Raw genomic sequence first — 56,195 nt, 5'->3', positions numbered from 1 at the left:
CGTCCCGTACGCGGTCACGAGGCACCGCCTGACGCGCGCTCCGCATGCCCGACAGGAACTGCCCGCGCTGGTTCCGCCAGTACGGCCCGCATGTCGCGCACCGCGTGCCACGTCCCGAGCCACGTCCCCGTGACCTTCGACTTCCCGGCGCGCGGCAGATACGGCACGTCCCGCTCCTCGATCCGCCAGCCGGCGTCGGCCGCCCGCACGACCATCTGCAGCGGGTATCCGCTGCGCCGGTCGCTCAGGTCGAGCCCGAGCAGCGCCTCGCGCCGCGCCGCCCGCATCGGGCCCAGATCGTGCAGGCGCACGCCGGTACGCCGCCGCAGCATCCGGGTGAGCGCCAGGTTGCCCGCGCGGGCGTGCGGCGGCCATGCGCCGCGTCCCTGGGGGCGGCGCCGTCCGACGACCAGATCGGCCTCGCCGTCCGTCACCCTGCGTACGAATGTCCGCAGCAGCCCAGGATCGAGGGAGGCGTCGCAGTCGCAGAAGCACACGATGTCCGCGTCGGACGCGGTGAGGCCCGCGTGGCAGGCGGCCCCGAACCCGCGCCGCCGCTCGTGCACGACGGTGGCGCCCAGAGCGCGGGCGATGTCCGGCGAACCATCGGTGGAGCCGTTGTCGACGACGACGGCCCGCCACTCAGCGGGGACGCGTTCCAGGACCCAGGGCAGTGCGGCGGCCTCGTCGAGACAGGGCAGGACGACATCGACCCGAACGGCGCGCGGGTCATGCGCGCCGGGCACGTCGTGCGCCCCGGGTTCTACGGAGGGGGAGGGGGTCATGTGACTCACCCTATGAATTCGAACCGGACATATTGGACTTGAGGTTCTTACGAAACAGGGACGTCGGCAACCGGGAGCCCGTCTGACCGGCCGGTCTCCGCACGGCAGGTGCGACGCTGGCGGTATGCAGCCACCACCGCAGGACCGCGCTCCTATCGGGGCCACCGCTCCCGCCGGGTCCACCGCGCCCGGCACACCCACACCCCGGGTGCTCGTCGTCGACGACGATCCGACCGTTGCCGAGGTCGTGGCGGGCTACCTGGAGCGCGGCGGCTACACGGTCGACCGCGCCGGGGACGGCCCAGGGGCCCTGGAGCGCGCCGGAGCGTTCCGGCCCGATCTGGTCGTCCTCGATCTGATGCTGCCCGGCATGGACGGTCTCGAGGTGTGCCGCCGTCTGCGTGTCACGGGCCCGGTGCCCGTCATCATGCTCACCGCCCGTGGCGACGAGGACGACCGGATCCTGGGCCTGGAGATAGGGGCCGACGACTACGTCACCAAGCCGTTCAGCCCGCGCGAACTGGTCCTGCGGGTGGAATCGGTGCTGCGCCGCAGCCGTGCCGCCCGCGCTCCCGAGCCCGTCGCCACGCTGCGGGCCGCGGGCCTGTGGGTGGACCCGGCGGCGCGCCGCGCGACGAAGGGAGGAGCCGAACTCGCCCTCACTCTGCGCGAGTTCGACCTCCTCGCCTTCCTCCTTCGCCACCCGGGACAGGCATTCGGCCGTGAGGAGCTGATGCGGGAAGTGTGGGGCTGGGAGTTCGGCGACCTGTCCACGGTCACCGTCCACATCCGCAGGCTCCGCGGCAAGGTCGAGGACGACCCGGCGAGGCCGCGGCTGATCCAGACGGTGTGGGGTCTGGGCTACCGGCTCGACGTAGCACCCCTCGACGTACCACCCGCCGACGTACCACCCCGAGCGGAAGGCTGACCTCCATGCGGGACATCCTGCTCATCGCCCTCTTCGCCTTCCTGGGTGCCGCGAGCGCCGGACTCCTCGGCGCCCTGACGCTGCGCCTGCTCAGGCACCGCTCCCTCGTGGTGTCGATGACCGTCGTGGCGGCCGTCGCGGTGCTCGCGATGCTGGCGGGGACGCTCGCGGTGGCCTGGGAGATGTTCCTGTCACCGCACGACCTGACCGTGGTCACCATCGTCGTGGCGATGGCCGCCGTGGTCTCGCTCGCCACCGCGCTGCTGCTCGGCCGCTGGGTGGTCGCCCGCAGCAACGCCCTGACCCTGGCGGCCCGTTCCTTCGGTGACGGCGGCAGCTTCGCCGCGCCGCCCGAACCCGTGAGCGCCGAACTCGCCGCACTGACAAGAGAGTTGCAGTCGACCAGTGCCAAGCTCGCCGAGTCACGTGAGCGCGAGCGGGCTCTTGAGCGCTCACGGCGCGAACTTGTCGCCTGGATCTCGCACGACCTGCGTACCCCGCTCGCCGGGCTGCGGGCCATGTCCGAGGCCCTTGAGGACGGCGTGGCGGCAGACCCCGACCGCTATCTGCGCCAGATCCGCACCGAGGTCGAACGCCTCAACTCCATGGTGGGAGACCTCTTCGAACTCTCCCGCATTCACGCAGGCGCGCTGGCTCTTTCGACGTCACGCATCTCCGTCTACGACCTGGTGGGCGACGCGCTCGCGGGCGTCGATCCCCTCGCCCGCGAGCACCGGGTGCGTCTCGTCGGCGACAGCGTCGAGGCCGTCCCTGTGGAGGTCGACAGCAAGGAGATGAGCCGCGTCCTCGGCAACCTCCTGATCAACGCGATCCGCCGTACACCGGCCGACGGAACCGTCGCGGTGGCGGCGTCGCGCTCCCCGGACGGCGTGGTCCTGTCCGTGACCGACGGCTGCGGCGGCATCCCCGAGGAGGATCTGTCCCGCGTCTTCGACACCGGCTGGCGCGGCAGCCAGTCCCGCACACCCCCGGCGGGCGCGGGACTCGGCCTCGCGATCGTGCGCGGAATCGTCGAGGCCCACCAAGGCCGGGCGGCCGTACGCAATGTGGCGGGCGGCTGCTGTTTCGAGGTCACGCTGCCGACGGCACGGGGATAGCCCCGTCATCCCTTGGGAAACGGGCGGCGGCTACCCTCGCAGCGGAGCCTTCGCGAAGGAAGCCATCCCCTCGGCGAAGCCCACATCGGCCCGCCACCCGAGCTCCGCCCGCAGCCGCCCCGAGTCCGCCGTGACGTGCCGTACGTCCCCGAGCCGGTACTCGCCCGTCACCGCCGGGGCCGGGCCGCCGAACGCCCGCGCGAGCTCACCGGCCATCTCCCCGATGGTGCGCGGCTCGCCGCTGCCGGTGTTGTACGCCGTGAACGCCCCCGCCGCCCGCTCGCGCACCGCATCGAGCGCCATCGCATTGGCCGCCGCCACGTCGCGTACATGCACGAAGTCCCGCCGCTGGCGGCCGTCCTCGAAGACCTGCGGTGCCTCGCCCCGCTCGAGCGAGGAACGGAAGAACGAGGCCACACCGGCGTACGGGGTGTCGCGGGGCATGCCGGGGCCGTACACGTTGTGGTAGCGCAACGACACCGCACGGCCACCGCTCGCCCGCGCCCACGCGGCGGCCAGATGCTCCTGCGCCAGCTTGGTCGACGCGTACACATTGCGCGGATCGGCGGGCGCGTCCTCGCCCACCAGGCCAGGGGACAGCTCGGCCCCGCAGTCCGGGCAGAGCGGCTCGAAGCGCCCCGCGTCCAGATCGTCCGCCGCGCGCGGACCCGGCCGGACGACGCCGTGCCGGGCGCACTCGTACCGCCCCTCCCCGTAGACCACCATCGACCCGGCGAGCACCAGATTCCGCACCCCGCCCGCGGCCATCTCGGCGAGCAGGACCGCGGTACCCAGGTCGTTGCAGCCGACGTACTCCGGGGCGTCCGCGAAATCCTTGCCGAGCCCCACCATCGCCGCCTGATGACAGACCGCGTCGACCCCGCGCAGCGCGTCCCGCACCGCGTCCCGGTCCCGGACATCGGCGACGGTCCACCGCTGCCCTTCGTGCGGTCGAGGGGGTTCGCGATGGGCGGAGGGCAGCAGGGCGTCGAACACCGCCACCTCGTGTCCGCGCTCCGAGAGGGCTTCGATCACGTGCGATCCGATGAACCCGGCGCCGCCGGTGACAAGTACGCGCATGCCGCCCACGCTAGGCGTGCGGAGCCGGCACGACGATCACCGACGGGGCTCCGTCACGGGTCCGTAAGAACCGCGCGGCGGTGGATGCATCGTGCAGCGTTGGGCCGGGACGGCTGAACTCCGAGGCCCGGATCGGCATACTGCTGCTGTGCCTCGCAATAACCCCTTCTGAAGTCGAGACGCCGTATGGGGGTGGTCCGGATGGCACTTCACACATCCGTCAGGCAGGGCTGTCTGATCGTGCGGATGCCCCCTGAAGTGGACATAGGCAACGCCGAACCGCTCCGCTGGGAGCTGCGTGAGATGTGCCGGACCCGGCTGGACCGCGCCGCGCGGGACGCAGTGTCGGCGGTGGTCGTGGACTGGGCGGCGGCCCCGTTTCTGAGCATGGCCGGGGTGGCCGTCCTCAATGACTTCCGGCAGCGGGTGGACGCGCACGGGGTTCCGCTGTGCTTGGTGGCCTCGCGCAGAGTGGTGCGCGCGGTGCTGCGCATCGTGGGTCTGAACGACGTGCTGCCGATTCACGACACCGTGGAGCAGGCGCTGGCCGGTGGCAGGACCTCCGGCGATGGCGAAGACGAAGGCCGGGGCCGGCCGGAGATAGGCAGGACTTCCTGACGCCGGGGGCGGACGGGCGGTGCGGACATGACCAATGGCGAACGACGGCGCAGCCGAGGGACCCCGTCGAGTCATCTGGGCGACCACCTGGGGCTGATATCCCAGTTCACCGAGCAGGCACGGGTCGGCCTCGAGCAGGAGACCGACACCGCGCACATCTTCATGGCGATCTATTCCGGCTTCCTCGTGGAGGCGGGGGCGGGGATACGTTGGCTGCTGGAGCCGTCCCTGATCGAGCGGGCGATCGTCGCCGTCCGCCGTGCGGCTCCCGAGGCCAGGGGTGCGGAGCGTGACCTGGCGACCCGTCTCCTCGCCACGCTGTGGACGGCGGGCGTCGTCGCCGGTGTCGACACCGAGGACTGGATCCGAAGCGCCCCCGAACTCCCCGAGATCTGTCTGCGCATGGCCGCTCAGGTCGTCGAGGAGAAGGACGCCGGGCCTTGAACGCCTCTTGCCAGGCCGAGTTCGACCAGGTCCTGTGGGCGAAGGCGCAGTTGCTCCGCCGTCGACCGGATCTCCTCGTCCCCCCGTTTGAGGATCGCGGCGGCAAGCTCCGGGGCGATCACCGAGAAGTAACTGTCCGGCGTCGCCCAGAGGTTGTCCGGTGCCGCGAGGGCGAGCGCGCCGCCGGAGCCGCCCTCGCCGATGACCAGTGAGGTGACCGGTACCGACGCGGTGGCGACGGCGGCGAACAGATCGGCGATCGCCGCGCCCGCGCCCGCCCGTTCGGCCTCCGCCCCGTTCGCGGCCCCCGGGGTGTCGATGAGCGTGAGCACAGGAATGCCGAGCCGCCCCGCGAGCCGGACGAGCCGGGCGGCGGTGCGGTAACCGGCGGGTGCCGTCGCCGTCCCGCACTGTGCCGCGTAGGCGACCGTCCGCCCCTCGTGGGACCCGAAGCCGCAGAGCATGCCCGGGTCCGTGTCCCCGCACCGGTCGCCCCGCAGGGGTGCGCGGTCGGTGAAGTAGGCATTCAAGTAGGCGTCGGCGCGCGGTCGTTCGGGGGAGCGGGCGCGGCTCACGGCCTCCCAGCCGGTGGCGGGCAGGTCGGTGCGGCCGAGTGCGTCGGGGGGTTCGGCCGCATCCGGCGTAGGAGAGGACAGCAGCCTGAGGCGCAAGGACAGCGCTTCGCGCAATTCTTCGGGGCGTACGACCTCGTCGATCGCGCCGGCCGCCAGCTGGGCCTCGGCGGTGTACGCCGTCGGATCCGCGTCCGCCGGGCGCACCCGCGACCCGGCGAAGCCGACCTGACTGCCGGGCAGGGCCAGGATCAGGTCGGCGCCCGCACCCAGGGTGGCCCATCCGCCGCCCGTGACCGGGTCGCGCAGGACCGCGATCCGGGGGAGGCCCGCCGCGCCGGTGAGCGCGGACTGCCGTGCCACGCGCTGCAGTTGGACAAGCGCGCGCATGCCCTCCTGCATACGGCTGCCTCCCGTCGCGATCAGCGAGACGACGGGCAGCCGGTGGGCACGGGCGTGACGGTGTGCGGCCTCGAGGCGGTCGCCCGTGCGCTCGCCGAGGGAGCCGCCGAGAAAGCCGAACTCGAAGGAGATGATCACCGCCTGGGTGCCGCCCACGGCGGCGGCGCCGCAGACCACCGACTCGCGTTCGCCGGTGCGTTCCTCTGCGCGGGCGCGGGAATCGGCGTACCCCTCCCAGGCGATCGGGCCGTCCCGGCTCGCGGTGTCGGTGAACTCATGTGCAGGTAGGGGTAGTTCACGGAAACTGTCCTGATCGGCCACGGCGGCGATCGCCGCACGGGCGGTCAGGCGAACGGCCGCCTGGCCGCCGGGCGTGGACTCAGCCATGGAGGGACCGCTTCATGATCTTCCCCATGTCGTTGCGGGGGAGCTCGGGCAGGTAACGCACGATCCGAGGGCGCTTGTGCGGGGCGAGCTGGGCGGCCACATGGTCCGCCAAGTCCTTCTCCGCAGGCGGCTGCTCCGGGTCGGTCGGCACGATCCAGGCGACGATGCGCTCGCCGAGGTCGTCGTCCGGTTCGCCGGTCACGGCGGCCTCGCGTACGCCCGGGTACTCCAGCAGGGCGTTCTCGATCTCGCCCGCGCCGATCTTGTAACCGCCGCTCTTGATGAGGTCGGTGGCCTTGCGACCGACGATGCGCACGTAGCCGTCGTCGTCGCGCAGCGCCATGTCACCTGTGCGGAACCAGCCGTCGGCGGTGAAGGCCGCGGCGGTGGCGTCGGGCCGGTTCAGATACTCGGTGAACAGGTTCGGTCCGCGCACCTCGATCTCGCCGACCTCCAGCGGGTCCGAGGTCTCGGCGCCCGACTCGTCCACGAGCCGCAACTCCACACCGCCCAACGGCACCCCGACCGTTCCGGCGCGCGGTTCGCCGTCGGCCCGCACGCTCGTGTTCATCAGGGTCTCCGTCATGCCGTACCGCTCGACCACCCGGCGCCCTGTCGCCGCCGCGATCCGCTCGTGGTCGTGCACGGGCAGCGCGGCGGAGCCGGAGACCAGGAGCCGTGCGCCGGACAGGGCCTTGGCCAGCCCCGGATCGGCGGGCAGCGCCTCCGCGATGCGGTGATACATGGTGGGCACGCCGAACAGCATCGTTGCCCCGTCGGCCAGTTCGCGCCGGACCCCCTCGATGGAGAACCGGCCCAGGTGCCGTACAGAACCGCCCCGGCGCAGCGGACCGAGGATGCCGAGGATGAGACCGTGCACGTGGAACAGCGGAAGTCCATGCACCAGCACGTCGTCGGACGTCCACTGCCAGGCGTCCTCAAGCGCGTCCAGGGTGGCGGTGAGGGCCCGGCGGGGCAGTACCGCGCCCTTGGGCGGGCCTGTGGTGCCCGAGGTGTAGACGACCAGGGCGGGGGATTCGGGGCCGGGTTCGGCGGGCAGCTCCGACGCCGTAGGGGTGTGGGTGAGCGTGATGTCCGTACGCTCCAACGCCCGCAGTGGTAGGGGGAGTTCGTCGCCCGGCGCCGCGAGTACCACCGTCGGGGCGCTGTCCGCCACGATGTGCCCCAGCTCGCGCTCGCCGACCTTCGGGTTCAGCGGCACCACGGGCACACCGGCGAGCAGCGCGGCCACCACACCGACGGCCGTTTCGAGAGTCGGCGTCGCCCACAGCGCGACCCGGCGCGCCGAGCCGATCGAGGCGGCGAGCGAACCGGCCGTCGCGGCGAGTTCGGCGTACGTCAGTGAACGCTCGCCGAAGCGCAGGGCGGGCAGGTCGGGGCCCGCGACGAGGGTCGGAAAGAGGGGCGGATGGGCAGAACTCACGCTGCGTGTCTCCTTGGTTGTCGTCGATGGTCCTTCGAGGGCCATGGAGGTTCGTCCTACCCGAATCCTGGCACCACGAGGGCGAGCCACACCGCGGCGGGTACGACGGCCACCACGATCCCCCCGTAGACCATCAGCTGCCGGAAGAAGCGTTCCCGGTCGACGTCCGGGGCGGCGGCGAGCACCAGCGCGCCATTGGTCGAGAAGGGGCTGACGTCCACGACGGTGGCGGAGACGGCGAGCGCCGCGATCATGCCGACCGCGCCGATCTCGCCCTGGGCCAGGAACGGCACGGCGAGCGGGATCAGCGCGCCCATGATCCCGACGGAGGAGGCGAACGCGGAGACGATCGCGCCGATGTAGCAGAGCAGCAGGGCGGCCAGGAGCGGGACGCCGATGTCGGAGACGCCCTCTCCGGCCCAGTCGATGGTGCCCATCTCCTCCAGTACGCCGACGTAGGTCAGCACACCGCAGATGAGGAGCACGCTCGACCAGGCGATCTCGCCGACGGCCTTGCGGCTGGACTCGGGCCAGAACGCGCTCAGGATCACGGCCAGGGTGATGGCGCTCAGACCGGCGTCGAGGTCGAAGCCGAGTACGGCGACGACGAGGGCGACCAGGGCGGCGAGCGTGGCGATCTTGGCCGGATCGAGCCCTGAACCGTCCTCCCGCGTGGCCGACTTGGGCTCCTCGCCCATGTCGCGACCGCCCAGTTTCAGCCCGCCGAAGAGGACGAAGACGACCCCGGCGATGAGGAGATTGACGACGAGCGAGGCGAGGAAGAGCGCGATCTCGTTGCCCGGCAGGTTCTCGCGCTCCACGATGCCGTTGACGATGGAGCCGTAGATGCTGATGGGCGAGAAGCCGCCGCCCTGGGCTCCGTGCACCACCATGGCGCCCATCAGGAGCGGGCTGATGCCGTACTGGGCGGCGAAGCTCAGGGCGATCGGCGCGACGATCGCCACGGCGGCCGGACTGACGGCGCCGATCGCGGTGAGCGCCCCGGTGATCACGAACATCACCCAGGGGATCAGCGCTATCCGCCCGCGCACCAGGCGGATGGACGCGTGCACAAGCCAGTCCGTGGTGCCGTTGGCGCGGGCGATCGCGAACAGATAGGTCACGCCGACCAGGACGACGAAGAGATCGCCGGGGAATCCGGCGAAGATGCCGTCCGCGTCGAGATCGGCGGCCAGCTCGCCGACCGCGAAGGCGGCGGCGAAGGCGAGCGCGCCCATGTTGATGGAGCGGGTGGTGGCGATCACGAAGACCACCACGAGTACGAGGATGGAGATGAGTTCGGCGGACATCGTGGGCTCCCGTCCCTGGGGCCGTCCCTCAGTGGCCAAGTGGCTGAGCCAGTTCGGCCGTTGGCGGAACTCAGCGTCGGGGTATCGGTTTCGGCCGTCAAGAGATCGGACGCAAATTGGCTCAGCCAATTGGCCACTCGTCCACTGGGTCGGCCGCTGTTAGGCTGCGAATCCATCGGCAGGGGACCGAAATTCGGCATGGGGACCGAAATGGGGGGTTGGGATGATGGGGGCTTGGGATGTCTGACGCGCTGCGCCCCATGGGCAGGACGAGACTGTACGAGCAGGTGCTCGACCGGCTCCGTGCCTACGTCGGCGAAGGCGGCCTGCGCTCCGGCGACCGGCTGCCTCCCGAGCGCGAATTGGCCCAGCGCCTTGGCGTGTCCCGCGCCTCCGTCAAGCAGGCCATCGTCGTACTCGAAGTGCAGGGTCTGGTCGAGGTACGGCACGGTGGCGGCACCTATCTGGTCAAGGACAGCCTGGACGCCGAGCCCGTCGAGCGGCTCGTGGAGCGCAAGCGGCGGCTGCCCGACGTCCTCGAGGCACGCGAGGCCCTGGAGACCAAGCTCGCCGAACTGGCAGCCGAGCGGCGTACGGACGAGGACCTGCGGGCGATGCGGGGCGCCCTGGACACGATGGCGCGAGAGATCGAGGCGGGCGAGCGCGGCGTCGAGGGCGACCGGCTCTTCCACGCGGCCGTGACCGCGGCCGCGCACAGCGTGCTGCTCGCCGAGTTCATGAACTCCATCGCCGAGCAGATCGCCGAGAGTCGCAACGAGTCGCTGCGCCAGGTGCGGCGCCCCGCCCGTTCCCTCGCCCAGCACCACGCGATCCTCGACGCGATCGAGGCAGGACGGGGCCGGGCGGCGGCGGCCGCGATGCGCAGGCATGTCCGGACGGTCGCGAAGGTGCGGCTGCTCGACTGGAACCCGGACGACGAGGCGAGCGCTCCGGACCACAGTGCTCCGGACCACACCGAGGCGTAAAACCCGACACCTGATACCCGCGGTAACTTCAAGGCCTCACAGGGCTGTTCATCCGCCGTCGCAGACCTCACCATTCTCGGCAGCGCTCACGCGTCACGCGTCACGTCCGTCGGCCCGAGGGGGAACCTGTGCTGCGCCGATCTTCCGTACCGTTGACCATCGCGGCCGCCGCCGCCCTGCTGACGCCGCTGACCACGGCTCAGGCGGAGGAGGCGCCGACGGCCGCCCGCACTCCGGTGATCTTCGTCCATGGCTACAACGCCGACCCGGGTGTGTGGGGTTCCCTGCGCGACGACTTCAAGGCGTCCGGATACACGGACGCCGAACTGTTCTCCTGGGGGTACGACACCAGCCAGTCGGTGAACGAGGTACTCTCCGACAGGTTCGCCGCGTACGTCGAGCAGGTGCGCGCAGAGTCGGGCGCCGCCAAGGTGGACATCGTCGCCCACTCCTTCGGCAGCCTCGTCACCCGCTGGTACGTCAAGTACGGCGGCGGCACAGGGACGGTCGCCCACTGGGCCTCCCTCGCGGGACCCAACCACGGCACCGCCACCGCCTGGGCCTGCGCCGCCTGGTCGCAGGCGTGCCGTGACATGACACCGGGTTCGTACGTACAGGACGGGCTCGCGGAGGGCGACGAGACACCCGGAGGCGTCGCCTACGCGACCTGGTGGTCCCGCTGCGACGAGGTCATCAACCCGGACGACAGCGTGCCCCTCGACGGGGCGGCGAACAACGCGGCGGGGTGCCTGAAGCACAACGACCTGCTGGGGGACGACGGGGTGTCACAGGGGGTGCGGGACTTCGTCGGCGGATAGGCGGGTGACGGAAACAGGTCTCATTTGCCTGTTCCTCCGCTTCTGAACGTGTTGTTCGTGCCGGGCGTCGCACGCGGCCCCGAAGCTGGGCACCATGGATGACGACAACGCTCCCCGGCACACCGGCACCGGCGCCCGCGCCTCCGTGCTCCTGCGCCGTCCCAAGCTGTGGCTGGTGCCCACCGTGCTGACCGGGCTGCTCGCCCTGCTGCTCTCCCTGCTCTACATGGGCGGCATCATCAGCCCGAACCGCGACCTGCGCGACCTGCCCCTCGCCCTCGTCAACGCGGACCAGGGAGAGCCCCCGCCCGGCCAGAAGCAGAACCTGGGAACGCAGGTCGCCCGGACCGTCATGTCCGACACGTCGAGCGACAAGGCCGACTGGCGTGAGCTGACGCGGGCCGAGGCGCAGGACGAGCTGGATTCCGGCAAGATCTACGGCGCCCTGGTCATCCCCGCGAACTTCAGCGACTCGGTCGCCGCGCTCACCACCACGGGCGCGAAGGTGCGGCCGACGATGACGGTCCTGACCAACCCCGGTATGGGCAGCCTCGGGTCCTCACTGGCGAGCAAGATCACCACGGCGGCCGCACAGCAGTCGTCGCAGGCCATCGGCAAGGAGCTGAAGGCAGCGGGCGCCGACAAGAAGGCCGGTGCCACCGCGGGCCTGCTCCTGTCCGACCCCGTCGCCGTCACCACCCAGGTCGGCCACCCCATCGGCGAGAACAGCGGCCTGGGCCTCAGCGCGTTCTACTACACCCTGCTGCTCGTCCTGGCCGGGTTCCTCGGCGCCAACCTCATCGGCATGGGCGTCGACACCGCCCTCGGCTACGCCGACAGTGAGATCGGCCCCTGGCACACCCGTCGCCCGACCGTGCCGATCAGCCGCACCCAGACGCTGCTCCTGAAGATGGCCATGACCGCGGGGATCACGGTCCTGACCACCACCTTGGTCATGCTGGCCACCATCACGATCCTGGGCATGGACGCCACCCACCTGCCGCTGCTCTGGATCTTCTCCTACTGCGCGAGCCTCGCCGTCGGCCTGGGGGTCCAGGCCATCAACGCGGCCTTCGGCGGGATCGGCCAGCTCGTCTCCATGTTCGTCTTCATCGTCCTTGGCCTGCCCTCCTCCGGCGCCACCATCCCGCTGGAGGCGGTCCCGGGCTTCTACCGCTTCCTCGGCATCTTCGAGCCCATGCGCCAGCTCAGCGGAGGCGTCCGCGCCATCCTCTTCTTCGACGCCCGCGCCGACGCCGGACTCGGGCGTGCCTGGATCATGATCGCGGTCGGGAGCCTGGTGGCCGTGGCCTTCGGGTTCGCGATGACCCGCTACTACGACCGCAAGGGGCTGCACCGGATGACTCCGCAGCCCTCGCCCTGAACGCGCGTCAGCGGCTGAGCCGTCAGCGGCCGAGACGTACGCGGGTGAGCAGGTCTTCGCCCGCGGGCCCGGATGCCGACTTGTCGACCACGTACGCGTGTCCTTCGGTCACCTGCACGTGGTTGGGGTTCGCGCCGGTGGCCACGGACCTCACGACGGCTCCCTTGCGCGGGTCGACGACCGTGACGGTGGCGGTCGTGCGGTTGACGGCGAGTACGTGGCCCGAACGCCGGTCGACGGCGACGGACTTGGTGCCGCCGCCGGTGGCCACGGACCGCGTGACCGCACCCTTGCGCAGGTCGACGACCGTGACGGTGCCCGAGGTCTGGTCAGCGGTGTAGGCGGTACGGCCGTTCTTGGAGAGGGCGATCGAGAGCGGCCCCTCACCGGCCGGGATGAGACGCGGGCTCCCGGCGCCGGGGGAGACCTCGATGATCTGGGCGCCGTGGTAGTCGGCGGCGTACACCGCGCCCGTCCGCTTGTTCAGGGTGAGGCCCGTCGGTCCGGTTCCGGGGACCGTGACGCGCTTCTTCTCCTTGAAGGTGGCGGAGTCGAAAGCGACGAGGGCGCCGTCGGCGAAGGCGCTCGCCCACACCGTGTCGCGCCGCTCGTCGACGACTATCTCGCGGGAGTGGTTCACACCGGGCAGCGTGGCGAGGCGCTTGCCGGTGCGCTGGCTGTACACGGCGACGGAGTTGTCGCGGGTGTTCGTCGTCCAGACGGTGTTGTGCTCGTCGTCGACGGCGACACCGTAGACGGACTCGACGGCGCCGGTGACTGCGTCCGTGACCGGCGTCCTGTAGGCCTTCTCCACCTTCAGCGTGTCCGGATCGACTCTCAGCAGCCGCGAGTCGGTGACGGTGGCGGGCGGCTGGCCGACGGAGGACGTGACCCAGAGCGCGTTGTTCCGCTCGGAGTACGCGGACTGGTACAGGCCCTGCCTGAGCGGCGCCGTCACGGTGGGCGAGCCGGTCCTCGCCGTGTCGGCGCCCGCGGTGCCGGTCGACACCAGGGCGCTTCCCGCGGCGAGCGACACGGCGATCGCGAAGGAACGGGAACGGCGGGCCCGGCGGGTGGTTGAGCTCATGCTGCGTCGATCTCCTTGGCAGAGGTGCCTCCGGAGGGAGGCACTCGCCGATCAACTTAGCTGAGCCTTACCTAATCCGTCATTCTCCCGCCTGGTGAGGCAGCCGGTGCTCAGGACAGGCAACCGGCGTGCGCGAGGGCCTGCTTGAGGAGGAGGCCGTGACCGCCCGGCATCTCGTTCTGGACCCCCTCCGACGAGGCCTCCTGCGGACTCAGCCAGACCAGGTCGAGAGCGTCCTGCCGGGGGCGGCAGTCGCCGGCCACCGGGACGATGTAGGCGAGGGACACCGCGTGCTGGCGCGGGTCGTGGAACGGAGTGATGCCGTGCGTCGGGAAGTACTCGGCGACGGTGAAGGGCTGTAGGGAGGCCGGGACGCGGGGGAGCGCCACCGGGCCGAGGTCCTTCTCCAGGTGGCGCAGAAGGGCGTCCCGGACCCGCTCGTGGTGCAGGACCCGGCCCGAGACGAGGGAGCGGCTCACCGCCCCGTCCCGCCCCATTCCCAACAGCAGGCCGATGCTGGTGACTTCGCCGCTGTCGTCGACGCGCACCGGCACCGCCTCGACGTACAGGATCGGCATGCGCGCACGAGCGTCCTCGAGCTCGTCGGAGGTCAGCCAGCCGGGCGTGGTTTCGGTCGTGTCAGACATCGGCTGATCATACGTTCACTGGCTCCCGGCGTGCTGCTCCACTTTCGTCGCGGTGTCGCCGTCGACGGCCGACGCGAGTTGCGGAACCAGGCGTTCCAGCATGTACGGCAGGCTCAGCACCGTCACGAAAGAGACGGAGTTGCCGTAGTCGCTCGACTCCGCGACATAGACCTCGCGGTCCTCCTTGGCCACGTCAAGGTCGGCGTAGAGGGCGTTCTTGCCGAGCTTGGCCTCGTCCTTCGCCGGGTCGGAGGCGATCCACACGATCGCGTCGGTGTCGAGCAGATCGGTGCGCTCCTTGCTGATGTTGGCGCCGAACTCGTCACCGATGACCTTGTCCAGATCGCTCGGCAGAGTGAAGCCGAGACCGGTGAGGACCCGGGAGCGGGGGTCCTGGCTGCCGAAGGCGAAGATTCCCTCGTACGGGGTGGCCATCACGGCGCTCGACCCGGCGAACTCCGGGTTCTCCTTGGTCGCGTTCTTGAAGTCGGCCTCGACACCCGTCACCAGCTTCTTGGCCTTGGCCTCCTGCCCGAGCGCCTTGCCGATGGTCTCGGTCTGCTGCTGCCACGGGACTCCGAAGTCGTTGTACTCCTTCGGCTGGGCCACCACCGGGGCGAACTTCGACAGGGTCGCGTACTGCTCCTTGGTCAGACCTCCGTAGACGGCGAGGATCAGGTCAGGGCGGAGCGCGGCGATCTTCTCCGTCTGCGGGCCTGTGCCGGTGTCCTTCAGGACGGTCGGCGCCTTGGCGCCGCCGAGAGCGTCGGTGGCCCAGGGGCCGACGGCGCCCTTGTATCCGCCGAGCCACTCGGTGGTGCCGACGGGCACCTTGCCCAGGGCGAGTACGGCGTCCTGGTCGGTGAGGCCGACCGTGACGATCCGCTGGGGCTCGGCCTTGACGGTGGTGCTGCCGTACTTGTGCGCGATGCTCACCGGGAAGGCGCCGTTCTTGGACGCGGCCTCGTCCGAGCCGGTGCCGGTGCCGGTGTCGGAGTCGTCGCCGGAGCCGCAGGCCGTGGCGGCGAACAGGAGGAGTGCGGCGGCGAGTGCGGTGGCGAGGCGGGTGCGGCCGGGAGCGCGTCTGGGAGAGCCGGGCATCAGTCGTCGTCCTTCACGGTGGTGGTGTCGGGTCCTGCCTGGTGCGTGGGGGGCCTGTCGGTCGCGGTACGGGTGCCGGACCACGCCTGCCAGAGGGAGGCGTAGGGCCCGGATCCTTCGCGCAGTTCGTCGTGGGTGCCGCTCTCCACGATCCGGCCGCCCTCCATGACGACGATCCGGTCCGCGGTCGCGGCCTGGGTGAGGCGGTGCGCGACGACGAGCGCGGTGCGCCCCTCGATCGCCCGGCCCGCGGCCTTCTCCAGGAGGCGCGCCCCTGTGCTCCCGGCCTCGGCCGTCGCCTCGTCGAGCACGGCCACCGGCGGATCGGCGAGGATCAGGCGGGCCAGGGCCAGTTGCTGGACCTGGGCGGAGGTGAGGCGGTGGCCTCCGTCGCCCACCACGGTGTCCAGAGCGTCGGGCAGGGCTTCGACCCAGTCGAGCGCGTCGACATCGGTCAGCGCCGTACGCAGCTCGTCGTCGGTGGCGTCGGCACGGGCCAGGCGCAGATCGTCCGCGAGCGGCCCGGCGAACACGTGCGTCTCCTGGGTGACCAGGGCCACCGGAAGGCCCTCGCCCCGGGCCCGGGTGCCGCTCAGGTGCACCGAGCCCGAGGTGGGCCTGTGCACCCCCGCGATGAGCTTGGCGAGGGTGGTCTTGCCCGCACCGCTCGGGCCGACGAGGGCCACCCGCTCCCCGGCCCGGAGCGTGAGGTCCACGTTCTGCAGGACGGTCCTGCCGGGTATGTACGCGTGGTCGATGCCGGTCACGGTGACGGTGCCGTCCGGTGCCGCATCGACCGGCTTCTCCCGCGCCTGCGTGGGTTCAGGTGTCGGCTCGTCGGCGACCCCGACGAGCCGGGCGAGCGAAGCGGTCGCCGACTGCGCGTCGTCCAGGAGTACGAGTGCGGAGTTGACCGGCGCGAACAGGCTGTGGAAGTAGAGCGCGGCGGCGGTCGCGGTGCCGATGGACACGGAGTCCGCGCGGACGAGGAGGAAGCCGGTGACGAGCACCGCGGCGAGGCCGGTGTACTCGGCGACGTGCAGGCGGTTGTAGAAGTCGAGGACCAGGCGTATGCCGCGCATCTTCAGCCGGACCGCGGTCGACGAACGCCGGGTCACCCGCTCGGTGTGCTCCTTCTCGATGCGAAAGCCCCGCACCGTGCCCGCCCCTGCGATGGTGTCGAGCAACTGTTGCTGCTGTGCTCCGGTGGCGATGCGCTGCTGGGCGTAGAGGGGGACGGCGTGCCGCACGTACCAGCGGGCGGTGGACGCCTGGACGGGCACCGCGAGGAGGGCCGCGAGGAAGAAGCGCCAGTCGAGCGCCGCCATCGCGGCCAGCGTCAGGACGATGGCGAGCAGGGAACGGGCCAGCTCGGGCAGGGCGTCGCGCACCGCGTCGCCGACCACCGAGACGTCCCGGGTCACCCGGGCGGTGAGGTCTCCCGCCCCGGCCTTCTCCACCTGCTCGAGAGGCAGCCGCAGGGCCTTCTCCACGAACCGTTCGCGCAGCTGCGCCAGCACGGTCTCGCCGAGCCGGGAGACGAGCGAGAGGCCGAGCGCGGTGGTTCCGCCGTGCGCGAGGGCGACCAGGATCAGCAGGACGACCGGGAGCGTGAGGTGTCCCGGCGGGTGCCGATCGGCGACCAGGTCCACGATGCGGCCCAGGATCGGCTGGACGAGCAGGCCTATGCCGGTCGCCGCGATCATCACCGCGAAGCCGCCGAACGCCAGGCCGCGGTGCGGGCGCACAAGGTCGCGGACCGCGGCGCGGGTGCGGGGCGCGGTGGCGGTGGGGAGCAGCTCGCGGGTTTCCGGATGCTGCTCGGACGAGGTCTCGCTCATGTCGGCGCCACCGTGCTCGTTCATGCCAACACCGCCGTGCGATAGGCCTCATGACGCTGGATCAGGTCGGCGTGCGGAGCCGTGTCGGTGACCCGGCCTTCGTCCAGAAGTACTACTCGGTCGGTGACCGAGAGCAGTGCGGGGCTCGTGGTCACCAGGACCGTGGTGCGCCCCTTGCGGATCTCGCGGAGACCGGCGGCGATGCGTGCCTCGGTCACGGCGTCGACCGCGGTGGTCGGATCGTGCACGACCAGGACGGGCCGTTCGGCGGCCAACGCCCTTGCCAGGGCGACGCGTTGACGCTGCCCGCCGGAGAGCGAGTGGCCGCGCTCACCGACCGATGTGTGCTCGCCGTCCGGCAGTGTCTGGGCGACCTGTGCCACTCCGGCGGCCGCCATGGCCGCTTCCGGGTCGGTGGCGTCGGGCGAGGCGGCCGTGACGTTCTCGCGGACGGTTCCTTCGAAGAGGTCGGCGTCGTGCGCGGCGACCAGCATCGCCGTGCGCAGCTCGGCCGGGTCGAGGTCCCGCAGCGGTATGCCGTCCAGCTCCACGGTCCCGGTGTCGGGATCGGTCTGCCGGGCCAGGCAGCGCAGCAGATCGGTGGCGTGCGCGGGGTCGGTCGCGACCACGCCGAGCAGTTCGCCGGGCGCGACGTCCAGGTCCACTCCGCGAAGGCCGCCGTGCCGTACGCCGTCGAGCCGGACCGCGCCGCGTACCGGCTGGGGCAGGCTGCGGTCTCCGGCGGTGATGGTGGGCGGGGTGGCGACGACCTCCGCGATCCGGCCGGCCGACGCCCGGCCCTGGGCGAGCTCGGCGTTGACCCAGGCGAGCACCTCCAGGGGGCCGAGGAGGAAGAGCGCGAGCCCGACCGCCGACACCAACTCGCCCAGACTGATGCTGCCCTGGGCGGCCAGCCTGCCGCCCACCAGGGCGACGGCGGCGATCAGGCACCCGGTGAGCGCGAGGACCACACCGCTCTGGAAGGCCTGCGCGCGTGCGGCCTTCAGGGTGGCCCCGAGGGAGTCGCGGCTCGTGGTGCGGTAGCGGGCGATGGCCGCCGACTCACCGCCGATGCCCTTGAGTATCCGCAGGCCCGTCACGAGGTCGGCGGCGATGGCCGACGCGTGCGCCGCGCGCTCCTGCTCGGCCTCGCTGCGGCTCTCCAGGGGCTTGCTCAACAGATGCCCGAGCCAGAGAAGCACCGGTGTGCCGAGCAGGACGACGAGGCCGAGCATCAGCGACATGCGCAGCAGGACGACGGCACAGGTGAGGATGCCCGTCAGTGCCGAGATCCCGGCCATCAGGGCCATGTTGACGGCGCCGACACGCTTGGCGTCCTCGGTCGCGATGTTGGCGAGCGCTCCCGGCAGCCTGCCGTCCTCGGCCCCGCCGCCGGGATCGAGTACGCGTCGTACGAGAGAGATGCGCAAGGTGTGCTCGGCCTGGGCGGCGGCCCGCTCACCGGCCATGGCGCCGAACCGGAAGCTCAGTGCGAGCGCCACATAGCCCACGGCGAGGACGCCGAGACAGATCAGCAGGGCGCCGGTGTCGGAGTCGGTGACGGCCTGGTCGATCGCGACACCGATCAGGACGGGGACAAGCGCCTCGCCTATCTGATGGCCGGAACCGAGCACCGCGCCGCGGGCGACGTCGCGCCGCTGCCCCCGTACGGACTCTCTCAGGACGTCCCGCCCCGACGGACTTGAAGAACTCACCCGCCACCTCTCCAGGGCCGGACAATGAAGATCTGGGCAACGAAAATCTAGGTGAGGGTACCCTAAGTTAGTTCCCCGTGGTGCCGCCCCATGGGAATGACGAGCGGGGTGCCGCTGACCGGGTCCGGGGTGATGCGGCACCGCAGCTCGAAGACGTCCCGCACGATGTCGGCGGTGATGACCTCGGCCGGGGCGCCTTCCGCCACGATCCGCCCCGCTTTCATGGCGACGACGTGGTCGGCGTAGCGGCAGGCCTGATTGAGGTCGTGCAGCACCATCACGACGGTGCGGTTCTCGCGGCGGTTGAGGTCGGTGATCAGGTCGAGCACGTCGATCTGGTGCGCCAGGTCGAGATACGTCGTCGGCTCGTCCAGGAGCAGTACGGGGGTGCCCTGGGCGACCGCCATGGCGATCCAGGCGCGTTGGCGCTGCCCGCCGGAGAGTTCGTCGACGGGACGGTCCGCGAGATCGGTCATGCCGGTCGCGGCCAGCGCCTCGTGGACGGCGCGCTCGTCGGACTTCGACCACTGCCGCCACCAGGTCTGGTGCGGTGAGCGGCCGCGGTTGACCAGATCGATGACGGTGAGGCCCTCCGGGGCGACCGGGCTCTGCGGCAGGATGCCGAGGCGCTGGGCCAGCTCGCGGCTCGGTATGGAGTGCAGCGCGCGGCCGTCCAGATGGACGGCGCCGTCACGGGGCGCGAGCAGCCGGGCCAGGGCGCGAAGGAGGGTGGACTTGCCGCAGGCGTTGGCGCCGACGATGGCCGTGATCCGGCCCGGCGGGACGGACAGGTCGAGGCCGTCCACCACGATCCTGTTGCCGTAGGACAGGCGCAGATCACTGGCGCGCAGGTCCACCTCGGCGGCCGGCGCGGGGCCGGGCGGCGCGGGGTCGGTCGACATGGGGCCGGTCGACAGAGAGTCAGCCGACATGGGATCAACCTCCTGAGCCCGCGCGGTTGGCGCGGGCGAGCAGCCAGAGCAGGATCGGCGCGCCGAGCACGCCGGTGACGATTCCGACCGGCAGTTCCGTGCCGGGGACGAGTGTGCGGGCGATGAGGTCACTGCCGAGGACCATCACCGCCCCGGCCAGACCCGAGGCGAGCGTGGGCGGCCACGCGGTGCGGGCGAGGCGCTGGGTGATCTGCGGGGCGGCGAGCGCCACGAAGGCCACGGGTCCGGCGGACGCGGTGGCGAAGGCGACGAGCCCGACCCCGGTGAGCAGGACGGCGAGGCGCACCGGCTGTACGCGGGTGCCGAGCCCGGTGGCCACGTCGTCACCGAGTTGCAGGGTGCGCAGCAGCCGCCCGAGCAGCAGCGCCGTGGGCAAAAGCACCGCGAGCGCGATCGCGAGGGGCCCGACCTGGGCCCACGTACGGCCGTTGAGGTTGCCGACCAGCCATCCGAGGGCGGCCTGCGCCTGGAACCGGCCGCCCTTGGCCACGAGGTAGTCGGTCGCGCTGGTGCAGATCCAGGCCACTCCGATGCCGACCAGGATGATGCGGTAGCCGGTGGCGCCGCGTCGCCAGGCGAGTGCGTACACGACCAGCGCCGTGACAAGGGCGCCGAGCAGGCCGAGGGTCTGGGTGCCGAGGCCGCCGTCCCAGCCGAGGACGATCCCCGCGACGACGGCGGTGCCCGCGCCCTGCGTCAGGCCGATCATGTCGGGACTTGCAAGCGGATTGCGGGTCATGGTCTGGAACAGCGCGCCGGAGACACCGAAGGCGATCCCGGCGAACAGGCCGACCAGGGCGCGGGGCAGCCGCAGTTCCTCGACCACGAGTACGGTCCCCGGGTCGCCGGAGCCCACCAGCGCGCGTACGACATCGGCGAGGCCGATCGGATAGTCGCCCATCGAGAGGCCCCAGCAGAACAGCAGGAAGCCCGCGACGGCGAGGCCCGCGCTCAACGCCACGAGCCGGGGACGGAGGATCCCGGAAACGGGCGGCAGGGTCAGCCGGTAGGTCCGGTAGGAGCGCAGAGAGGAGTCGGGCGAGCGAAAAGAGGATTCTGGCGCGGCTTTCGAACTGCCCATCCTCACACCTCCGACAGCTGGCGGCGGCGGACCATGGCGATGAAGAACGGGCCGCCGATGAAAGCGACGACGACACCTGCCTGTATCTCGGTGGGCCGCGCGACGACCCGTCCGACGATGTCGGCGGCGAGCAGCAGGCACGGCGCGAGCACCGCCGAAAGCGGAAGCAGCCAGCGGTGGTCCGGGCCGATCCCGGCCAACTGGGCGAGGACGCGGGCGACATGCGGGACGACGAGCCCGATGAAGACGACAGGACCGATCACCGCGACCGCCGCACCGGTGAGCAGCGTGACCGCCGCGACGCCCTGGAGCCGGATCAGGCCGAGCCGCCGCCCGAGCGAGGCCGCCACGTCGTCGCCCAGGGCCAGGCTGTTGAGGGCCGGTGCGCACGCCAGGGCGAGGGCCGCGCCCACGGCGACGAAGGGCAGGATCCGCAGGACCGTGGCGCCGTCCTGGTCGGCCATCGACCCTGCCGAGAAGAACCGGTAGCGGTCGAGCGCGTCGGGGTCGGTGAGCGCGATCGCGCTGGTGAGGGAGGAGAGCAGCGAGGTCACCGCGACACCGGCGAGCGCCAGTTTGACCGGTGTCAGGCCGGAGCGCCCGAGTCTGCCGAGGAGGTAGACCACGACGCTCGCCACGAGAGCGCCCGCGAAGGCGAACCAGACGTACCCGTGGAACGAGCCGACGCCGAGCACCCCGACGGCGAGCACGATGGCGAGGGACGCACCGGCGCTGACGCCGAGGATGCCCGGGTCCGCGAGCGGATTGCGCGTCAGGGCCTGCATGAGCGCACCGGAGAGGCCGAGGGCCGCGCCCGCCGCGATGCCGAGCGTGGTGCGGGGCACGCGTGCGGACCAGACGATGTTCTCCACGAGTCGGCTCGGCGCATGGCCGAACAGCGCCCGCACGACCTGGTCCGGCGGAATGCTGGCCGCGCCGAGGGCGATCGACAGGACGCAGAGCACGGCGAGGAGGGCGCAGAGCAGCGTCACGAGAAGGGCGGGTCGGGCCCTTTTGCTCAGTGTCACCTAGCGGTCTCCAACAGCCAACTCCCTTGGATGAGGCGGGACTTGGGCGCGGTCGAGGGTGTGAATTCCGCCAAAGCCGGGCCGGGCGATTAGGTTACCCTAACTTTCCGGCCATCGTCGGTGCGTGCTCCCGTCGCTGCCGTTTCCCTCCAGGCCAGGCCCCTGCGGGCCCCTAGGCTGCTTACCGGCACCCGCACCTACCCCCTGGAGCGCACACCGTGTTCGACCCCGCACCCGAGTACCCGTACCCCGACGCCCACCGGGCGGACGAGGCACCGGAACCGCACGCGCTGCTCGCGCCCGTGCTCGGCCTCCTGGGCACCTGGCACGGCAAGGGGCAGGGTGAGTACCCCACCATCGAGGCGGACTTCACGTATGCCCAGGAAGTCACCTTCACCCACGACGGCCGCCCCTTCCTGCACTACGAGGCGCGGGCCTGGCTCCTTGACGCCGACGGGGCGCCGCTACGGCCGTCCGCGCGGGAAAGCGGCTGGTGGCGGCTGCAGCCCGACGGCCGCGTGGAGGCACTGATCACCCAGCCGACCGGCATCGCGGAGATCGCGGTGGGGCACGCGACCGGCGACACGGTCGACCTCTCCACCAGTGAGGTGGCCCGCACGCCCACCGCCAAAGAGGTCGAGGCCACCCGTCGCCGCTACGAACTGGAGGACGTGGACACGCTCACCTTCGTCCACGACCTCGCGGCGGTCGGACAGCCGCTGCAACACCACCTCGCGGCACGGCTCCACCGCCGCACGGCGTAGCCGCCGCACAGTTCCGCCTCTCCTGTACGTGGCCCGAAAGCGGCCTTGACCGAGGCTCGCCAAAGTCTATGGTCTGGACTAATCGGCCATCGTGAACATCTGGCCCCAGCACTGCCCCCAGCACTTCACGCACACCCCCACCCCAGCGTCGTGAAGGAGTTACGCATGCACAGGAAGCGGAAGATAGCCGCCGTGATCGGTGCGGGCCTCGCACCCGTCCTCGCCCTCACCCTGCCGACCGGTTCGGCCAGCGCGCACGGATACGTCAACGCACCGGCCAGCCGGCAGGCGCAGTGCGCGTCGGGCACGGTCTCGTGCGGCGAGATCAAGTGGGAACCCCAGAGCGTCGAGGGCCCCAAGGGTCTGCGCAGCTGCAGCGGCGGCAACTCCAGGTTCGCCGAGCTCAACGACGACAGCAAGGGGTGGAAGGTCAGCGACGTCAGCAGGACGCAGACCTTCACCTGGACGTTCACCGCACGGCACCGCACCGCGAACTACGAGTACTTCGTCGACGGCACGAAGGTCGCGACGATCGACGGCGGCAACCAGCAGCCGCCGGCCACCGTCCAGCACCAGGTCAACCTCGGCAGCGCCACCGGCAGGCACAAGGTGCTCGCGGTCTGGAACATCGGCGACACGTCGAACGCCTTCTACGCGTGCATCGACGTGAACATCCGCTAGGGCAGGCGTTCTTGCTCGAAATTGCTCTGGTCATGGCCCTATGAAGTGATACGTCCTCTGGTTACCCTCCGCCGCATGATTTCCACGGTTGTCTGGGGTACCGGAAATGTCGGCCGAGCGGCCATCCGTGCCGTCGAGGCCCACCCGACGCTGAAACTCACGGCCGTGCTCGTCCACCATCCCGACAAGGTCGGCCGTGACGCGGCCGACCTTGCCGGGCTCGACGGGCAGTTGGGTGTAGCGGCGACCGACGACATCGAGGCGGTCCTTGCCACGACGCCCCAGGCCGTGGTGTACGCGGCCTCGGGCGACCTGCGCCCCGACGAGGCCCTCGCCGACATCGGCAGGGCGATCCGGGCCGGAGCCGTCGTCGTCACCCCCGCCCTCTACGCGCTCTACGACCAGCGCAACGCCCCGCCCGAACTGCGGGACCCGATCCTCGCCGCCATCGCGGACGGCGGCGGATCCCTCTTCGTGTCCGGCGTGGACCCCGGCTGGGGCAACGACATACTGCCGCTCCTGATCAGCGGACTCGGCAGCACCGTCGACGCGATCCGCTGCCAGGAGATCTTCGACTACTCCACGTACGAGCAGGAGGATTCCGTACGCCACCTGATCGGCATGGGGCATCCGATGGACTACGAGCCCCTGATGCTCGCCGAGACCATTCCGACCATGGTGTGGGGCGGCCAGATCCGGCTGATGGCCAGGGCGCTCGGCGCCGAACTCGACGACATCCGCGAGACGTTGGAGCGACGCGCGCTCGACACCTCGGTGAGCACCCGGACGATGGGTGACTTCGAGGCGGGCACCCAGGGCGCGGTGCGGTTCGAGGTGCAGGGCATCGTCGGGGGCGTCCCCCGCATCGTCATCGAGCACGTCACCCGCATCCACCCGTCCTGCGCGCCGGACTGGCCGACGCCGCCCGACGGAGCCGGAGCGCACCGGGTCATCATCGAGGGCCGCCCGCGCATCGAGGTGACGGTCGAGGCCACCGACGAGGGCGAGAACCGGTCGGCGGGCGGCAACGCCACCGCGGTCGGCCGGCTGGTCGGCGCCATCGACTGGCTCGTGGACATGGAACCCGGACTCTACGACGCGCTCGACGTCCCGCTGCGCCCCGCGACAGGCAAGCTCGGAAGGAGCAAACAATGAGCTCGATGCACATAGACATCCCCGAGGGGCAGGAGCCGATCGGGTACGTGTGGGGTGGCATGGTCCCCGGCATCGGCATGGCCGCCGCGAACTTCTCGCTCTCGGTGTACGAGCACACGACCCTGGGGCTGAGGGAGTTCGAGGCCGCACGGCTGCGCGTCGCGCAGATCAACGGATGTCTGTTCTGCCTCGACTGGCGCACCGAGCGCGAGGGCCAGAAGGTCGAGGAGGAGTTCGCCGAAGCGGTGACCCAGTGGCGCACCACCGACGCCTTCGACGACCGGACACGTCTTGCCGCCGAGTACGCCGAGCGGTACGCCCTGGATCACCATGGCCTCGACGAGGAGTTCTGGACGCGGATGACCGCGCACTACAGCCAGCACGAGATCGTGGAACTGAGCATGAGCATCGGTTCCTGGCTGGCGTTCGGCCGGCTCAACCACGTGCTCGGCCTCGATGCGGTGTGTGTACTGCCCGGGCACTGACTCCCCGGGCAGTGCCCAGGGGAGTTGCTACACATCCGTGGCGATGATCTTCTCGATGTTCCGTTCGGCGAGCGCGGTGATGGTGACGAACGGGTTGACGCTCGTGTTGCCGGGGATCAGCGATCCGTCGATGACGTACAGGCCCGAATAGCCGTGCAGACGGCCGTAGTTGTCGGTGGCCTTGTTCAGGACCGCGCCGCCGAGCGGGTGGTACGTGAGGTGGTCGCCCCAGATCTTGTACGTGCCGAACAGGTCGGTGCGGTAGATCGTCCCCTCCTTTGAGTTGATCTTGTCGAAGATGGTCTTGGCGGCGTCGATGGACGGCTGCTTCCAGGCCGTCTGCCAGTTCAGCTCCGCCTTGCCCGCCGCGGCGTTCCAGGAGAAGGAGGCGCGGTTGGGGTTCTTGGTGATCGACAGGTAGAACGAGGCGTAGGTCTCGATGCCGGTGGGCAGCGGCGCGACCTCGGCGAACGCGCCGCCCGCCGCCCAGTTGTCGATGCCGCCCGTGGGAATGGACGACTGGACCTTGCCCGTCGGGTCCCACAGATGGTTGGCGCGGCCGCACATGACGTTGCCGTTGTCGCCCCAGCCCTTGCCGATCTCCCCGTTCAGCTGGGGCAGTGCGCCGGTGGCTTTCAGTTTGACCAGTAGTTTGCTGGTGCCGACGCTGCCCGCCGCGAAGAACACCTTGTCCGCGGTCACGGTCTTGGTGGCGGTGGTGGCGCCGCTGGTGTTGAGCTGCTCGATGACGACGGTGTAGCCGCCGCCGGAGGCGGGGGAGACCGTGGTGACCTTGTGCAGCGGGGAGATGGTGACCTTGCCGGTCGCGGTGGCCTTCGCGATGTAGGTCTTCTGGAGCGACTTCTTGCCGTAGTTGTTGCCGTAGAGGATCTCGCCTGCGACCGCCGACTTGGGGACCGTTCCCGCAGCCTCCTGCTTCATGTAGTCCCAGTCGTAGACGCCCGGCACGAAGACGTACGGGAAGCCGGAACGCTGGGCGTGCTTACGGCCGACCCTGGAGTACTGGTAGCAGTCGACGCTGTCGAACCAGGCCGGGTCGATGAGGCTGACGCCGAGACCGGCGTTGGCGCGCGGGTAGTAGGTGGAGTACATCTCGTCGGCGTTGACCGACGGCAGGATGGCGCCGAAGTTCTCGCGCTTGGGCGTGACCGCCATGCCGCCGTTGACCAGGGAGCCGCCGCCGACGCCCCGGCCCTGGTAGACGATGATCCCGCCCATCTCCTCGGCGTCGAGGATCCCGGTGTAGCGGGGGATGTCCCTGTCGATCGGGAAGCCGAGGAAGTTGCTCAGGGGCTGTTTGGTCTTGGTGCGCAGCCAGTAGGAGCGGCCGTCGGGCGAGGTCGTGTGGGCGAAGATCTTGCCGTCGGAGCCGGGGGTGTCCCAGGCCATGCCCATCTCGACCATCTGGACGTCGACGCCCGCCTGGGCGAGGCGCAGGGCGGCGACGGAGCCGCCGTACCCGGTGCCGATCACCAGTACGGGGACGCGGGCTCCGTCACCGATGGGTCCGGCGGTGGCCGCGGTCGCGGACTGCGTCCTGGCGGAGGCGGGGATGGCCTGAGCGGAGAGGGTGACGGCACCAAGAATAGAACCCGTTCCAGTGATGAATCTTCGACGCGTCACGCCCTCTGAGGCGGTAATGCGCGTGGTAGTGCCACTCATGTGACGTTCCTCACTCTCGTAGGAATGGGAACGAGTTCTACTGCTACTGGCTCATTAAGTCACTGCATACCTAGAGGTAACTTCTGTCCGATCTTGTACCAATTCTGATCTTGCGCCTCTGCGGATCTTGTACCTATGCGGTGCCGTCGCCCCTCAGCTGCTTCCGCGCCAGATCCACATCGAAGTCCGCCTTCGGGTACTGCGGATCCAGCGCGCTCAGGTGCTCCAGGAGCAGGCCGCTGATCGCCCAGTTGCGGTACCACTTGCGGTCGGCCGGGATCAGGTGCCACGGGGCGTGCGCCGTCGAGCAGCGTTCGAGGGCCATCTCGTACGCCTCCTGATAGGCGGGCCACAGGCCGCGTGACTCGATGTCGTCGGCGCTGAACTTCCAGTGCTTGTCCGGGTTGTCGAGGCGTTCGAGCAGGCGGCGGCCCTGCCTCTCGTACGAGATGTGCAGGAAGCACTTGATGACGGTGACGCCGTCGTCGGCGAGGCTCTGCTCGAAGCGGTTGATCTGGCCGTAGCGGCGGCCGAGCTGACGGCGGGGGGCCAGTTCGCGGACGCGGGCGATGAGGACGTCCTCGTAGTGCGAGCGGTCGAAGATGCCGATCTCGCCGGGCAGCGGCAGGGCCCGCATGACGCGCCAGAGGAAGGGGTGGCTCCGTTCCTCCGGCGTCGGCGCCTTGAAGGCCTTGATGCGGCAGCCGGAAGGGTTGAACGAGCCGATGACGTGCTTGACGGTGCCGCCCTTGCCGCTGGTGTCCATGCCCTGGAGCACGAGCAGGACGCGGCGGCGATCGCCCGCGGTGCTCGCCGCGTAGAGCCGCTCCTGAAGGTCGGCGAGCCGTTCGCCCATCTGGGCTGTGGCCAGGACCCCCGCGGCTTTGTCCGCAGGGCCTGCGGGGGTCGCGTCGGCCGCATAGGAGGCGAGGTCCACGCGCTCGCCTTCGCGGATGCGGAGGAGTTCGCTGAGCGGGGCGGGGTGTGCGCCCTGTTTCTTGCCGTCTTTCGCGCTCTTCTTGTCTTTCTTGTCCTTCTTGTTCTTGGTCACTGGGTGAGCCCTTCCTCCGGTGTCCCTCGATGGTTGCCGCGCGGGCCGGGGCCCGCCACTCAGTTCGGGCCCGAGGGGAATCCTTGTAAAGGAATCTTTCTAAAGATAGCTTTACATCATGTCGGAGACCCATGAGATCCCTGAGACCCCAGAGGCCGCATCCCCGGACGACACGCCGCCGCCCCGCAGCATCCGTCTCACCGACCCCCGCGCCCTGCGGGCCTACGCCCACCCCACGCGCATGGCCCTGGTCGGCCTGCTGCGGCGGAGCGGTCCGTTCACGGCCACGCGCGGCGCCGAGCTGACCGGAGAGTCCGTGGCCAGCTGCTCGTACCACCTGCGGATGCTCGCGAAATACGGGCTCGTCGAGGTGGCGCCGGGCGGCCGGGGGCGCGAGAAGCCGTGGCGGGCGACCGCCCAGTTCACCGACTGGCCCGGATACAGCGAGGACCCGTCCGTCGCCGAGGCGTCGGACGCGCTGAACACCGCGGTCGCCGAGCGGTACTTCGAGCGCGTCATGCGGGCCGCGGAGCGACGTCACCTCCTGCCGCGCGCCTGGCAGGAGGCGGAGCAGTTCGGCGACACGTTCATCCACCTCACCCCGGAGGAGCTGACCGAGATCGGCGAGCGGATTAACGACCTGCTGCGTCCGTACGAGGACCGCAACGCCGACCCGTCCCGGCGCCCCGAAGGAGCACGGCGGGTCAGCGTGCTGCGGATCGCCTTCCTGGACCAGGAGATCGCCGAGGACGTCCCCGACGGCGACGCGGAGGCCGACCGGTGACGGTGGCGGAGCGCATACCCGGGCTTCTGCGTGAGCGGACCTTCCGGCGCTACTGGACCGGCCAGACCGTCTCCCTCATCGGCGGCGAGATATCGCTGATCGCCATCCCGCTCACCGCCGTGCTCGCCCTCGGCGCCGACGCGGCCGAGATGGGCTGGCTCAAGGCGGCCGAACTGCTGCCCACGCTGCTCCTCAATCTCCCGCTGGGTGCGTGGGCCGACCGGCAGGCCCGGCGGCGGCGCGCCATGATCGCCGCCGACCTGGTCCGCGCGGCGCTGCTCATGACGTTGCCGGTCGCGTACCTGCTCGATGTCCTCACGCTCGGGCAGCTCTACGCGACGGCGTTCGCGATCGGCGCCCTCACGGTGCTCTACGACGCCTGCAACAACACTCTGTTCGTGGCGCTGGTGTCCGCCGAGCACTATGTGCGGGCCAACTCCCTTGTCAGCGGCAGTCGTTCTATGTCCTGGCTGGCGGGACCCGGGGTCGGCGGTCTCCTCGTGCAGTTTCTCACCGCCCCGTTCGCCCTGCTCGCCGACGCCTTCACCTATCTCGTCTCGGCCCGCTTCCTCTCGCGCATCGAACCTGTCGAGCCCGTGCCGGAACCCGTCGGCAAGGGACACTTCACGGCGGGGCTGCGGTGGGTGGTCAAGGAGCCGTCGATGCGGGCGCTGTTCGCGTGGTCCGGGACCATCCAGTTCTTCAACTACATGTTCCACACGCTCTTCGTGCTGTACGTGACGGTCGAACTCGGCCTGGGTGCGGGTGTTCTCGGCGCCATACTGAGCGCCGGTGCCGTAGGCGGTCTCATCGGCGCGGCGTGCGGCGGCAGGATCGTCCGCCGTTTCGGCATCGGGCCCTCGATCCTCTGCGGCTCCGTGGTGTTCACCCTGCCTCTGCTGCTCGTGCCGCTCGCCGACGGTCCGTTGCCGCTGGTCGTCGTCACGCTCTTCTTCGCCGAATTCCTCAGCTGTGTCGGTGTGATGGTCACCGACATCGCCGCCGCGTCACTCCAGATGGTGCTGATCCCCCAGACCATCCGCTCACGGGTCATGGGCGCCTTCCGCACCCTGAACCACGGTTTCCGTCCGTTGGGCGCCCTGCTCGGAGGGTTCCTCGGCGCGGCGATCGGACTGCGCCCGACGCTCTGGATCGGCACGGCCGGAGCTGTCCTCGTGGTGCTGTGGCTACTGCCGTCGCCCGTTCCAGGTACGCGCGAACTGCCGGAGCCCGCGGACGCGGACGCCGTGTCCGCGTAGGCACCGAGGCCCCTTGCACCCTTGCGCGAACCATTGACATCCCACCCCGGCGTCGGGAAGCTCCATCACGCCCGTGTTAACGCTAACACCGGGCTGACACGCACCTGGGGGAGCCGCCCATGTCAGGTAGTCGTCACAGCCTTCGTCCGGCGTCAGGCGCTCCGGTCGACCGCCGCGCCCTCCTCGCCGCTGCCGCCGCAGGAGCGCTCGCCACGGCCTGCGGAACCGCGAGCGGGCAGCCTCCCGGCAAGGTCGCCGTGCTCGGTGACAGTGCCGCCTGGGAGAAGCCGATGGCCGCCGCGGGGGCGGCCATGAAGTCCGTGGCGGGCCTGCAACTGGTGCCCGAGGTCAATCCGTCCCTCGAATCGTTCGAGCAGGTCGTCAAGTCCTCGCTGCGCACCAGCAAGACGCCGGACATGCTCAAGTACTGGTCGGGCTACCGGCTCCAGGACCTCGCCCGCACCGGTGGCATCGTCGACCTCACCCGGCAGTGGGACCGCGCCGTCGGCAAGGGCTGGGTCGACGCCTCGTTACGGGAGGCGTTCACCTATCGGGGGCGGGTCCACGCCCTGCCGATGAACCTCGCGTACTGGGTGTTCTTCTACAACATCGAGGTCTTCGAGGAACATCGCCTCCAAGTCCCCGAGACATGGGGTGACTTCCTCGCCGGCTGTGAGCGGCTCAAGGAGAGCGGGATCACCCCGCTGCACGGCTCGGCGGCCGACCGCTGGCCCTCCTTCATCTGGTTCCAGGAGATCCTCAGCCGCCAGGACCCGCAGTTCTACGCGGACTTGATGAACGGTCGCGAGCGGTACACCGACCCTCGTGCCGAACGCGCTCTGCGCACCCTGGTGTCCTTCTTCGACAAGGACTGGTTCACCCCCATGGACATGAACCACGCCGACGCCGCCGCGGCCGTCGTCCACGGCAAGGTCGGGATGGTCCCCTGCGGCACCTGGCTCGGTTCGACGCTCGTGGGCGCGGGCGCGAAGCCCGGCAAGAACTTCGGCGCCTTCGTGCTGCCCATGGCGGATCCGAAGGCCCGCCCCTGCGTCATCTTCGAGTCCAGCGCCCTCGTCTCCACCGTCAAAGGACCCGACCGGACCGAGGCGTTGAAGGCGGCGGGCAACTGGCTGCGGCCCGCCGTCATGAAGGCCTTCTCGCACAGCCTCCAGGACGGCTGCCCGAACCCGGAGGTCGAGCCCCCGAACCCGATGATCGCGGGCCTGGCGAAGAAGGTCCGCGGCGACAAGCTCTGGCTGCTCAACCGCTTCTGGGAACAGGGTCCGCCCGAACTGGTCGAGGCGACCGTCGACGACCTGGCCGGCTTCCTCCTGAACCCGTCCTCGTACCGCAAGGTGCTGCGGACCATGCAGGAGCGTGCGGACGAGGCGTGGCAGGTATGGCGGGAGGCGGAGAAGACATGACCGAGATCGCGGCCTCCGCCCAGCAGCCCGCCCAGCAGCCCGGCCGCCGGTCCGCCCCGAACCCCGTTCGCTCACGCCGTCGCATTCCCACCCGCACTCCGCACCAGGCCGCCGCCCGCGGCAACAGCAGACTCGGCGGACCGCTCACCGCACTGCCCTGGGCGCTGCCCGCCTTCGCCTTCGTCGGCGTACTCCTCGTCTATCCGTTCTTCCGCAGCGTCTACGACAGCTTCTTCGAGGACAACGGCTTCACGAGCAGCTTCACCGGGTTCGACAACTACACGCGCCTCGCCGACGACCCGATCCTCGGACGTTCGCTGCTCAACACCCTGATGTGGGTGGCCGGAACCCTGCTCCTGCCCGTCCTCGCCGGACTGCTCATCGCCGTCGCCACCCACAGGACGCGGTTCGGCGGGATCGCGCAGCTCGTCATCGTGCTGCCGTACGCCGTCTCGGCCGCCGCCACCGCCGTCCTGTGGAACTTCATGCTGACGTCCGACGGCGCGGTCAACCAGGTCCTTCGCGGGGTCGGCCTGGACTCCTGGGCGCAGACCTGGCTCCTGGAGTGGCCGCAGAACACCCTCTCGATGATCGTCGCCAGTACGTGGCAGGCCACCGGGCTCAACGTCGTCCTCTTCGCGATCGGGCTTCGCGCCATCCCCCAAGACACCTTCGAGGCAGCCGAGTTGGACGGGGCGAGCGGCTGGCGGATGTTCCGGTACATCACGCTGCCCCAGCTGCGGGCCGTGACGGTCGTCGTGGTCGGGATGGCCATCGTGAACAGCCTCAAGGCGTTCGACATGATCTGGATCCTCACCAAGGGCGGCCCGTCCCGCTCCTCCGAGACCCTCGCCCTGAGCATGTACCGCGAGGTCTTCCGGCTGTTCCACATCGGCTACGGATCGGCGATCGCGCTCGTCCTCTCGGTCATCGTCGTCGCCTCCTCCTGGATGTACTTGCGCCACCAGATGCCCGAGGCCGAATCGCGCGCCCCCGCCACCACCGCCGCCACCAAGGCCTGAGGAGGCTCTTCATGGGTCGCACCGTGCGCCACCTCTTCATCGCGGGATGCGTGCTGCTCTGGCTGATCCCGCTCTACCTCCTCGTGGTCAACGCCCTCACGCCCGCCACCGAGTACACGGGCAGACCCGACTGGACCGTCCAGGGCTTCGACCTCGCCGAGAACCTCAGGACCGCCTGGAACGTCGCGGGCATCGGCGACAGCTTCCAGGCCTCGCTGCTCTACGCCGTGGTGTGCGGTCTGGCCGCGGTGCTCATCGCGGCCATGGCGGCGTTCGCCGTGGTCGTCCTGCCCATCCCCAGGCCCGCCTTCTGGTTCTGGCTGATCTACTCCGGCACGCTCTTCCCGCTGCAGATGTTCCTCGCACCGCTCTTCGGCCTGTACGCGGACGCCGATCTGTACGACACCAGGCTCGGGCTCATGCTCATCTACGCCGCATGGGCGGTGCCGTTCGCCTTCTTCCTGATCCGCAATCAGATGACCACCATGCCGCCGGAGCTGACCGAGGCGGCCCTCATCGACGGAGCCTCCTTGCGGCGGGTCTTCTGGCGCATCCACGTGCCGCTGATGAAGGCGGGCCTCGGAGCGGCCTTCATCTTCCAGTTCACGGCCGTCTGGAACGACCTGCTCCTGGGCATCACGCTCAGCCGCAGCCCCGACGTCCAACCGGTGATGGCCGCCCTGACCACCCTCAACAACGCCTACTCCTCCTCAGGACCGCCCGTCATCCTGGCGGGCACGCTGATCGTCTCCGCGCCCACGCTCCTCCTCTTCCTGGTGTTCCGCGGCCTGTTCCTGCGCGGCGTCACCGCATCCGCACGCTGAGACCCGCTCAGCCCCGCCGAGCCCCGCCGGAGGCAACCGCATGACGACACGGGCCCTCGTCCGCACCACCGACTGGGACAACGACCGGATACGCGAAAGCCTGCGCTCCAGCGTCATCACCGCGGAGGGAACCCTCGGCGGCAGCACCCTGAGGCTCACGGAGGAACCGCTGCTGCGCAGGACGGCGGACGGTGACGGCCTCGCGCAGTCCCTGCGGATCGAAGCGGTCAACGGGTCGGCGTTACCGGGGGAGTTCACCGTCCTCACCGAGTCGGGTACCGCGCTGCCCGTCGAGCAACTCGCCGGTCCCGGCCGCTCCGTACGCCTCATGGTGCCCGCCGTCGACACCGAGACCCGCCTCACCGTCTGCCTGCCGCACACCACCGAGGGCATAGACGTCCGCCTCACCCCACAGCGCCGCTGGACCCTCCACCTGGTCCACCACTCCCACCTCGACATCGGCTACACCGACCCCCAGGGCCACGTACTCGCCGAGCACCTCTCCTTCCTCGACTCCTGCCTGGAGCTGACCCGGGCCACCGACGACTGGCCCGCCGAGTCGCGGTTCCGGTGGTGCGTCGAGTCGTTGTGGTCGTTCCAGCAGTGGGCGGACGCCCGCCCCGCCGAGCAGGTCGAGGAGTTCGTACGCCGGGTGCGCGAAGGACGTATCGAGCTGACCGCGCTGCCGTTCAACCTGCACACCGAGACCTGCTCAACGGACGAGCTGCACGAACTGCTCCGACTCGCCCACGACGTGCGCGACCGGCACGGCGTCACGTTCACCTCCGCCATGCAGACCGACGTGCCGGGCGCTGTCGTCGGCCTGGTCGACGCACTGTCCGCCGCCGGGGTCAAGTACCTCTCCGTGGCCCACAACTGGGCCGGGCGTTCCGTGCCCCACCTGGTCGGCGGAGAGAAGCTGCCCCGCCTCTTCCGCTGGCGCGCCCCCAGCGGCAACAGCGTCCTCGTCTGGGTCACCGACACCCCGCACGGCCTCGCCTACATGGAAGGCCCGCTGCTCGGCTTCGACACGGACTACGCGGACGTCGACGACCTGCTTCCCGCCTATCTGACCTCCCTGGCCACCAACCCCTACCCCTACCGAGGCGGCATCTTCGGCTGGGCCATGGACCAGACGGAGACCAAGCGCGAGCCCTACCCCTGGGACGTTCTCCACCTGCGCGTCCAGGGCAAGTTCGGCGACAACGCGCCGCCACGCCGCATCATCGCCGACACCGTCCGCCGCTGGAACGAGACCTGGGCCCACCCCCAGCTGCGGCTCTCCCGCAACGAGGACTTCTTCACCGACGCCGAGGCCAGACTCGGCGACGCCATCCAGACCTTCGAGGGCGACTGGACCGACTGGTGGGTCGACGGAGTCGGCTCCGGCGCGCGGCCGCTGTCCCTGGCCCGCACCGCCCAGTCCGTGGTCGCCGACGCCCAGACCATCGGCACGTTCGCAGGCATCCTCGACGCCACGGGGGCCGAGGACGACAGCGCGGACGCCGCCGGGGTCTACGAGGCGGTGTCGCTCTTCGACGAGCACACCTGGGGCGCCGGCGACCCGTGGACCCACGGCGACGAGGGCGGCCACTCCGGAGAACACCAGTGGCACTGGAAGTACGGGCAGGCGATGCGCGCGTACGACGACGGCAACGCGCTCCTCGGCAGGGCGAGCGCCCGGCTCGGGCAGCGGCTCGCGGCGACGCCGGGCGTGGCCGCGACCTACCACGTCGTCAACACCTGCTCCTGGCCGCGCACGGACGTCGTACGGATCTTCCTGCCGGAGAGCAGCGTGCCGCTGGAGCAGCCCGTGGCCGTGCGCGACGCCCGCGACGGGCGCCGCCTCACCCACGAGGAACAGCCGCAGACCAACGACGACCACCGGGACGCCGGACGGTTCCTCCTCGTCCGCGTGGACGAGGTGCCGCCCGCGGGCTCGGTGCGCCTTGACATCACCGCCGACGCCACGCGGGCCGACGAGCGGTCACGGGCCACGGCTCTGAAGGCCGCCACCGGCTGGAACCCCACCGGCGGCACCGAGCGCGAGGACCCGGCACGCACCGCCGCCGAGGCTCTCGCCCTCCCCGAACCGACCCTCCTGGAGAACGAACACCTCGCTGTCCGCGTGGACCTGGCGCACGCCTGCATCGCCTCGGTCGTCGACAAGGCGACAGGGCGTGAACTCGTCCGCCCCGACGCGACCGTCGGCTTCAACGGCTACCTCCACGACAGCTACACCACCGCCGGGGCCTTCAACCACAACTCAAGCCGTACGACGGCGTCCGACCGCCTCGAACACCTCGGCAACCGCGCCGTCGCCCCACCCGCCGCGCTCATCGCCCGCCGCTCCACGCCGACGTCCGAGTCGATCACGTACGAAACACGCCCGGCCGGAGCCAACCGGCTGCGCACCACCCTCACGCTGCCCGTGGGTGTGCCCCGCCTCGACATCGAGAACCGCCTCGACAAGGCCGCGACGCTGAGCAAGGAGAGCGCCTATTTCGCGTTCCCCTTCGCCTTCGACGAGCCGGTCGTGCGGATGGAGGCGTCCGGCGGTGTCACGGGCACATCCCTTCCCGTGGTGCCGGGGTCGGCCCTGCACATGCGGGCCGTACGCCGCTGGGTGACGCTCGCCGACGACGGGCTCGCGGTGGCCTGGTCGACGCAGGACGCGCCGCTGGTGCAGTTCGGCAACATCGCGCTGCCGTACGCGCCCTTCCCGAAGACGATGGGGCACGACGAACCCGCCACCGTCTTCTCCTGGATCCACAACAACCTCTGGGACACCAACTTCCCCAGCGCGCAGGGCTTCGAGTTCACCTACCGCTACAGCCTGGCCTGCGGCCCGACCGCCGACGGGCTCGGCCCACGGACAGCGGCGGCCTTCAGCCGTCCCCTGCGGGCCGTGCGGGCCAGGGGAGCCGAGGGAGACGAGCGGGCCTCGCTCTCCTTCGCCGACCTCGGTGACGCGAGGGTCCGCCTTGTCGGTGTCACGACGCCCAGGCCCGGCGAGATCCTGCTCCGGCTGCAGTCCTTCGCACAGGAGCCGGTGGTCTGCCCGGTGCGGGTCCACTTTCCGGTCGTGGCCGCTCACAGCGCGGACTACCTGGGTGCGGTGGGCGAAGAGCTACCTCTCTACGAGAGCGCGTTGACCGTCGACATACCCGCCCTCGGCACCACCGCGGTGCTGTTCGTACGTCCCTGAATCCCGTCCCCGAGAAGACCTCCGCTCGAAGGAGCACGCGTGTACCGGCTCGACCCGCGTTACCCCCCGGCACCGGGGACCGTTCTGACCAGCGGCTGGCAGGCGGTGGCCGCCCAACTGCCCCCCGAACCCGCGATCGTGGCCGTCGAAGGACCACCGGCCGCCGACTGGGAGACCATCGCGGCCCTGCTCACCGCCGCCTGCCGACTGCCCGTACGCACCCTGGACATCCGTACGCACTACGCGCCCCCCGCCGTGGTCCGGCGCCGCACCATGAGCGCGCCGGACGCCGACGACCCGTACTACTGCAAGCTCGCGGAGAACCCCCTGTCCGACCTGTTCCACGAACTCCCGCAGGACGGCGGTGACGCGCAAGGACTGGTACTCGTCTACGGTCCCGGCGCGTCCCTGGTCCTGCACGACGTGCTCTGGTACGCCGATCTGCCCAAGCGGTACGCGGAGTCCGCGGTGGTGGCCGGAGAGGGGAGCAACCTCGGACTGCCCGGTGAGCGGGCGGAGTTGAAGCGGCTCTTCTATGTGGACTGGCCGATGATCGACCGCCACCGTGACGCGCTCGTAGGCCAGTTGGACGGCTGGCTGGACGTACAGGACCCCGGGCGGCCCGTGTTCCTGGACGGGGAGGGCCTGCGGGCGAGCTACGCCGGTCTCGCCCGTCGTCCCGTGCGCACCAGGCCGTTCTTCAACTCCACGCCCTGGGGCGGGCATTGGGGACAGCGCGCCCTCGGCTTCGACTCCGGTGCGAGCAACACCGCACTCGGCTACGAGCTCATCGCCCCCGAAGCGGGCATCCTCATCGGCCACGGCCCCCAGGCCCAGGCGGAGGTCCCCTTCCAGCTCCTGTGCGTCCTGCACCCCGACGAGGTGCTCGGAGCGGAGTCGCACGCCCGGTTCGGCACGTCGTTCCCGATCCGCTTCGACTATCTGGACACCGTGGGCGGCGGCAGCCTCTCGGTGCACTGCCACCCCAAGGAACCGTACATGCGGGAGCGGTTCGGCTGGCTCTACACGCAGCACGAGACGTACTACATGACGCTCGGCAGCGCGGACACGCACGTCTATCTCGGCCTGCGCGAGGACGTCGACCTCGCTCTCTTCCGCAAGGAGATCGAGGAAGCGGCGCACGACGGGGTGTCGATGGACCCCGAGGACCACGTCATGACGTTCCCGGCCGAACAGGGCAGGCTCTTCATGATCCCGGCGGGCACCCCGCACGCCAGCGGCGCGGGCAACCTCGTACTGGAGATCAGCGCGACCCCGTACCTCTACAGCCTGCGCTTCTACGACTGGCTGCGCCCCGACGCCGACGGCAACCAGCGCCCGCTGCCCTACGAACACGGCCTCGCCAACCTGGAGACGGAGCGGCGCGGCGACGCGGTGACCCGCGATCTGGTGCAGGAGCCTTGCGTCCTGCGGCGCGGGGACGGCTGGTGCGAGGAACTGCTCGGTGCGCTCGACGAGATGTTCTACGAGGTGCGGCGCTACACCCTCGACGGGGATGCCGTCGCAGGCGATGACACGGCGGGACGGTTCCACGTGCTCAATGTGGTGGAGGGGGAGGGGATCACCGTGGTGACATCGGCGGGGGAGCGGCACGCACTGGCGTACGCGGAGACGCTGACCGTGCCCGCGGCGGTCGGCGGCTACCGCCTTCAGGCGCGGGGAGGCCCGGCCAAGGTGGTGAAGGCGCTCGTACGGGACCGAAGAGCCATGCGCGCGGGTCATTCGTGAGAGCCGTTCTCGAGATCGGCGGGACCCATGTCACCGCCGCTCTGGTGGACCCGTTCCGGGTACGGGTGAGCCGCCGTGTCCGGCGTTCACTTGACGCGCGGGGCGACGCCGAGCACATCCTCGGCACGGTCGTGCGCTGTGCCGGGGAGCTTCAGGTGCCCGCGGGGCAGGTGTGGGGCGCCGCGGTGCCGGGACCTTTCGACTACGAGAAGGGGATCGCCCGCTTCAGGGGAGTGGGGAAGTTCGACGACCTGTACGGCGTCGACGTGCGCTCGGGGTTCCTCGACGGCGTACGGCCCAGGCCCGCCGACGTGGTGTTCCTCAACGACGCGCACGCGTTCTCGCTCGGGGAGTGGAGAGCGGGGGCCGCGGTCGGGCACCGGCGCTGTGTGGGGATCACTCTGGGGACCGGGGTGGGGTCGGCGTTCCTCGCGGACGGGGTCGTGCGGCGGGCGGGACCCGGGGTGCCGCCCGAGGGCCGTGTCGACTTGCTGCGCTGGTCAGGTGCGCCGCTGGAGGACTCCGTCTCGCGGCGGGCGATCCTGGCCCGCTACGGCGATCGTGACGTGGATGTGCGGGACATCGCTCTGCGGGCGCGGGAGGGCGAGAAGTGGGCGGCACAGGTCCTTGACGAGGCCCTTGCCGCTCTCGGTACCGTTCTCGCCCCGTACGTACGCGACTTCGGCGCGTCGGCGGTCGTCGTCGGCGGCGCCATGGCGCTGTCCTGGGACCTGGTCGGTCCGGCCGTCGGCGTCGGCCTCGGGGATACTCCGGTGAGACCGCGTCCCGGCACGCTGGGAGCGGATGCGGCGCTGATCGGGGCCGCGGAGTACGTGGATGCCGGTGGGCGCCGGGCGGTGAGGCGACCTCCGGGGAGAGGACACACATGACGATGCCCGAACCGCGGCCCCCCGCAGACGGCCCGCCCACCCTGCGGGACGTGGCCGAAAGGGTGGGAGTCAGCGCGATGACCGCGTCAAGGGCCCTGCGCGACGACGCCAGCGTGCTCCCCGCCACCCGGGAACGCATCCGCGCCGCCGCGGCGGAGATCGGCTACCGGCCCAACGAAGTGGCCCGCAGCCTGCGCCTCGGACGAGGCACCGGCCTGGTCGGACTCGTCGTCACGAACCTGGCCAACCCCTTCTACTCGCGGTTCGCCCTGGGAGTGGACTCCGTCATCGCGGGCGACGGCTTCAAGACCGTCATCGGGAACACCGGCCAGGACCTGGACGCCGAGCGTGAGCTCGTCGCCGACCTGGTGGCACGCCGCGTCGACGGCATCATCGCCGTCCCCGCGACGGCCGACCAGGGGCATCTCGCCGCAGCCGCGGCCGACGGCGTGCCCGTGGTGCTCGCCAGCCGCCCGCCCGAAGGGTTCGAGGCCGACTGTGTCCTTGTCGACGACTTCGGCGGGGCCCGCGCCGCCACCGCCCGGCTGATCACCCGCGGTCACCGCAGGATCGGCTTCCTCGGCTCGCCGCCCGCCGTCTACACCGGCACCGAGCGCCTGCGCGGGTACGCCGCGGCCCTCGCCGCCCATGGCATCCCCTTCGACGAGTACCACGTACGACAAGGCCAGACCGAGCCGCGTGAGGCGCGACGGGCGGCAGCCGAACTCCTGGCGCTGCCCGAGCCGCCCACCGCGCTGTTCTGCTCCAACAACCGCAACACGATAGGGGCGTTCCGCGCCATTCGTGCCTCCGGCACCGACACCGCGCTCGCGGGCTTCGACGACTTCGAACTGGCCGACGCGCTCGGCCTGCCGCTCACGCTCGTCGCGTACGACAGCGACGAACTCGGCCGGGCCGCGGGCGAACTCCTCGCCGACCGGCTGCGGGGGAAGGGATCCGACCTCGGAAGGAAGCCGAAGCCCGGCCCGGTGCAGCGCATCGTGATACCCACCAGCCTGGTGGAGTACGGCAGTTGACGGCCGTTTCTTTCGGTGGCTCTACGCCGAGCCTTGAACGTCCGGCGTCGGCTCCGCTTCGGCGCCCGCGCGGCGGCGCTGGCGCGAGGCCCGCAGGTTCGCGGCGTTTCCGCAGTCCCGGGTGGAGTGCCAGACGCCGCTGTTGTTGCGGGAGCGGTCGTAGAACGCCGTGGCGCAGCGTTCGTTGCGGCAGATCTTCAGGCGCCGCCACTCGCCGGTGGTCTGGGCGAGCAGCGCCTCGCACAGCACGGCGGACGTCAGCCAGCGCCAGCCCTCACCCTCGGGCTCGGTGGTCAGGGCCGCGTCACCGTGCAGGTTGACCTGAAGGGCGCATGAGGTGGAGCGGGTGCTCTCACTCTCGCCGCCGGCGCTCTCGCCGCCGGTGCTGCCGCACCGCGAGTGCAGGGCCCGGCGCAGCTGTTCGCGCAACTGCCGCAGCTTGGGCAGGTCTTCCTCGGTGAGCGCGAGCCGCGCCGCCGTGCGCCCTGTCTTCTCGGCCCAGGTGGGCAGGGCCACGGAGATCCAGCCCTGCGCGGCGGCCACGTCCCCGAGGAGGTCGGCCTCGGCCGCGCCGCCGGAGGGCGCGGTGTTCAGGATGTCCTGCACGAGGCCAAGGCCGCCGGGGACGGCGGTGGGGAAGTAGCGCTCGGTCGCAGGCCAGGTCATGGGCATATCTTACGTGACCGCGGGCGACAGCAGCGTATTGCCTTAGCTGCCGTCGCCCGTGATCGCATCGACTGTTGCTCAGACCAGGGTCTTCAGCTGCGACTTGTCGAAGGGCAGCGCGTCACCGAGCCGGTCCTCCAGGGCCTTGGCCGCCCACTCCGGGTCGGCGATGAGGGCGCGGCCCACCGCCACCAGGTCGAACTCGTCCCGCTCCAGGCGGTCGACGAGCTGCTCGATGCCGGTGGAGGCGGACGGTACCGCCCAGCCCTGCGGCCCGATGAACTCCTGGTCGAGGCCGACCGAGCCCACGGTGATCACCGGCTTTCCGGAAATCTTCTTGACCCAGCCCGCGAGGTTGAGGTCGCTGCCCTCGAACTCCGGCTCCCAGTAGCGCCGTGTGGACGCGTGCAGTACGTCGACGCCCGCGTTCACCAGCGGCGTCAGTACGCGCTCCAGCTCCTCGGGGGACTCGGCGAGCCGCGCGTCGTAGACGCCGCCCTTCCACTGCGAGAGCCGGAAGACGACGGGGAAGTCGGGCGAGACGGCGGCCCGCACCGCTGCGACGATCTCCGCGGCGAAGCGGCCGCGGGAATCGATGTCGCCGCCGTAGCCGTCCGTACGCCGGTTGGTGCGCTCCCAGAGGAACTGGTCGAGCAAGTAGCCGTGTGCGCCGTGCAGTTCGACACCGTCGAAGCCGATGCGCTCGGCGGCCGCCGCGGCGTCCGCGAACGCCCGGATCACGTCGTCGAGGTCGGAGGCCGTGAGGGCGCTGCCCTTGGGCTGCCCGTCGAGGCCGATGCCGGAGGGGCTCGCAGAGGGGGCGGAGGGCACCGGGCCGTTGCCCTCGTCGCGTGCGACGCCCACGTGCCACAGCTGCGGAATGATCTTGCCGCCCGCGGCGTGCACGGCTTCGACCACCTTGCGCCAGCCTTCGAGGGCGTCGTCGCCGTAGAAGCGCGGGACGCGGTCGCTCGAACCGGCCGAAGCGTGGTCGACGTACGTGCCCTCGGTGATGATCAGGCCGACACCGGCGGCGGCCCGGCGGGCGTAGTACGCGGCCACGTCCGCGTCAGGCACGCCGCCCGGTGAGAACTCCCTGGTCATGGGTGCCATCACGATGCGGTTGGGCAGGGTGAGGCTGCCGACGCCGAAGGGCCGGTCGAGGGTCTGGGGGGTGCGGGCGGTCTGCGGCGCCGAGGTCATGCGTCCTCCTGGCAGGGAACGAGGGTGCGATCATCGTGAGATCGATGACGTAAGCGTACCTGGTTTACTCATGTCGTTCGGTCGAGGGCCCCATGGCTCGGAGTCTCCTCGGGCCCCTGCGGAGCCGCGTCGCTCGCACCCGAGGCCCGCGCGCTGACCGAACCTCAGTGCGGGAGAGGGAATTCCGCGGTCGCGTGGGAGAATCTGCCGCGTGGACGGGGGCATCCTCGAGCGGGATCTTGAGCTGGTTCGACTGACCGCCGCCGCTCGGGAAGCGGCCGACGGCGCGGGTTCGGTGGCGCTCGTCTTCGGCGAGGCGGGCATCGGCAAGTCGAGCCTCGTGAACGCGCTGCCGAGTGTGCTGTCAGCGCAGGCCAGGGTGCTTGTGGGGCAGTGTGACGACCTTGCCACGCGGCGCCCGCTCGGGCCGTTCCGCGACCTTGTCGGCAGCGTGCGGGCCGAGCTGGCGCAGGCGGTGACCGAGGGCGGCGACCGGCACCGGGTGTACGACGCGCTCCGGGCCGAGCTGGGTGGCCCGCCGCATCCGACGGTCCTCGTCGTAGAGGACGTGCACTGGGCGGACGAGGCCTCTCTCGACGTGCTGCGGTTCCTCGTACGCCGCATGGACCGGATGCCCGCCGTTCTCGTACTGACCTACCGCGACGACGAGCTGAGCCGCGAACACCCCCTGCGCCACCTCCTCGGCCAGGTGTCGCGTACGGCCCGCGTGCACCGCGTACCCCTGTCCCGCCTGTCCCGGAACGCCGTGCGCACCCTCAGCGCGCCAAGGCGGCTCGACCCCGCGCAGGTCTACGCCGTGACGTCGGGCAACCCCTTCTACGTCGCCGAGGTCGTCGCGGCGGGCGGTACCGGAGACGTGCCCCCGACCGTGGTCGACGCCGTACTGGCCCGCCTCCGCGGCCTCGACGACGCCGCACGCGACGCGCTCGAACAGCTCGCCGTGGTGCCGTCGGCGACCGAGCGCACGCTGGCCGACGCGCTACTGCCGGACGGCGTGGGCCAGTTGACCGCGGCGGAACGGCGCGGACTCCTCTTCGTGGCGCCCGAGCGCGTGGTGTTCCGGCACGAGATCATCCGGCGTGCCATCGCCGACTCGCTGCCCGCGGCACGGCGCATCGAGCTCAACCGGAAGGTGCTCACCGTCCTTGTCGCGCAGCCCGGCGCCGACTACTCCCGCATCGTCCACCACGCCGCGCAGGCGGGCGACCAGGACGCCGTCGCGCGCTACGGCCCCGACGCGGCCAGGGACGCCGCACGCACCGGCGCGCACCGGGAGGCCGCCGCCCAGCTGCGGCTCGTCCTGGGCCGTCGCGAGCGCTACGGCCCCGCCGAACTCGCCGATCTCCTGGAGCGGTTCGCGGTGGAGAGCTACACCATCGCCGACTCCCCGGCCGCCGTCGGCGCCCAGCTGGAAGCCGTCGCCCTGCGCCGCTCCCTCGGCGACGTGCGGGCGCTCGGCGCCGATCTGCGCTGGCTCTCGCGGATCCACTGGTGGGCGGGCGACGCGGACGCGGCACAGGAGGCCGCACGGGAAGCCATAGACGTGCTCGAACAGGCCGGTGACGAGCGGCTGTTGGCGCTCGCGCTCAGCAACACCTCGCAGCTCCGCATGCTCTCCGACCGGTACGCCGAGGCCATCGGCTACGGCGAACGCGCCATCACCCTGGCCCGGCGCACGGGCGACGCGGCGATCCTCTCGCACGCGCTGAACAACGTGGGCACCGCCCGCTGGCGCGGCGGCGACCCGCTCGGCCGTCCGCAGCTGGAGGAGAGCCTGGCGGTCGCGCTGAAGGCGGACGAGGCCGAACACGCCTGCCGCGCCTACGCCAATGTCATCTGGACGCTCCTGGAGAACCTGCGGTTCACGGAGGCGGACCACTTCCTGGCTCCCGCCATGGAGTTCGCGGACCGCACGGAGCACCTGGGATTCCTGCGCTACCTCCAAGTGGAGCTCGCGCTGCGGCAGTTCGCGGCGGGCAAGTGGGGCGATGCGGAGAAGCTCGCCGAGTCCGGTGACGCGCAGGAGTTCCCGCCCGCGCGCTGCCCCGCCCTGACCGTCCTCGCGCGGGTGCGGATCCGGCGCGGCGCACAGGGCGGCGACGACCTCCTCGCACGGGCCTGGGAGGTCGCCGCGCGGACCCGGGAACTCCAGCGCACGGCTCCGGTCGCGGCGGCCAGGGCGGAGGCCGCCTGGCTGCGAGGTGACCACGCGGCCGTGATCGACGCCGTCGGCCCCCTGTACGTACAGGCGCGGGACCTGGCCGCGACGCCGTACCGCACGGAGCTCGGCCACTGGCTCGCCAAGGCGGGGCAGCCCGTCGCCGCGGACGACTGCGACCATCCGTACGCCCTGCAGGCCGCCGGGCAGTGGCGCCTCGCCGCCGAGGCCTGGCGGGCGGCGGGCTGCCCCTACGAGTACGCCGCCGCCCTCGCGGAGAGCCCGGACCCGGCGGACAAGCTCACCGCGCTCGCGGGCTTGGACGCCCTCGGCGCCGAACCCCTGGCCCGGATCGTCCGGGGCGAACTGCGCACCCTGGGCGTGGCCCGGATCCCGCGCGGTCCGCACGCGGCGACCCGCCGCAACCCGGCGGGTCTCACCGGCCGCCAGCTCCAGGTCGGAAGGCTCCTGGCGGAGGGCCTGACCAACATCGAGATCGCGGGCCGGCTCTTCCTGTCCGTACGCACGGTCGACAACCACGTCCGCGCGGTCCTGGAGAAGCTCGGCGCCCGCACCCGGCGCGAGGTCGCCGCCCGCGCCGCGCAGCTGGGGATCGAGATCGGTCGCGAAAAGTAGCCAAAAGTAGGCATTGGCCGGGCGTGAGCTAGGTGGTCGGCACGGATATCGGAGCGTCGGGGGCGGCGCTAGAACGGGCTCATCACAAGCGCCGATCCAGCCGATCCAACGGGGGAGTACATGTCCATGACGCCCGCACAGGACGCACGCCGCGAACTGGCAGGATTCAAGGGAGAGTTGAAGGGCCCGGAGGACGCCGGGTACGACGAGGCGCGCGCCGTCTACAACGCCATGGCCGACAAACGCCCCGCGCTCGTCGCCCGCTGCACCGACGCCGACGACGTGTCCCGCGTCATCGGCTTCGCCCGCGCGCACGGCCTGCCGCTCGCGGTCCGCGGCGGCGGCCACCACGGAGCGGGACTCGGCACCGTCGACGGCGGTGTGGTCGCCGACCTCTCACCGCTCAAGGCGATCGAGGTCGACGCGCAGGCCCGCACGGTGCGGGTCGGCGGCGGCTGCGTCTGGGCCGAGGTGGACCGCGCCACGCACGAACACGGCCTGGCCACGCCCAGCGGCATCATCTCCTCGACCGGCGTCGGCGGCCTCACCCTCGGCGGCGGCCTCGGCCACCTCACCCGCAGGTTCGGGCTGAGCGTCGACAACCTCCTGGGGGCCGACCTCGTCCTCGCCGACGGCCGTCAGGTGCGGGCGAGCGAGGAGGAGAACGCCGACCTCTTCTGGGCGATCCGCGGAGGCGGCGGCAACTTCGGCGTCGTCACCTCGTTCCTCTTCCGGCTGCACGAGTTGAGCACGGTCGTCGCGGGCCCCACCTTCTGGCCCGTCGAGCAGGGCGCCGAAGTCCTCGCCGCCTACCGCGACTTCCTGCCGGGTCTGCCACGCGAGACGACCGGCTTCTTCATGTTCGGCACCGTGCCCCCGGCCCCGCCCTTCCCCGAGAGCATCCACCTGCGCAAGATCTGCGGCGTCGTGTGGTGCCACACGACCGAGGACACCGACGCGGCGGCCCAGGCCATGGCGCCCCTGCTCGACGCGCTGCCCGATCCGCTCCTGCACGCCGTGGGGGAGATGCCGCACCCGGTGCTCCAGTCCATGTTCGACGGGCTCTACCCGCCCGGCGACCAGTGGTACTGGCGCGCGGACTTCGTCGACGACATCCCGGACGACGCCGTCGCCCTGCACGCCAAGTTCGGCGCCGAGCTGCCGACCATGAAGTCGACGATGCACCTCTACCCCATCGACGGCGCCGCCCACGACCACGGCCCCACGGACACCGCCTGGAGCTACCGCGGCGCCCGCTGGGCCACCGTCTACGCGGGAGTGGACGCGTCCCCGTCCCACGCCGACCTCATCAAGCGCTGGACGGTCGACTACTTCGACGCGCTGCACCCGTACTCGGCGGGCGGCGCCTACGTGAACATGATGATGGACGAGGGGCAGGAACGCGTACGGGCGAGCTACCGCGACAATTACGCACGCCTGGCCCAGGTCAAGGCCGCGTACGACCCGGACAACGTGTTCCGCCTCAACCAGAACATCGAGCCCGGCCCGCGCGGTCCCGCGTAACCCCTGCGGCCCGCCTCGCCGCGCCCCCCGGTGACATGGGTCGTAGCGTGGGGGCCATGTGCTGGAGCGCGACGGCCGATGTCGTGGCGGGCGCGGGTGTCGCGGCGGTGGGAGTCGCGTGTGTGACCCGGGCGGCCCGCGGGGCCCGCCCGGGCGATGTGCCGATCGCCGCGCTCCCACTCCTTCTGGGCGCCCACCAGATCATCGAGTCCCAGGTCTGGCGAGATGGCGGCGGCACGGGCCCCGCCACCGTCGCCTGGGCCGTGATCGCCCTGCCGCTGCTCCCGCTGTGGCTGCCCGTGGCGGTGCTGTGCGCGGCGCCGCCGAGCGCGCGCCGCCGCCTCCTGATCCCCCTGGCGGCGGGGATCGCGACGGCGGCGGCGCTCTCGTACTCCCTGGCGACCCGCACCGTGACGGCCGAGATCCACGGCCACACGGTCGGGTACGCGTTCGGCCTGCCTCAGCCCGAGCTGATCGTCGCCGGATACCTCTTGGCGGCCATCGGCTCCCTGCTCCTCTCCGGCGACCGGGGCCTGGCCCTCTTCGGCCTCCTGGTCGCCGTCGGGGCGGCGGTGTGCGTGGTGCTGTGGCGCCGGGAGTACGTCTCCACGTGGTGCGCGTTCGCGGCGGTGTGCTCGGTGGTCCTGTACTTCTGGGTCAGAAGGCGTTCTCGGGCAGCTCCAGAGCCGTCCGGTCCAGGCTTTCGAGAAGCGTGAACTGGGCCTCGGTCTTGGGCAGTTCATGGCGGAAGAAGTAACGGCAGGCGGCGCGCTTGCCCGCGTGGAAGTCCTCGGTGCCCGCTTCCGCCGCGAGCAGCTGCTCCAGCCACATCCAGGCGACGACCACGTGCCCGACCGCTTCGAGGTAGACGCTCGCGTTGGCGAGCGCCGTCTGCGGGTCGCCGGTCGACCAGAGCCGCCGCGTCACGTCCACCGCACGGGCCACGGACGCGTCGAGCGCACGCCCGTACCCCGGCGCGACGCCGCCCGCCGCGGCGGCACGGGCTGTCGACCGCGCGATGCGCTCGCCGAGCAGGGCGAGACCCGCACCGCCGTTCATGACGACCTTGCGGCCGAGCAGATCCAGGCCGTGGATGCCGTGGGTGCCCTCGTGGATGGGGTTGAGGCGGTTGTCGCGGTAGAACTGCTCGACGTTGTACTCGCGCGTGTAGCCGTAGCCGCCGTGCACCTGGATCGCCAGGTCGTTGGCCACCAGGCACCACTGCGACGGCCAGCTCTTGGCGATGGGCGTGAGCACGTCGAGCAGCAGCTTGGCCTCGTCGCGCTCCTCGGGCGAGGTGCCTGTGTTCTGCTCGTCGAGCAGCCGCCCGCAGTACAGATTGAGCGCGAGCGCGCCCTCCACGTAAGCCTTCTGGGCGAGCAGCATCCTGCGCACGTCGGCGTGCTCGATGATCGGGACCTGTGGTGACGCCGGGTCCTTGGCCGTGAGGGGGCGGCCCTGCGGGCGGGTGCGCGCGTAGTCCAGGGCGTGCAGATAGCCGGTGTAACCGAGCGCGGTGGCGCCGAGGCCCACGCCGATCCGGGCCTCGTTCATCATGTGGAACATGTACTTGAGGCCGTGGTTCGCATCGCCGACGAGATGGCCCACCGCGCCGGGCTCGCCGCCGGGCCTGTGGGCGCCCTCGCCGAAGTTCAGCAGGGTGTTCGTGGTCCCGCGGTAGCCCATCTTGTGGTTGAGGCCCGCGAGCACGACGTCATTGCGCTCGCCGAGTACACCGTCGTCGCCGACCAGGACCTTGGGCACGATGAACAGCGAGAGCCCCTTCACGCCGGGCGGGCCGCCGGGGATGCGCGCGAGCACCAGATGCACGATGTTCTCCGAGAGCTCGTGCTCGCCGCCGGAGATCCACATCTTGTTCCCGAAGAGGCGGTAGGTCCCGTCCTGCTGCGCCTCGGCCCGCGTCCGCACGTCGGCGAGCGACGAACCCGCCTGCGGCTCCGACAGACACATCGTGCCCAGGAAGCGGCCCTCCACCATGGGGCGTACGAAGGTGTCGATCTGCTCATCGGAAGCGTGCGCGAGGAGCAGATTGGCGTTGCCCATGGTCAGGAAGGGGTACGCGGCGGTGCCGACGTTCGCCGCCTGGAACCACGCGAAGCAGGCCTGCGCCACCACCGACGGCAGCTGTCCGCCGCCGATCTCGTGATCCATGGCGCTGGCCAGGAGCCCCGAATCCCCGAAGACGCGGAGTGCCTCCTTCACCTCGGGGATGATGTGCACCTTCTCCCCGTCGAAGGTGGGCTCCTGGGCGTCGCTCTTCTTGTTGTGCGGGGCGAAGTGCCGTGTGGCGATCTGTTCGCTCAGCTCGAGGGCGGCGTCGAAGGTCTCGCGGGAGTGGTCCGCGTACCGCTCCCTGCCGGTGAGCGCGGGTACATCGAGCCACTCGTACAGCAGGAACTCGAGGTCGCGGCGGGAAAGGAGCAGGGATGCCATGCGGATTCTCCATGCGGTGACGGTGACGGTGGCGGCGGTACCGATCCCGGGGCGAGAAGCCCCGCACAGCTGATACTAAGCGGTCGCTTATGGTGTTTGTCGAGGGTGGGGCGTTTGTCGAGGGTGGCAGGCAGCCGGTATCCGGCCTTCCTACTGCCCCGCCGCGCCCTCCCCGTCCAGGGACGACTGCAGCCGTACGTTCGCCATCCGCATGTGCTCCGCCATCGCCCGGTCCGCGGCTTCGGGGTCGCCCGCGCGGATCGCGTCGAGGACCGCGCCGTGCTCGCACAGGGTGCCGGTGACGGTGCCCTCGATGTCGCCTGCGCGCTCCATCCACACCTGGAGCAGCGCGCGGATGCTGTGCAGGATGTCGCTGAGCACGGAGTTGCGTGCGATGTGCGCCGTCTCCAGGTGGAAGGCGATGTCGGCGTCGACGAACGCCTTGACGTCCGAGCCCGCCTCGCGCATCCGCTCCAAGTGCCCTTCCAGGCGCCGCACATCGTCGTCGCCCGCCCGTTCGGCGGCGAGTCGCGCCGAGACGCCCTCCATGTACGTGCGCACCTCGACCAGGTCCTGCGTACGCCGCTGACCCAGCATCAGGCCCCAGTTGATGGCGCGCGGCAGGAACTCCGACGTGCCCTCGCGGACGTACGAGCCCGAGCCCGGCCTGATCTCGATGATGCCGAGGACGTCGAGGGCGGACAGCGCCCCGCGGACGCTGGAGCGGGCCACCCCCAGGGCCTCGGCGAGCTGGCGCTCGGCGGGGAGCCGGGTGCCCGGCTTGATGTTGCCGGCGGAGAGGTGGTCGAGGAGGCGCTTGGCGACCTCGCTGACCGAGGACTCGCGCACCACCGGGCGCAGGAGCTGGGCGAGATCCGGCTGCTGGTGATCGGGCTGACTGGTCACGGTCACCAGTAGACCAGACCGCCGTACCGGGCGGTCGGGGAGTCCCGCCTCCCGCTCCGCCGCCTCCCTTCGCCTGCGTCACCTGGTGTTGTCAAGGATTTAACAACTCCGATGTCTGCGACATTCGCCACTTTGGTAAATTGGTGACCAATTTGAAAATCGGGCCTAGCGTGAACTCCAGATCGGCCCCCGGCGTGGTCGGCCCCCCGCTGCCCCGCCGCCTGCCGAGAGTGACCCAGACCGGACAAAGCCGTCCGGCGAGCCGAGGAGTCGCCATGTCTGCCAGCGCCGCGCCCCCCGCAGTACCGGAGACGAGATCAGCCGTCGAGAAATCGGCGATCAAGAAGGTCTCGACCCGTCTCGTCCCCTTCGTGGCCCTGATGTTCTTCGTGAACTATCTGGACCGCACCGCCGTCTCCTTCGCGGAACCCAACGGGATGGGCCACGATCTGGCGCTCACCGCCGCGCAGTTCGGCTTCGCCTCGGGGATCTTCTTCCTCGGTTACATCGTTCTCGAAGTCCCCAGCAACATGGCACTGCACCGCTTCGGTGCCCGCCGCTGGCTGGCCCGCATCATGGTGACCTGGGGCGTCGTCTCGCTCCTCTTCACCTGGGTGAGCAGCAGCAGTGAGCTCTACGCCCTGCGCTTCCTGCTCGGCGTCGCGGAGGCCGGGTTCTTCCCCGGAGCGATCCTCTTCCTGAGCCAGTGGGTACCGAGCCGCCACCGCACCAAGATCCTCGGGCTCTTCTACCTGGCCCAGCCGCTGACCACGGTCTTCGGCGCCCCGCTCGCGGGCTGGCTCATCGGCCACCACGGCCTGTTCGGCCTCGAGGGCTGGCGGGTGATGTTCCTCTTCGTCTCCGTCCCCGCCATCCTCCTCGGCGTCATCGCCTGGTTCTATCTGATCGACCGCCCGGCCGACGCCAAGTGGCTGACCCCGGCGGAGAAGACCTGGCTCACCGAGGAACTCGCCGCCGAGAACGCCCACAAGACCGGCCACACGGGCAATGAGGGCGACGAGGGCAAGCACGCCAAGGGCGATCTGAAGGCCGCGTTCACCAACGCCCGCGTCTGGACCCTCGCCGTCGTCTACTTCGGCTTCGTCTACGGCCTCTACGCCCTCGCGTTCTTCCTGCCGACGATCATCAACGGCTTCCAGGAGCAGTACGGCACCACGTTCAGCGTGATGGACAAGGCCTGGATCACCGCGATCCCCTACCTCCCGGCCGCGATCGTCCTCTTCTTCTGGACGCGGCACGCCACCCGCAAGGGCACCCGGACCTGGCACATCGCCGGGCCCGCGATCGTCGGCGGAGTCACCATCCCGCTGGCCCTCTACATGGGCTCGCCGATGGCCACCGTCGCCGTCATCACCGTCACCGCGTGTTCGATCTTCGCCGCCCTGCCGGTCTTCTGGTCCGTGCCGTCCAAGTTCCTGACCGGCGCCGCAGCGGCGGCGGGCATCGCCCTGATCAACACCGCGGGCAACATCGCCGGATTCGCCTCCAGCTACATCACCGGCTGGCTGAAGGACTGGAGCGGCGCCTACTACCTGCCGCTCTACCTGGTCGGCTTCTTCATGCTCCTGTCCGCCGCCCTGATGATCCGGCTCGGCACCCGGCACGGAGCCGACGCACAGCCGGCAGTCCACGAGCCGATGGAGGCCAAGCGATGACCCGCCTGCACAACGACCCCGCCGCGTTCGCCGACGAGGCGCTCGAAGGGTTCGCCGCGGCCCACGCCCGCTGGGTGCGGCCCGTGCCCGGCGGTGTCGTCCGCTCCACCGCGAAGACACGCGGACAGGTAGCGGTCGTCATCGGCGGCGGCTCCGGCCACTACCCGGCCTTCTCCGGCCTGGTCGGCCAGGGCCTCGCCCACGGTGCCGCCGTCGGCAACGTCTTCGCCTCGCCCTCCGCCCAGCAGATACGCAACGTCGCCCAGGCCGCACGGAGCGGCGGCGGAATACTCCTCATGTACGGCAACTACGCGGGCGACGTCCTGCACTTCGGCCAGGCGGCCGAGCGACTGCGGGCCGAGGGCGTCGACGCGCGCACCGTCGCCGTCACCGACGACATCTCCAGCGCGGGCCCCGCCGAGTCCGCCAAGCGGCGCGGCATCGCGGGTGACCTGCCGGTCTTCAAGGCGGCGGCCGCAGCGGCGGAACAAGGCCTCTCGCTCGACGAGGTGACCCGCGTCGCCGAGCACGCGAACGCCCGTACCCGCTCCTTCGGCATCGCCTTCTCCGGCTGCACCCTGCCCGGCGCCGAAGAGCCCCTGTTCACCGTCCCCGAGGGGCGCATGGCCGTCGGCCTCGGTATCCACGGCGAACCCGGCATCGACGAGCGTCCCGTGCCGAGCGCGGACGACGCCGCCGAGCTGCTCGTCTCCACCTTGCTGAAAGAACTCCCCGACGGAATAGGAGAGTTGAGGGGGCAGCGCGCCGCCGTCATCCTGAACGGCCTTGGCTCCGTGAAGTACGAGGAGCTGTTCGTCGTCTATCGCAGGGTCGCCCAGCTGCTCGCCGACGCGGGTGTCGAGCCCGTCGACCCCGAGGTCGGCGAGCTGGTCACCAGCTTCGACATGGCGGGCGTCTCGCTCACGCTGACCTGGCTCGACGACGAACTCGAAGCGCTGTGGACGGCTCCGGCCGACACACCCGCGTACCGCAAGGGCGTCGTCACCGCTCTCGCTGACGACTCCTCTTACGAGAGCGGCCTCGACGACATCCACGTCAGCGAGGCCGCCGTGCCCGAGGCGACAGAGGCGTCCCGGCGCGCCGCCGCCACCGCGCTCGACGCCCTGCGGGTCATCAAGGACACCGTCGAGGAGCACGCCGACGAGCTCGGCCGCATCGACGCCGTCGCGGGCGACGGGGACCACGGCATCGGCATGCGGCGCGGAACGCTCGGCGCGTACGAAGCAGCCGTACGGGCGGGTGAGTCGGGCGCCGGAGCGCAGTCCCTGCTCACCCTCGCGGGCGACGCCTGGGCCGACAAGGCGGGCGGCACCTCCGGGGCCCTGTGGGGAGTGATCCTGCGCTCCGTCGGCGCCGCGCTCGGCAACACGGTGCGCCCCGATGCCGCCGCCGTCGCGAACGGCGTACGAGAAGCGTCCGAGGGAGTCATCTCCCTGGGCGGCGCGCAGGTCGGCGACAAGACGATGGTCGACGTCCTCGTGCCGCTCGCCGAGACCCTCGGTGCGCAGGTCGCCGCCGGTGCGGACCTGCCCGCCGCCTGGGACGCCGCCGCCACCGCCGCCGAACGGGCCGCCCGGGACACGGCACAGCTGCTTCCCCGGATGGGCCGCGCACGGCCGCACGCCGAGAAGTCCCTGGGCACCGTCGACGCGGGCGCCCACTCGCTCGCCCTGATCGTCCGCGCCGTCCACGGCGTTCTCACCCACCGCAGTTAAGGAAAAGAGCCATGACCGAGAAGCTCCGTGTCGTCGTCGGCTGTGACGACGCCGGTTACCAGTACAAGGAAGCCCTCAAGCAGGACCTCCAGGGCAGTGACCTGGTCGCGTCCGTCACGGACGTCGGCGTGGACGCCGACGGGCACACCGCCTACCCCAAGGTCGCCATCGCCGCCGCCGAGATGATCGCGCGCGGTGAGGCCGACCGCGCCCTCCTGGTGTGCGGCACCGGGCTCGGCGTGGCGATCGCCGCCAACAAGGTGAAGGGGGTGCGCGCGGTCACGGCGCACGACTCGTTCTCCGTGGAGCGCGCGATCCTCTCCAACAACGCCCAGGTGCTCACCTTCGGGCAGCGCGTCGTCGGCATCGAGCTTGCCCGCCGCCTGGCCGCCGAGTGGCTGACCTACCGCTTCGACGAGACCTCGCCGTCCGCCGCCAAGGTGCAGCTGATGAGTGACTACGAGGCCGCCTGATGCCCGCAGCACCAGCGCCGGCACCGGTCACCATCGGCGTCAGCCTGAAGATGTACTTCGGGCACACCCAGACCCTCAACTGGGCCCGCCGCCTGGCCCGCACGGCCGACCGGCACCCCGCCGTCACCAGCGGTGCGGCCCGCCTCTTCGTCCTGCCCGCGTTCCCCGCCATCGTCCCGGTCGCCGGGATCCTGGCCGGGTCCGGTGTCGCGGTCGGCGCCCAGGACATCGCCACCGAGGACGCGGGCCCGTACACCGGCGAGGTCTCGGGCCCCTTCCTCAAGGAGATCGGCTGCCGCTACGCCGAGGTCGGTCACGCCGAGCGCCGCCGCCTCTACGGCGAGGGCGACACCGTCGTCGCCGCAAAGACGGCCGCAGCCCTGCGCAACGGCCTCACCCCGGTCCTCTGCGTCGGCGAACTCGACCCGGTCGCGCCGGACGAGGCGGCCCGCCGCACCGTAGCCGAGGCCGAACGGCTGCTGCACGGAACGACCGGCGAGGTCGTCCTCGCCTACGAGCCGCAGTGGGCGATCGGCGCCGCCGAGCCCGCGTCCGCCGAGCACATCACCACGGTGTGCGCGGCCCTGACCCGCTGGCTCGACGAACACCCCGCCCACACCGGCTCGACCGTCATCTACGGCGGCAGCGCGGGCCCCGGCCTGCTCACCCGGCTCGGCCAGGACGTCGGCGGCCTCTTCCTCGGCCGTTTCGCCCACGACCCGGCGGCCGTCGAGTCCATCCTCGACGAGGTGCTCGCCAACTCGGCCAGGGAGGTGGCGTGATGGCGTACGGCATCAGCACCTACGCGTACTTCTGGCGCATCTCCGAGCGCGCCCCGCGTCCCATGACGCTGCCGGACATGCTGCGCGACACCCGCGCTCTCGGCGGCGAGGTCTTCCAGATCTGCGACTACCCCGAGATCGAGACGTACGACGCGGCCCAGCTCGCCGACGTCCGCGCACTCGCCGACGAACTCGGCCTGAAGCTGGAGCTCGGCACCCGTGGCGTACAGCCCGAGCACCTGCTCAAGTACCTCGGCATGGCGGGCCAGTTGGGCGTCACGCTCGTCCGCTCCATGATGAACACCGCCACCCACCGGCCCACTCCCACGGAGGCCGTAGCACTGCTCGGCGAGTCCGTGCCCGCGTACGAGGCAGCCGGAGTGACGCTCGGTCTCGAGACGTACGAGCAGGTCTCCACGGATGACCTGCTCACCGTCGTCCGCGGTGTCGGCAGCCCCCGGCTCGGTGTCGTCCTCGACCCCGGCAACAGCGTGGCCCGCCTGGAGCGCCCGATCGACGTGGTCGCGGCGACCGCGCCGTACGTCGTGAACATCCACGTCAAGGACTTCGCCTTCACCCGCCGAGACGGCTGGGTCGGCTTCACCTACGCAGGCTGTCCGCTCGGCACAGGGCTTCTCGACTACGACGGCATGATCGCCGCGGTCGACGGAGCCCGCCCGCCGGGCGCCCTCGGCGTGAACCAGATCGTGGAGCACTGGCTCCCGTGGCAGGACGGCGGTTTCGACGCCACGGCCCTGCTCGAACACCAGTGGACGCAAGCCAGCATCAGCACACTTCTGAGGAGCGAGTAATGGCCACCGAGATCCGATCCGAGGTCAATGTGAAGACCGTCGCCGTCATCGGGGCCGCCGGCAAGATGGGCCAGCGTGTCTCCAACAACCTGGTGGAGAGCGGCTTCCGTGTGCTCTTCTCCGAGGCGTCCGCCAAGGGCCAGGAACTCATCCGCGGCCTCGGCCGCGAGCTGACCGAGTCCACGGACGCCGTAGCGGAGGCGGACGTCGTGATCCTCGCCGTCCCGGACATCGTGCTCGGCTCCGTCTCCGCCGAGCTCGTCCCGCTGATGCGGTCCGGCGCCGTCGTCCTCACCCTCGACCCGGCCGCCGCCTACGCGGGCCTGCTCTTCGAGCGCGACGACATCCACTACGCGTGCGCCCACCCCTGCCACCCCTCCGTCTTCCTCGAGCGCACCACCAAGGAGGAGTGGCAGGACACGTTCGGCGGGATCGCCGCACCCCAGGAGGTCGTCGCCGCCTACGAAGGCGGCGACGAGGCCAAGCGCGAGCTCGCCGACTCCGTGATCCGCGTGATGTACGCGCCGGTCGTCGACGTCCACTGGGTCACCGTCAAGCAGCTCGCCGTCCTGGAGCCGACGCTCGTCGAGACCATCGCCTGCATGGTCGGCGCCCTGCTCACCGAGGCGCTGCACGAGACCGTGCACACCGTCGGAGTCCCCGAGAAGGCCGCCCGCGCGATGCTGCTCGGCCACACCCAGGTGGCGCTCGCCAACACCCTCAAGGGCTCCAACCCGTTCTCCGACGCGTGCCTGATCGCGATGGACTACGGCCGTGAGTCGATCGTGCGCGACGACTGGAAGAAGGTCTTCGAGGACGAGGAGCTCGACAAGGTCATCACGCGGATGCTGAAGATCAAGGAGATCAAGCGCTGACCCGCTGACGTGCCGATCCCGCCCGTCGGTGCCGGGGCGCTCCCCGCTACGGCACCGACTTGGTCGGCACGACGGCCTCACGCTGGTGCGGGATCAAGCCCGGCGGCAGCTCTCCTTGCTGGACGTTCACCGTCCTGACCGGGGCGGGCACCCGGATGCCCTCGGCGCGGTAGCGCTGGTGGAGCTGCTTGATGAACTCGTGCTTGATGCGGTACTGGTCGCTGAACTCGCCGACGCCCAGGATCACCGTGAAGCTGATCCTGGAGTCGCCGAACGTGTGGAAGCGCACGGCCGGTTCGTGCTCGGGAAGGGCGCCTTCGACGTCCTTCATGACGCTCTCCACGACCTCGGTCGTGATGCGCTCGACCTGCTCCAGATCGCTGTCGTAGCTGACACCGACCTGGACCATGATCGACAGGTCCTGCTCGGGGCGGCTGAAGTTGGTCATGTTCGTGCCCGCGAGCTGGGCGTTGGGGATGATGACGAGGTTGTTCGACAGCTGACGCACCACCGTGTTGCGCCAGT

50 protein-coding genes (2 of these 50 running past the window's edge) are annotated in these 56,195 nt (G+C 70.9%); 29 read left to right on the top strand and 21 right to left on the bottom strand.

Annotation, left to right across the window (positions count from 1 at the left end):
- Both ACWFRJ_RS31340 and ACWFRJ_RS31335 read right to left on the bottom strand, forming a co-directional pair.
- Positions 1-18 carry the 5' end (the start) of a TIGR04282 family arsenosugar biosynthesis glycosyltransferase gene (locus ACWFRJ_RS31340; protein ID WP_453538351.1) on the bottom strand. Its footprint begins 657 nt before the window's first position, so the window shows 18 of its 675 coding nt (coding positions 1-18); its start codon is at positions 16-18; its stop codon lies beyond the left edge, outside the window.
- Positions 15-785 carry a glycosyltransferase family 2 protein gene (locus tag ACWFRJ_RS31335; protein ID WP_453538348.1) on the bottom strand — a complete coding sequence of 257 codons (771 nt, stop codon included), beginning with the start codon at positions 783-785 and terminating at the stop codon, positions 15-17. The genes ACWFRJ_RS31340 and ACWFRJ_RS31335 overlap by 4 nt, the downstream gene beginning before the upstream one ends.
- A gap of 124 nt (positions 786-909) precedes the next feature.
- Between ACWFRJ_RS31335 and ACWFRJ_RS31330 the strand changes: the two genes are divergently transcribed.
- Together ACWFRJ_RS31330 and ACWFRJ_RS31325 are read left to right on the top strand one after the other, a co-directional pair.
- Positions 910-1,713 carry a response regulator transcription factor gene (locus ACWFRJ_RS31330; protein ID WP_453538345.1) on the top strand — a complete coding sequence of 268 codons (804 nt, stop codon included), beginning with the start codon at positions 910-912 and terminating at the stop codon, positions 1,711-1,713.
- Between the two features lie 5 nt (positions 1,714-1,718).
- Complete coding sequence (locus tag ACWFRJ_RS31325; RefSeq protein WP_453538342.1) at positions 1,719-2,831, top strand: sensor histidine kinase; 1,113 nt, start codon at positions 1,719-1,721, stop codon at positions 2,829-2,831.
- 30 nt (positions 2,832-2,861) lie between these two features.
- Here ACWFRJ_RS31325 and ACWFRJ_RS31320 read toward each other — a convergent pair whose 3' ends face one another.
- The gene (locus ACWFRJ_RS31320) at positions 2,862-3,911 is read right to left on the bottom strand and encodes an NAD-dependent epimerase/dehydratase family protein (protein WP_453538339.1); all 1,050 of its coding nucleotides are present in this window, start codon (positions 3,909-3,911) and stop codon (positions 2,862-2,864) included.
- Between the two features lie 201 nt (positions 3,912-4,112).
- Here ACWFRJ_RS31320 and ACWFRJ_RS31315 point away from each other — a divergent pair, with 201 nt between their 5' ends.
- Entirely contained in the window at positions 4,113-4,529 is a 417-nt protein-coding gene (locus ACWFRJ_RS31315; protein WP_453538336.1) for an STAS domain-containing protein, read from the top strand.
- A 27-nt stretch (positions 4,530-4,556) separates the two neighbouring features.
- Positions 4,557-4,973: a hypothetical protein gene (locus ACWFRJ_RS31310; protein ID WP_453538333.1), complete on the top strand. Its 417-nt coding sequence runs from the start codon at positions 4,557-4,559 to the stop codon at positions 4,971-4,973.
- Here ACWFRJ_RS31310 and ACWFRJ_RS31305 read toward each other — a convergent pair.
- The 3 genes from ACWFRJ_RS31305 to ACWFRJ_RS31295 are packed head-to-tail and all read right to left on the bottom strand — an operon-like array spanning position 4,940 to position 9,088.
- Positions 4,940-6,334, bottom strand: coding sequence for a carboxyl transferase domain-containing protein (locus ACWFRJ_RS31305; RefSeq protein WP_453538330.1), 1,395 nt, complete (start codon positions 6,332-6,334; stop codon positions 4,940-4,942). The two genes, ACWFRJ_RS31310 and ACWFRJ_RS31305, sit on opposite strands and share 34 nt — an antisense overlap.
- On the bottom strand, positions 6,327-7,778 hold the full coding sequence (locus tag ACWFRJ_RS31300; RefSeq protein WP_453538327.1) for an acyl-CoA synthetase: 1,452 nt from the start codon (positions 7,776-7,778) through the stop codon (positions 6,327-6,329). The genes ACWFRJ_RS31305 and ACWFRJ_RS31300 overlap by 8 nt, the downstream gene beginning before the upstream one ends.
- A gap of 56 nt (positions 7,779-7,834) precedes the next feature.
- Positions 7,835-9,088 (bottom strand): SLC13 family permease, encoded by a 1,254-nt coding sequence (locus tag ACWFRJ_RS31295; RefSeq protein WP_453538324.1) that lies wholly within the window; start codon positions 9,086-9,088, stop codon positions 7,835-7,837.
- 239 nt (positions 9,089-9,327) lie between these two features.
- On the opposite strand from ACWFRJ_RS31295, the gene ACWFRJ_RS31290 reads away from it, so the two are divergent.
- The 3 genes from ACWFRJ_RS31290 (at position 9,328) to ACWFRJ_RS31280 (ending at position 12,276) form a co-directional block, all read left to right on the top strand.
- Positions 9,328-10,074 carry a FadR/GntR family transcriptional regulator gene (locus ACWFRJ_RS31290; protein WP_453538322.1) on the top strand — a complete coding sequence of 249 codons (747 nt, stop codon included), beginning with the start codon at positions 9,328-9,330 and terminating at the stop codon, positions 10,072-10,074.
- A gap of 131 nt (positions 10,075-10,205) precedes the next feature.
- Entirely contained in the window at positions 10,206-10,892 is a 687-nt protein-coding gene (locus ACWFRJ_RS31285) for an esterase/lipase family protein (RefSeq protein ID WP_453538619.1), read from the top strand.
- 94 nt (positions 10,893-10,986) lie between these two features.
- Positions 10,987-12,276, top strand: coding sequence for a YhgE/Pip domain-containing protein (locus ACWFRJ_RS31280; RefSeq protein ID WP_453538319.1), 1,290 nt, complete (start codon positions 10,987-10,989; stop codon positions 12,274-12,276).
- A 22-nt stretch (positions 12,277-12,298) separates the two neighbouring features.
- Here the strand turns inward: ACWFRJ_RS31280 and ACWFRJ_RS31275 are convergent, their stop codons facing one another.
- From ACWFRJ_RS31275 to ACWFRJ_RS31240, 8 genes are all read right to left on the bottom strand, one after another.
- On the bottom strand, positions 12,299-13,363 hold the full coding sequence (locus ACWFRJ_RS31275) for a YncE family protein (protein WP_453538316.1): 1,065 nt from the start codon (positions 13,361-13,363) through the stop codon (positions 12,299-12,301).
- Between the two features lie 110 nt (positions 13,364-13,473).
- On the bottom strand, positions 13,474-14,010 hold the full coding sequence (locus ACWFRJ_RS31270; protein ID WP_453538313.1) for an NUDIX hydrolase family protein: 537 nt from the start codon (positions 14,008-14,010) through the stop codon (positions 13,474-13,476).
- Positions 14,011-14,025: 15 nt separating this feature from the next.
- A complete protein-coding gene (locus ACWFRJ_RS31265; protein WP_453538310.1) occupies positions 14,026-15,111 on the bottom strand; it encodes an iron-siderophore ABC transporter substrate-binding protein in 1,086 nt (361 codons plus the stop codon).
- Entirely contained in the window at positions 15,111-16,952 is a 1,842-nt protein-coding gene (locus ACWFRJ_RS31260; RefSeq protein ID WP_453538616.1) for an ABC transporter ATP-binding protein, read from the bottom strand. Before ACWFRJ_RS31260 ends, ACWFRJ_RS31265 begins: the two co-directional genes overlap by 1 nt.
- 20 nt (positions 16,953-16,972) lie before the next feature.
- Positions 16,973-18,667 carry an ABC transporter ATP-binding protein gene (locus tag ACWFRJ_RS31255; RefSeq protein WP_453538307.1) on the bottom strand — a complete coding sequence of 565 codons (1,695 nt, stop codon included), beginning with the start codon at positions 18,665-18,667 and terminating at the stop codon, positions 16,973-16,975.
- A gap of 62 nt (positions 18,668-18,729) precedes the next feature.
- On the bottom strand, positions 18,730-19,569 hold the full coding sequence (locus ACWFRJ_RS31250) for an ABC transporter ATP-binding protein (RefSeq protein ID WP_453538614.1): 840 nt from the start codon (positions 19,567-19,569) through the stop codon (positions 18,730-18,732).
- 34 nt (positions 19,570-19,603) lie between these two features.
- Positions 19,604-20,701, bottom strand: coding sequence for a FecCD family ABC transporter permease (locus ACWFRJ_RS31245; protein WP_453538304.1), 1,098 nt, complete (start codon positions 20,699-20,701; stop codon positions 19,604-19,606).
- A 2-nt stretch (positions 20,702-20,703) separates the two neighbouring features.
- The gene (locus ACWFRJ_RS31240; RefSeq protein WP_453538611.1) at positions 20,704-21,723 is read right to left on the bottom strand and encodes a FecCD family ABC transporter permease; all 1,020 of its coding nucleotides are present in this window, start codon (positions 21,721-21,723) and stop codon (positions 20,704-20,706) included.
- A gap of 224 nt (positions 21,724-21,947) precedes the next feature.
- Between ACWFRJ_RS31240 and ACWFRJ_RS31235 the strand changes: the two genes are divergently transcribed.
- The 4 genes from ACWFRJ_RS31235 to ACWFRJ_RS31220 all read left to right on the top strand — a co-directional run bounded on the left by ACWFRJ_RS31235 (position 21,948) and on the right by ACWFRJ_RS31220 (position 24,814).
- Complete coding sequence (locus ACWFRJ_RS31235; protein ID WP_453538301.1) at positions 21,948-22,493, top strand: FABP family protein; 546 nt, start codon at positions 21,948-21,950, stop codon at positions 22,491-22,493.
- 165 nt (positions 22,494-22,658) lie between these two features.
- A complete protein-coding gene (locus tag ACWFRJ_RS31230; protein WP_453538298.1) occupies positions 22,659-23,174 on the top strand; it encodes a lytic polysaccharide monooxygenase auxiliary activity family 9 protein in 516 nt (171 codons plus the stop codon).
- A 75-nt stretch (positions 23,175-23,249) separates the two neighbouring features.
- A complete protein-coding gene (locus ACWFRJ_RS31225; protein WP_453538295.1) occupies positions 23,250-24,329 on the top strand; it encodes an NAD(P)H-dependent amine dehydrogenase family protein in 1,080 nt (359 codons plus the stop codon).
- A gap of 5 nt (positions 24,330-24,334) precedes the next feature.
- Complete coding sequence (locus ACWFRJ_RS31220) at positions 24,335-24,814, top strand: carboxymuconolactone decarboxylase family protein (RefSeq protein ID WP_453538608.1); 480 nt, start codon at positions 24,335-24,337, stop codon at positions 24,812-24,814.
- A 27-nt stretch (positions 24,815-24,841) separates the two neighbouring features.
- Here ACWFRJ_RS31220 and ACWFRJ_RS31215 read toward each other — a convergent pair whose 3' ends face one another.
- Entirely contained in the window at positions 24,842-26,497 is a 1,656-nt protein-coding gene (locus tag ACWFRJ_RS31215; RefSeq protein WP_453538292.1) for a GMC oxidoreductase, read from the bottom strand.
- A gap of 133 nt (positions 26,498-26,630) precedes the next feature.
- Positions 26,631-27,548 carry a PPK2 family polyphosphate kinase gene (locus ACWFRJ_RS31210; protein ID WP_453538289.1) on the bottom strand — a complete coding sequence of 306 codons (918 nt, stop codon included), beginning with the start codon at positions 27,546-27,548 and terminating at the stop codon, positions 26,631-26,633.
- 118 nt (positions 27,549-27,666) lie between these two features.
- On the opposite strand from ACWFRJ_RS31210, the gene ACWFRJ_RS31205 reads away from it, so the two are divergent.
- The 9 genes from ACWFRJ_RS31205 (at position 27,667) to ACWFRJ_RS31165 (ending at position 39,748) form a co-directional block, all read left to right on the top strand.
- The gene (locus ACWFRJ_RS31205; RefSeq protein ID WP_453538286.1) at positions 27,667-28,332 is read left to right on the top strand and encodes a winged helix-turn-helix domain-containing protein; all 666 of its coding nucleotides are present in this window, start codon (positions 27,667-27,669) and stop codon (positions 28,330-28,332) included.
- Positions 28,329-29,591 (top strand): MFS transporter, encoded by a 1,263-nt coding sequence (locus ACWFRJ_RS31200; protein WP_453538283.1) that lies wholly within the window; start codon positions 28,329-28,331, stop codon positions 29,589-29,591. The genes ACWFRJ_RS31205 and ACWFRJ_RS31200 overlap by 4 nt, the downstream gene beginning before the upstream one ends.
- 119 nt (positions 29,592-29,710) lie before the next feature.
- Positions 29,711-31,018: an ABC transporter substrate-binding protein gene (locus tag ACWFRJ_RS31195; protein ID WP_453538280.1), complete on the top strand. Its 1,308-nt coding sequence runs from the start codon at positions 29,711-29,713 to the stop codon at positions 31,016-31,018.
- Positions 31,015-32,040: a carbohydrate ABC transporter permease gene (locus ACWFRJ_RS31190; RefSeq protein WP_453538277.1), complete on the top strand. Its 1,026-nt coding sequence runs from the start codon at positions 31,015-31,017 to the stop codon at positions 32,038-32,040. Before ACWFRJ_RS31195 ends, ACWFRJ_RS31190 begins: the two co-directional genes overlap by 4 nt.
- Positions 32,041-32,051: 11 nt before the next feature.
- Positions 32,052-32,864, top strand: coding sequence for a carbohydrate ABC transporter permease (locus tag ACWFRJ_RS31185; RefSeq protein ID WP_453538274.1), 813 nt, complete (start codon positions 32,052-32,054; stop codon positions 32,862-32,864).
- Positions 32,865-32,904: 40 nt separating this feature from the next.
- A complete protein-coding gene (locus ACWFRJ_RS31180; protein WP_453538271.1) occupies positions 32,905-36,072 on the top strand; it encodes a glycoside hydrolase family 38 N-terminal domain-containing protein in 3,168 nt (1,055 codons plus the stop codon).
- Between the two features lie 39 nt (positions 36,073-36,111).
- Positions 36,112-37,821: a class I mannose-6-phosphate isomerase gene (locus ACWFRJ_RS31175; RefSeq protein WP_453538268.1), complete on the top strand. Its 1,710-nt coding sequence runs from the start codon at positions 36,112-36,114 to the stop codon at positions 37,819-37,821.
- Positions 37,818-38,711, top strand: a complete 894-nt coding sequence (locus ACWFRJ_RS31170) for an ROK family protein (protein WP_453538265.1) — start codon at positions 37,818-37,820, stop codon at positions 38,709-38,711. The genes ACWFRJ_RS31175 and ACWFRJ_RS31170 overlap by 4 nt, the downstream gene beginning before the upstream one ends.
- A 2-nt stretch (positions 38,712-38,713) precedes the next feature.
- A complete protein-coding gene (locus ACWFRJ_RS31165) occupies positions 38,714-39,748 on the top strand; it encodes a LacI family DNA-binding transcriptional regulator (protein WP_453538605.1) in 1,035 nt (344 codons plus the stop codon).
- A gap of 21 nt (positions 39,749-39,769) precedes the next feature.
- Here ACWFRJ_RS31165 and ACWFRJ_RS31160 read toward each other — a convergent pair whose 3' ends face one another.
- Positions 39,770-40,414, bottom strand: a complete 645-nt coding sequence (locus ACWFRJ_RS31160) for a CGNR zinc finger domain-containing protein (protein ID WP_453538262.1) — start codon at positions 40,412-40,414, stop codon at positions 39,770-39,772.
- A 78-nt stretch (positions 40,415-40,492) separates the two neighbouring features.
- Positions 40,493-41,617, bottom strand: coding sequence for an NADH:flavin oxidoreductase (locus ACWFRJ_RS31155; RefSeq protein WP_453538259.1), 1,125 nt, complete (start codon positions 41,615-41,617; stop codon positions 40,493-40,495).
- A gap of 211 nt (positions 41,618-41,828) precedes the next feature.
- Between ACWFRJ_RS31155 and ACWFRJ_RS31150 the strand changes: the two genes are divergently transcribed.
- The 3 genes from ACWFRJ_RS31150 (at position 41,829) to ACWFRJ_RS31140 (ending at position 46,672) form a co-directional block, all read left to right on the top strand.
- Positions 41,829-44,432, top strand: a complete 2,604-nt coding sequence (locus ACWFRJ_RS31150; RefSeq protein ID WP_453538256.1) for an ATP-binding protein — start codon at positions 41,829-41,831, stop codon at positions 44,430-44,432.
- Positions 44,433-44,552: 120 nt separating this feature from the next.
- Positions 44,553-45,956, top strand: a complete 1,404-nt coding sequence (locus tag ACWFRJ_RS31145; RefSeq protein ID WP_453538253.1) for an FAD-binding oxidoreductase — start codon at positions 44,553-44,555, stop codon at positions 45,954-45,956.
- A gap of 56 nt (positions 45,957-46,012) precedes the next feature.
- Entirely contained in the window at positions 46,013-46,672 is a 660-nt protein-coding gene (locus ACWFRJ_RS31140; protein WP_453538250.1) for a DUF6629 family protein, read from the top strand.
- Here ACWFRJ_RS31140 and ACWFRJ_RS31135 read toward each other — a convergent pair.
- Both ACWFRJ_RS31135 and ACWFRJ_RS31130 read right to left on the bottom strand, forming a co-directional pair.
- Positions 46,614-48,410: an acyl-CoA dehydrogenase gene (locus ACWFRJ_RS31135; protein WP_453538247.1), complete on the bottom strand. Its 1,797-nt coding sequence runs from the start codon at positions 48,408-48,410 to the stop codon at positions 46,614-46,616. The genes ACWFRJ_RS31140 and ACWFRJ_RS31135 overlap by 59 nt on opposite strands.
- Positions 48,411-48,560: 150 nt before the next feature.
- Positions 48,561-49,322 (bottom strand): FadR/GntR family transcriptional regulator, encoded by a 762-nt coding sequence (locus ACWFRJ_RS31130; RefSeq protein WP_453538244.1) that lies wholly within the window; start codon positions 49,320-49,322, stop codon positions 48,561-48,563.
- A 269-nt stretch (positions 49,323-49,591) separates the two neighbouring features.
- Here ACWFRJ_RS31130 and ACWFRJ_RS31125 point away from each other — a divergent pair, with 269 nt between their 5' ends.
- Genes ACWFRJ_RS31125 through ACWFRJ_RS31100 form a run of 6 tightly spaced genes read left to right on the top strand, consistent with a single transcriptional unit; the run spans position 49,592 to position 55,670 of the window.
- Positions 49,592-50,992, top strand: a complete 1,401-nt coding sequence (locus ACWFRJ_RS31125) for an MFS transporter (RefSeq protein WP_453538241.1) — start codon at positions 49,592-49,594, stop codon at positions 50,990-50,992.
- Positions 50,989-52,728: a dihydroxyacetone kinase family protein gene (locus tag ACWFRJ_RS31120; RefSeq protein ID WP_453538238.1), complete on the top strand. Its 1,740-nt coding sequence runs from the start codon at positions 50,989-50,991 to the stop codon at positions 52,726-52,728. Before ACWFRJ_RS31125 ends, ACWFRJ_RS31120 begins: the two co-directional genes overlap by 4 nt.
- An 11-nt stretch (positions 52,729-52,739) precedes the next feature.
- Positions 52,740-53,201, top strand: a complete 462-nt coding sequence (locus ACWFRJ_RS31115) for a ribose-5-phosphate isomerase (RefSeq protein WP_453538235.1) — start codon at positions 52,740-52,742, stop codon at positions 53,199-53,201.
- On the top strand, positions 53,201-53,983 hold the full coding sequence (locus ACWFRJ_RS31110) for a triose-phosphate isomerase family protein (RefSeq protein WP_453538232.1): 783 nt from the start codon (positions 53,201-53,203) through the stop codon (positions 53,981-53,983). Before ACWFRJ_RS31115 ends, ACWFRJ_RS31110 begins: the two co-directional genes overlap by 1 nt.
- The gene (locus ACWFRJ_RS31105) at positions 53,983-54,795 is read left to right on the top strand and encodes a sugar phosphate isomerase/epimerase family protein (protein ID WP_453538229.1); all 813 of its coding nucleotides are present in this window, start codon (positions 53,983-53,985) and stop codon (positions 54,793-54,795) included. Before ACWFRJ_RS31110 ends, ACWFRJ_RS31105 begins: the two co-directional genes overlap by 1 nt.
- Positions 54,795-55,670: a phosphogluconate dehydrogenase C-terminal domain-containing protein gene (locus tag ACWFRJ_RS31100; protein ID WP_453538226.1), complete on the top strand. Its 876-nt coding sequence runs from the start codon at positions 54,795-54,797 to the stop codon at positions 55,668-55,670. The genes ACWFRJ_RS31105 and ACWFRJ_RS31100 overlap by 1 nt, the downstream gene beginning before the upstream one ends.
- Before the next feature lie 46 nt (positions 55,671-55,716).
- On the opposite strand, the gene ACWFRJ_RS31095 is transcribed toward ACWFRJ_RS31100, so the two are convergent.
- Positions 55,717-56,195: the end of a mechanosensitive ion channel family protein gene (locus tag ACWFRJ_RS31095; protein WP_453538602.1), read on the bottom strand. 613 nt of this gene lie beyond the right edge of the window; the window shows 479 of its 1,092 coding nt (coding positions 614-1,092); its start codon lies off the right edge, out of view; its stop codon occupies positions 55,717-55,719.

The organism is Streptomyces sp. NPDC055239 (assembly GCF_053606205.1).
The sequence above is the reverse complement of the archived record's forward strand: the minus strand, read 5'-3'. Positions and strand labels throughout refer to the sequence as shown.

Excerpts from the sequence above, each read along its gene's own strand:
- ACWFRJ_RS31335 (WP_453538348.1), bottom strand. The coding sequence starts at position 785 with ATGACCCCCTCCCCCTCCGTAGAACCCGGGGCGCACGACGTGCCCGGC.
- ACWFRJ_RS31330 (WP_453538345.1), top strand. The coding sequence starts at position 910 with ATGCAGCCACCACCGCAGGACCGCGCTCCTATCGGGGCCACCGCTCCC.
- ACWFRJ_RS31325 (WP_453538342.1), top strand. The coding sequence starts at position 1,719 with ATGCGGGACATCCTGCTCATCGCCCTCTTCGCCTTCCTGGGTGCCGCG.
- ACWFRJ_RS31320 (WP_453538339.1), bottom strand. The coding sequence starts at position 3,911 with ATGCGCGTACTTGTCACCGGCGGCGCCGGGTTCATCGGATCGCACGTG.
- ACWFRJ_RS31315 (WP_453538336.1), top strand. The coding sequence starts at position 4,113 with ATGGCACTTCACACATCCGTCAGGCAGGGCTGTCTGATCGTGCGGATG.
- ACWFRJ_RS31310 (WP_453538333.1), top strand. The coding sequence starts at position 4,557 with ATGACCAATGGCGAACGACGGCGCAGCCGAGGGACCCCGTCGAGTCAT.
- ACWFRJ_RS31305 (WP_453538330.1), bottom strand. The coding sequence starts at position 6,334 with ATGGCTGAGTCCACGCCCGGCGGCCAGGCGGCCGTTCGCCTGACCGCC.
- ACWFRJ_RS31295 (WP_453538324.1), bottom strand. The coding sequence starts at position 9,088 with ATGTCCGCCGAACTCATCTCCATCCTCGTACTCGTGGTGGTCTTCGTG.
- ACWFRJ_RS31290 (WP_453538322.1), top strand. The coding sequence starts at position 9,328 with ATGTCTGACGCGCTGCGCCCCATGGGCAGGACGAGACTGTACGAGCAG.
- ACWFRJ_RS31280 (WP_453538319.1), top strand. The coding sequence starts at position 10,987 with ATGGATGACGACAACGCTCCCCGGCACACCGGCACCGGCGCCCGCGCC.
- ACWFRJ_RS31275 (WP_453538316.1), bottom strand. The coding sequence starts at position 13,363 with ATGAGCTCAACCACCCGCCGGGCCCGCCGTTCCCGTTCCTTCGCGATC.
- ACWFRJ_RS31270 (WP_453538313.1), bottom strand. The coding sequence starts at position 14,010 with ATGTCTGACACGACCGAAACCACGCCCGGCTGGCTGACCTCCGACGAG.
- ACWFRJ_RS31265 (WP_453538310.1), bottom strand. The coding sequence starts at position 15,111 with ATGCCCGGCTCTCCCAGACGCGCTCCCGGCCGCACCCGCCTCGCCACC.
- ACWFRJ_RS31260 (WP_453538616.1), bottom strand. The coding sequence starts at position 16,952 with ATGAGCGAGACCTCGTCCGAGCAGCATCCGGAAACCCGCGAGCTGCTC.
- ACWFRJ_RS31250 (WP_453538614.1), bottom strand. The coding sequence starts at position 19,569 with ATGTCGACCGACCCCGCGCCGCCCGGCCCCGCGCCGGCCGCCGAGGTG.
- ACWFRJ_RS31245 (WP_453538304.1), bottom strand. The coding sequence starts at position 20,701 with ATGGGCAGTTCGAAAGCCGCGCCAGAATCCTCTTTTCGCTCGCCCGAC.
- ACWFRJ_RS31230 (WP_453538298.1), top strand. The coding sequence starts at position 22,659 with ATGCACAGGAAGCGGAAGATAGCCGCCGTGATCGGTGCGGGCCTCGCA.
- ACWFRJ_RS31225 (WP_453538295.1), top strand. The coding sequence starts at position 23,250 with ATGATTTCCACGGTTGTCTGGGGTACCGGAAATGTCGGCCGAGCGGCC.
- ACWFRJ_RS31220 (WP_453538608.1), top strand. The coding sequence starts at position 24,335 with ATGCACATAGACATCCCCGAGGGGCAGGAGCCGATCGGGTACGTGTGG.
- ACWFRJ_RS31215 (WP_453538292.1), bottom strand. The coding sequence starts at position 26,497 with ATGAGTGGCACTACCACGCGCATTACCGCCTCAGAGGGCGTGACGCGT.
- ACWFRJ_RS31205 (WP_453538286.1), top strand. The coding sequence starts at position 27,667 with ATGTCGGAGACCCATGAGATCCCTGAGACCCCAGAGGCCGCATCCCCG.
- ACWFRJ_RS31195 (WP_453538280.1), top strand. The coding sequence starts at position 29,711 with ATGTCAGGTAGTCGTCACAGCCTTCGTCCGGCGTCAGGCGCTCCGGTC.
- ACWFRJ_RS31190 (WP_453538277.1), top strand. The coding sequence starts at position 31,015 with ATGACCGAGATCGCGGCCTCCGCCCAGCAGCCCGCCCAGCAGCCCGGC.
- ACWFRJ_RS31185 (WP_453538274.1), top strand. The coding sequence starts at position 32,052 with ATGGGTCGCACCGTGCGCCACCTCTTCATCGCGGGATGCGTGCTGCTC.
- ACWFRJ_RS31180 (WP_453538271.1), top strand. The coding sequence starts at position 32,905 with ATGACGACACGGGCCCTCGTCCGCACCACCGACTGGGACAACGACCGG.
- ACWFRJ_RS31165 (WP_453538605.1), top strand. The coding sequence starts at position 38,714 with ATGCCCGAACCGCGGCCCCCCGCAGACGGCCCGCCCACCCTGCGGGAC.
- ACWFRJ_RS31160 (WP_453538262.1), bottom strand. The coding sequence starts at position 40,414 with ATGACCTGGCCTGCGACCGAGCGCTACTTCCCCACCGCCGTCCCCGGC.
- ACWFRJ_RS31155 (WP_453538259.1), bottom strand. The coding sequence starts at position 41,617 with ATGACCTCGGCGCCGCAGACCGCCCGCACCCCCCAGACCCTCGACCGG.
- ACWFRJ_RS31145 (WP_453538253.1), top strand. The coding sequence starts at position 44,553 with ATGTCCATGACGCCCGCACAGGACGCACGCCGCGAACTGGCAGGATTC.
- ACWFRJ_RS31140 (WP_453538250.1), top strand. The coding sequence starts at position 46,013 with ATGTGCTGGAGCGCGACGGCCGATGTCGTGGCGGGCGCGGGTGTCGCG.
- ACWFRJ_RS31135 (WP_453538247.1), bottom strand. The coding sequence starts at position 48,410 with ATGGCATCCCTGCTCCTTTCCCGCCGCGACCTCGAGTTCCTGCTGTAC.
- ACWFRJ_RS31125 (WP_453538241.1), top strand. The coding sequence starts at position 49,592 with ATGTCTGCCAGCGCCGCGCCCCCCGCAGTACCGGAGACGAGATCAGCC.
- ACWFRJ_RS31120 (WP_453538238.1), top strand. The coding sequence starts at position 50,989 with ATGACCCGCCTGCACAACGACCCCGCCGCGTTCGCCGACGAGGCGCTC.
- ACWFRJ_RS31115 (WP_453538235.1), top strand. The coding sequence starts at position 52,740 with ATGACCGAGAAGCTCCGTGTCGTCGTCGGCTGTGACGACGCCGGTTAC.
- ACWFRJ_RS31110 (WP_453538232.1), top strand. The coding sequence starts at position 53,201 with ATGCCCGCAGCACCAGCGCCGGCACCGGTCACCATCGGCGTCAGCCTG.
- ACWFRJ_RS31105 (WP_453538229.1), top strand. The coding sequence starts at position 53,983 with ATGGCGTACGGCATCAGCACCTACGCGTACTTCTGGCGCATCTCCGAG.
- ACWFRJ_RS31100 (WP_453538226.1), top strand. The coding sequence starts at position 54,795 with ATGGCCACCGAGATCCGATCCGAGGTCAATGTGAAGACCGTCGCCGTC.